Origin of the sequence: Mediterraneibacter sp. 210702-DFI.5.30 (assembly GCF_020560115.1) — a bacterium.
In the GTDB taxonomy this organism is placed as follows: Bacteria; Bacillota; Clostridia; order Lachnospirales; family Lachnospiraceae; genus Mediterraneibacter; species Mediterraneibacter faecis.
Map to the genome: position 1 here is coordinate 1 of NZ_JAJCME010000008.1, position 57,671 is coordinate 57,671.

A 57,671-nucleotide genomic window follows, 5' to 3' on the forward strand; every position below is an offset into this window, starting at 1 on the left:
AGGTCGAGGGCATAACCAAAGCAGTGATAGGTTTGGATGATGATGTTGGTTTTGACTGTATGTAGTTTTGAAGGTACATGATATATAGACAGGAATGAGAAGCAGTGCGAAAGCGCTGTTTTTTTCTTGCAAAAAAATCAAGTTTCTTGACAAAGAAAAGATTTTGCTATATGTATATATCAGATGAGGATAGTGTGTCTCACGGCAAAAATGCTGGTGGCATTCTTGAAAAAAGTATATAGAAAAGATGGGACAATAAATGACCAAGGGAAGAATCATAATAGCTGATATAGAAAAAATATCATGTAAGGAAGAGTGGATTCTCTCACAGATAGCACAAAGATATGTTGAAAAGTATCAGAAGCATAAGAGAGAAACGGATAAAAAACAGGAGCTGATAGCGGGATATCTTTTAAAGGAGTATTTAGGTGTAGAAAATGATGCTCAGCTTGTAATGAATAAAAATGGGAAGCCGATGCTTGTGGATGCGAGAAAACATTTTAACCTGTCACATAGCGGTAAATATGTAGTTCTAGCGATTGCTGATCAGGAAGTAGGCATTGATATTGAACGTGTGCGTCCGTATCATGAAGCTACAGCGAAGAAGATATTTTCGAATGAAATACAAAATGCAATGTCTGAACTTTGTGGGGAGGAAAAAGACCGGATATTTACTCAATTATGGACAGAACTAGAAGCGAAGCTGAAAGTAAAAGGCATTGGATTTAGCAAAGAATGGGAAAATGAAAAAGCAAAGGAATATTTTATTGAGACAAGATGTATAGATGAATATTATGTAAGCTTAGCGACAGAAGAAAAAATTTCTATAGAAACAGAATGGTTTGCAGGGAATGGAAAGGAAGTAAAATAGTATGATTAAGCCTATTATGAGAGACATATTTTTCTTAAATCAGAAATCAGAATTGGCAACAGAAGCGGATAAGCAGGTGGCAATAGATCTGCTGGATACACTGAAAGCAAATGAAGCAGGCTGTGTAGGAATGGCTGCGAATATGATCGGAGTAAAAAAGAGAATCATTGCAGTGAATATGGGGTTGTTTAATATTGCTATGTTTAATCCGAAAATCGTGAAACGCACAGGCGCTTATGAGACGGAAGAAGGTTGTCTGTCATTGGATGGAGTGCGAAGCTGCAGACGTTATCAGGAAATAGAAGTTGAATATCAGGATATGAATTTCAAAAAGAAAAGAGAAAAATACAGTGGATGGACGGCTCAGATCATTCAGCATGAAATAGATCATTGCGATGGGATTTTGATATAAATTTTGTTTGTGCATTGAGGAGGTGTGTCGCATGGATTTCAAGTATTGCAAATTAGAAATCTTTATTCCAGAAACACATATTTCGCAGCTACAGAAAGCATTGCAGTCAGTAGATGCCGGTCATATAGGAAATTATGATTCCTGTATGTCCTGCTCCAAGGTCACCAGTTACTGGAGACCATTAGATGGAACTTCTCCTTACATTGGAAATGTAGGAGAGATTAGTTGTGAGCCGGAAGTGAAAGTTGAAGTGACTGTATTTACAGAAAAAGTGGATGAAACAATTCAGGTAATTAAAGAGGTACATCCATATGAGGAACCGGTAATCAATGCATTGCCGATTTATCGGACAAGCTTTTAAGGGAAAAAGAAGTCTTACGATCAGACAGAAAGGAGACTTCTTTTATTATACAACAGATTCTGATTTCATGCATAGAATAGTTAAGAGAAAATATCGGCAATCATGGAATAATGCCTATGAGATTTTGCGAATTGAAGGAAAAGGAAGTTGTGAATATCTGCAATGGCAAGTGCCTTGGAGGTGTAGTAGATCTGCAGATAAATGTATGCTCCGGTGCGATAGAAGCATTGATTGTTCCGGGACCGGCAAAGTTCTGTGGATTCTTTGGAACGGATAGCGAATATGTGATACCATTTGCATGTATAAAGAAGATTGGACCGGATATTATTCTTGTGGAAATTAAAGAAGAAAAGTTTTTGCAAAAATATTAGACATTGTGTATAATGAAGGCAATAAGATACGTGGAAAGGCGGAGTGGATTATATGAAGTGTCCATATTGTGGCAATCCAGATACAAGAGTGATTGATTCCAGACCAGCAGAGGATAATAGTTCTATCAGAAGAAGACGTTCCTGTGATGAATGTGGTAAGCGTTTTACAACTTATGAAAAGGTAGAGACAATTCCACTGATTGTAATTAAGAAAGATAATAACCGTGAACAGTATGAAAGAGCGAAGATAGAGAATGGAGTTCTGAATGCATGCTACAAGCGTCCGGTTCCGGCTGAAGAGATTCAAAAGACAATTGATGCGATTGAACTGTCAATTTTTAATCGTGAAGAGAAAGAAATCCCAAGCAGTGAGATTGGTGAAATTGTTATGGAGAATCTGAAGACATTGGATCCGGTTGCATATGTCAGATTTGCATCTGTCTACAGAGAGTTCAAAGATGCGAATACATTTATGGATGAATTGAAGAAATTTCTAAGATAATAAAAATCGGTTATACTCTGTTCGTGAGTATAACCGATTTCAATCTTTCGGAGAATGTTAGTATGTTACACGGGAGGCGAGAATGAGAACTTATAAATTAACAATTGCTTATGACGGAACTGCATATCAGGGATGGCAGAGACAGGCAAACACAGAGAACACTTTGCAGGGAACTCTGGAGCGAACAATTTCGTCAGTGGCAGGATATCCAGTGGAGATTGATGGTTCAGGACGAACAGATGCAGGTGTTCATGCGAATGGACAGACTGCAACAGTAGTTCTTTCTGGTCGGGTGGAGGATGGATTTTTTACAGAAAAGATAAATTCAAGATTACCTGAAGATATTCGGATTTTAGATGCAGAGCTTGTGAGGAATGGATTTCATGCGAGAAAAAGTGCAGTTGGAAAAAGATACATTTATCAGCTGGATTTGGCGGAGAAACCAGATGTATTCACAAGACGATATACATATCATTTTCCGCAGAGATTGGATTTAGATGCGATGAGAAAGGCAGCACAATTGTTGATTGGCACGTATGAGTTTGCCGGATATACAGATAAAAAGGATGAAAAGTCCACAAAAAGAACAATTTATGCTATAATGATTTGCGGACAAGGAAGCAAAGTCAATATTCAATATGAAGGAACAGGATTTCTTTACCATATGGTAAGGATTTTGACAGGAACTTTGCTGGAAGTTGGAACCGGAGCACGAAGCATAGAGAGTGTGAAGGAACCTTTGAAATCAAAAGATAGAAGTCAGGCTGGATTTTTAGCACCTGCAAGAGGGTTATTCCTTGATGAGGTGTATTATTGATTCGGTTATGGAAAGTTGCTGATTATTCACGGAAGAGTTGGCGAATGGACGGTGAACAGCAACACTCTTGAAAGGGAGGATGCAGCGTATTGAAATTAATATCATGGAATGTAAATGGTATTCGTGCCTGTGTACAGAAAGGATTTCTTGATTTCTTTCATGAGGCAGATGCGGATATCTTCTGTATTCAAGAGACGAAGATGCAGGAAGGACAGCTAAATCTGGAATTAGAAGGCTATTATCAGTATTGGAATTATGCTGTGAAGAAGGGATATTCCGGAACAGCTGTGTTTACAAAGAAAGAACCATTGTCGGTGAGTTATGGAATCGGTATTGAGGAGCATGACCAGGAAGGACGTGTGATTACGTGTGAATTTGAAGAGTTTTATTTCGTCACAGTATACACACCGAATTCTCAGAATGGGCTGGCAAGGTTAGATTACAGAATGAAGTGGGAGGATGACTTCCGTACTTATCTGAAGAAGTTAGAAGAGACAAAACCGGTGATTGTGACTGGAGATATGAATGTAGCGCACAAAGAGATTGATCTTAAGAATCCGAAGACCAACCGTAAGAATGCAGGTTTTACGGATGAGGAAAGACAGAAGTTTACTGAACTTCTGGATGCCGGATTTATTGATACATTCCGGTACTTTTATCCGGAGCAGACAGGAATCTATTCCTGGTGGTCTTATCGTTTCAGTGCCAGGGCGAAGAATGCAGGCTGGCGTATAGACTACTTCTGTGTCTCGGAAAGTTTAAAGGACAGACTGGACGATGCGAAGATACTTACAGATATTATGGGATCAGATCATTGCCCGGTTGAATTGGATTTGAAATAATAGAAAGAGGAGAAGAGAACAATGACAAAGATTGACATTATTTCAGGATTTCTTGGAGCAGGAAAGACAACTTTAATTAAGAAGCTTCTTTCTGACGCATACAAGGGAGAGCAGGTTGTATTGATCGAGAATGAATTTGGAGAGATCGGTATTGATGGTGGATTTTTGAAGGAAGCAGGAATTGAGATTCGTGAGATGAATTCAGGATGTATCTGTTGTTCACTGGTTGGAGATTTTGGAAAATCTCTTCATGAGGTCGTAGATACTTATCATCCGGATCGTATTCTGATTGAGCCATCAGGAGTTGGAAAGCTTTCTGATGTAATCAAGGCTGTACAGGATGTTCAGGGTGAGATTGATGCAGAGCTCAATAGCTTTACAACAGTTGTAGATGTAACAAAGTGCAAGATTTACCGTAAGAACTTTGGCGAATTTTTCAGCAATCAGATTGAATATGCAGGTGCAGTTATTTTAAGCCGTACAGATAAAGCGAAACCGGAGAAGATTCAGGAAAGCGTTGCACTGTTAAGAGAACTGAATGAAAAAGCTCCAATCATTACAACACCAATCGAGCAGCTTCCGGGTGAGAAGATTCTTGAGACAATGGAATCAAGCAAATCTCTGGAAGAGGAATTGCTTGCAGAAGTAGCTGAAGAGGCACATGAGCATGAACACGAGCATCATCACCATGACCATGAAGAGTGTGAACACGAGCATCACCACCATGATCATGAAGAACATGAACATGAGCATCACCACCACGATCATGAAGAACATGAGCATGAGCACCATCATCATGATGGAGAGTGCAGCTGCGGCTGTGGACACCATCATCACCACGATCATGAGGGTCATCATCATGCAGATGAGGTATTCACAAGCTGGGGTAAAGAGACAATTCATACTTATACAAAGGATGAGGTCAGTGCAATTCTGAAGACTCTTGAAGAGGACGGCTCTTACGGAAATGTACTTCGTGCAAAAGGAATGGTTGCAGGTGCAGATGGTGAGTGGATTTACTTTGATATGGTTCCGGAGGAACATGAAGTAAGAACAGGAGCACCGGAATACACAGGAAGAATCTGTGTGATCGGAGCAGAGCTTAACGAAGACAAGCTTGCAGAATTATTTAAGCTGAAATAAAAAGGATAAGCAAAGCAGTACCCCATAGGGGGCTACGTAACATTATGTAATAACAGATGTCTTCTGCGAAAGGGAGACGGAATGGAGATAGATATGATGAAAGAGCCAGATGTTATGGTTTATCTGATGACAGGTTTTCTTGATAGTGGAAAGACACAGTTTCTGAATTTTACATTGTCACAGGACTACTTCCAGATCGACGGCAAGACACTTCTGATTCTTTGTGAAGAGGGAGAAGAAGAGTATGATCCGAGAGAATTGCTGAAGTATGGTGTCGTTATTGAGACTGTAGAAGATAAAGAAGATCTGACAGAAGAATGGCTGGAAGAGATGAATAAGAAGCACAAGCCGGAACGTGTGGTTATCGAGTATAACGGTATGTGGCAGGTGAGTGAATTTGAGAAGATGAAGCTTCCGGCAGGATGGGCTATTGAGCAGAAGATCACAACGGTAGATGCAAGTACTTTTCAGATGTATCTGACAAACTTAAAACCACTGTTTGTAGAGATGGTAAAGGGCGCAGAGCTTGTTCTGTTCAACCGTTGCGAGGATAAGAAACCGTTGGCAGGATACCGCAGAAGTGTTAAGGTTGTAAGCCCTCAGGCAGAAGTAATCTTTGAGGATGAGAACGGTGAGGTAGACAATATCTTTGAAGACGAAGTACCATATGATCTCAAAGCACCTGTGATTGAGATTCCAAGAGAAGATTATGGTATCTGGTATATTGATATGCAGGAGCATCCGGAGCGCTATAAAGGAAAAGCTGTAGAATTTGTTGCAAAGGTTATGAAACCAAAATCATTTCCATCTAAGGTATTCTATCCGGGGCGTATGGCAATGACTTGCTGCGCAGATGATACATCTTTCCTTGGATATGTTTGCAGAAGCGCTTATGCGCCGAAACTGAATGCGGGAGACTGGGTAAAAATTCGTGCAAAAGTGCGTTATGCGAATCTGTCCGTATACGGCGGAGAAGGACCGGTGCTTGAGGCAGAGAATATTGAGCCTGCAGAACCAATTGAAGAGTTAGTATATTTTAATTAAGACAAGCAATAAGACAAAGTAATAAAACAAGAAATGGGAGGAGAACTTCATGGCAAAGAAATATGATGTAATCGCATTAGGAGAGCTTCTGATTGATTTTACAATGAATGGACAAAGCGAGCAGGGAAACAATATGTTTGAGGCTTGCCCGGGAGGTGCACCGTGTAATGTGCTGGCACTTCTGAACAAGATGGGAAAGAAGACAGCATTTATAGGAAAAGTTGGAAAAGATCAGTTCGGAGCGTTATTAAGAGATACGATTACGGAAGCCGGAATCGATGCCTCCAATCTGATGGTTGACGAAAATGTGAATACAACACTCGCATTTGTACATACATTCCCAGATGGAGACAGAGAATTCTCATTTTACCGTAATCCGGGAGCGGATATGATGCTTACTGCAGATGAAGTGAATCCAGAAGTAGTAAAAGATACAAAAGTCTTTCATTTTGGAACACTTTCTATGACACATGAAGGTGTGCGTGAAGCGACAAAGAAAGCGGTAGAAACAGCAAAAGCAAATGGTTGCCTTGTATCCTTTGATCCAAATCTGAGACCGCCGCTGTGGAGCTCTCTTGATCTTGCAAAAGAGCAGATGGAGTATGGATTTGGAAAATGTGATATCCTGAAGATCTCTGATAATGAAATTCAGTTTGTATCCGGTAAGGAAGACTATGATGAGGGAATCGCATATCTGCAGGAGACATACAATATTCCGCTGATTCTTCTGACTATGGGAAAAGACGGAAGTAGAGCTTATTACAAAGGCATGCGCGTAGAGAGACCGGGATTTTCAGTGAAAGCAATTGAGACAACCGGTGCAGGAGATACTTTCTGTGGAAGTTCTTTGAATTATCTGGTTGATCATGATTTTGAGAATCTGACAGAGGAACAGTTAGGAGAGATGCTGACATTTGCGAATGCGGCAGCAGCACTTGTAACAACAAAGAAGGGTGCGATCAAAGCAATGCCTGTAAAAGAAGAAGTTCTTGAACTGATTCAGAAATAATTGACAAGAAAACAGTCAATCATTATAATGTAACACAGAAACAAGGGCGTTTCCAACTTAGGTGGAGAACGCCCTTTTATCGTATCAGTTTATGATAAAGGAGGTCGAAAAATAATGCATAACTATACAAGAGATGATATTTTTCACATAGTAGAGGAAGAAGATGTCGCTTTCATCAGATTGCAGTTTACAGATATTTTTGGAACGATGAAAAATATGGCGGTAACAGTAGGACAGCTTGAAAAAGCGTTGGATAACCGCTGTATGTTTGATGTTTCTTCCTTGGAAGGGGTTGCAGATGAGGAAGAATCAGATATGTATTTATATCCGGATTTGAGTACATTTGAAATCTTTCCATGGAGACCACAGCAGGGAAAAGTTGCAAGACTGATCTGTGATGTGTATAAAAAAGATGGAACACCGTATGAAGGAGATCCGCGTTATGTACTCAGAAAGGCTGTTGCGGAGGCGAAAGAGATGGGATATACGATGAATGTCGGCCCGGAATGCGAGTTCTTTCTTTTCCATACAGATGATGACGGTAGACCGACAACAGTAACTCACGAGCAGGGAGGATATTTTGATGTAGGGCCATTGGATCTTGGAGAAAATGCGAGAAGAGATATGATCTTAACATTAGAAGATATGGGGTTTGAGATTATTTCCTCACATCATGAGATTGCGCCGGCGCAACATGAAATCGACTTTCACTACGATGAGGCGATGATTACAGCAGATAATCTGATGACATTTAAGATGGTTGTCAAGACAATCGCAAAACGACACGGTCTGCACGCGACATTTATGCCAAAGCCGAAGAGTGAGACTTATGGGTCAGGAATGCACATTAATTTGTCTTTATATAAAAACGATGGAACAAATGCACTTTATAACGCAGAGGATGAGAACGGACTCAGTCAGGAAGGATATTATTTTATTGGTGGCTTGATGAAACATATGAAGGCAATCACCTGTATTACAAATCCAACGATCAATTCTTATAAACGTTTTGTGCCGGGGTATGAAGCACCCGTTTATATGGGATGGTCAGCTAAGACAAGAGGACCTTTGATCCGTGTGTCTATGGAGAAAGAAGACAATTCAAGACTGGAACTTCGCAGTCCGGATGCTACGGCGAATCCATATCTGGCACTTGCAGTACTTCTGAAAGCGGGACTGGATGGAATTAAGAATCAGATCATGCCTCCGAAGAATATTGATGAAAATATTCAGAAGATGACGCAGGAAAGAAGAGATGAACTTCAAGTGGAAGAACTGCCGAGAACGCTTGGGGCTGCTACAGCAGAGCTTGAGAAAGATGAACTGCTGATCAGCGTATTAGGGAAAGAGCTTGCCGAGAAGATCATAAAAGCAAATAAGAAAGAATATAAAGAATATTGTATGCAGGTGACAGACTGGGAGATCGATCATTATCTTTACAGGCTGTAGTTCAGGTATCCTGGCATTTGGCATTTAGAGAGAACGGATTGATAGAAGAGTAGTTAGCGGAAGAGGTGAGCAGATATGAGCAACATTATTGTCGTTTTTCCAAAGAGGGAAAATGCAGTAAATATCCGTAATAGTTTGGTTCGTGCGGGTATTGAAGTATCTGCGGTATGTTTGACAGGAGCTAAGGTTTTGCAGTATGCTGATAACTGGAACGATGGAATTGTCGTGTGTGGTTATCGGTTTCAAGATATGCAGTATACAGATTTACGAGAATCTCTTCCGGATACGTTTGACATGCTTTTGGTGGCTTCAGCGGATAAGTGGATGGATGGACTGCCGGATGGGGTTGTAGGACTTCCACTCCCAATCAAAGTTTATGATTTGGTAAATACCGTTGAAATGATTCAGCAGACACAGAGCAGGAAGAGAAGAAAGCGCAGAGAAACGATACGAAAGAGAGACGATTCTCAGAGAAAGATAATCGATCAGGCGAAAGCGCTTCTGATAGAACGAAATAACATGTCAGAAGAGGAAGCACATCGATATTTACAGAAGAGCAGTATGGAAAGTGGGACTAATATGCTCGAAACAGCACAGATGGTGCTGACAATTATGAATGAATAAGAGGCAGCTGTTAACAGTAACGAATAAGAAGTGCTGTAAACAATAACAAATGAGAGGACTGTCAGTGATGACAGTGGAACGGAGAAGAGAATGAAATTTACAAAAATGCAGGGAATTGGAAATGATTATGTGTATGTAAACTGTTTTGAAGAGAAGGTAGAAGATCCATCAGCGTTGGCAATCCAGGTGAGTGACAGACATTTTGGAATAGGATCCGATGGATTGATCCTGATCTGTCCGTCGGAAGTGGCAGACTGTGAGATGGCCATGTATAATGCGGATGGCTCCAGAGGAGAAATGTGTGGAAATGGAGTTCGCTGTGTTGGAAAATATATGTATGATTACGGTCTGACTGACAAAACAGAGATTACAGTTGAGACTTTAGCAGGAATCAAAACACTTCAGCTTTTCGTAGAAAATGGAAAAGTTGCGAAGGTTCGAGTTGATATGGGAAGCCCAATCTTGACACCGGCAGAAATTCCGGTTGTGGCTGAGGGAGATAAAGCTGTAGATGAACCGATTCTTGTGGATGGAAAAGAATATCGTATGACTTGCGTATCTATGGGAAATCCGCACGCAGTTGTTTATGTAGATGATGTTGATAATCTTCCGATTGAAGAAATCGGACCAAAATTCGAAAGCCATGAGAGATTTCCAAGACGTGTGAACACAGAGTTTGTAAAAGTACTGGATAGACATACTGTACAGATGCGTGTTTGGGAGAGAGGATCTGCGGAGACACTTGCCTGCGGAACAGGAGCATGTGCTGTAGCTGTTTCCTGTATTCTGAATGGATTGACAGAAGATGAAGTAACTGTAAAGCTTCTTGGCGGAGATTTGGAGATTCAGTGGGATCAGGAGAAGAACACAGTTTATATGACAGGACCGGCAACCGTTGTATTTGATGGGGAGCTAAAATAAAGATTTGATGAATAGATAATGATGGTGCGTTGACCGATTTTCATTTTTGTGAATTTGAGGTCAACGCATTTTGTTTATAATATTGACTTAATAACAAAGAGACTATAACAAAAAAGAGATTACAAATTGTAATCTCTTAAAACATCGGAGTGACAAGATTCGAACTTGCGACCTCTACGTCCCGAACGTAGCGCTCTACCAAACTGAGCCACACTCCGATAAAATAGGGAACTTGCCGAAGCAAATTCCCAGCTACGGAAAAGGGACTTGAACCCCTACTAACAGAGTCAGAGTCTGCTGTGCTGCCAATTACACCATTCCGCATTACTTGAGTTTTGTTTGTTGCTTGTTTCAAACAACATGGTTATTATATCAAAGCTACAGAAAAATGCAACCCCTTTTTTGATATTTTTGCGTTAGACTTTTTAAAGAAATTGTCTTAAATGTCAGAAAATTAAGATAATTCATTTCGCCAAACGAAAAAGGGTATCGACGGTAGCGAAAAAAGCATCAATGGCAGAAAAAAGGGCATCGACAGTTACTAAAATCTATAAGATCACTCTACAAGAAAAGCTCTGCAATAAATACAACTGCGCAGCAAAGAACTGCGACCGGCAGCAGGCCGGCACCACACCATGCGGCTACAACTCCAACAACGAGAGCGAGAACTCCGGAGATTGGAGACTGTGTGGCATGAAGGATCGCCGGGAATGTCATCACTGCTAGTGTGACATAAGGTACATAGTATAGAAAGGACTGAAGAAACTGGTTCTTCAAAGGTTTTCGAATCAAGGTCATCGGCAGTACGCGGATTAAATAAGAGATACCGCCCATGATAAGAATATAAATATAAATATTGTGTGTCATAATTTTTATTCCTTCTGAGTAATTGAACAGTTACGTTTTTATTATTGCTTAGTTGAAGCTGAAGTTTCATCTTCTGTCGGTATAGGGAAGAAGAATGCTGCTCCGGCTGAAAGTACGACGGTCAGTATAATTGTTCTGGTACCATCCGACAGAGTGGAGATCCAAGGCAGGCAAGTTGCTGCGAAGCTTGAGATAAATGCAAGAGTAACCAGTCCCGCAACGACTTTATTCTGCTTCGAAGGAGGAATGATGATAGCGATAAACATTCCAAAGAGGGCAACACTAAATGCACTGACCATACGCGGTGACATGATATTTCCGGCAATGACACCGAGCATAGTTCCAAAAGCCCAGCCCGGAAGCGGAGTTACCATCGCGCCATAGGTATAATAAGGATTTAAAGTACCTGGTCTGCTGATCGCAATTCCAAAAAGTTCGTCTGTGATATCATAACTCATCAGCAGACGGTGTCCTAACGAAAGGTCGGGACTTAAACGCTGACTCATGGCACAGCTCATCAGAAGATAACGTGCATTCGTGATCAATGTGACAATTGCGACCTCAATATAAGGAGAGTTTGCAGCAATTACAGTCAGTCCGGCATACTCTCCGGCAGATGCATTATTTAACAGACTCATAAGGAATCCCTGAAATGCATTCAGGCCGATATTTCTTGCGGCAATACCGATTGAAAAGGAGACCGCAAGATATCCAAGTCCGATCGGAATTCCATCGCGAAAACCACGACGAAATGCCTGGCTATTAGATTCTTTCATAATAATAAACCACCTTAGTTACAAATTTTGTCTCTGAGGGATATTGTATCATTTTTGCTGAGGAAATCAAAGTCGGAAATGAGGCCAAATCCTCCAATTTATAACATTTCTTGACGCATTTGTGTAAGTGTGATAGAATGACCCCGTTGTAACATATAATTTAATACAGATGCGTGAGGTGTCAGTCAGATGGATGATGGCGTCCTGATTATGAATGATCAGAGGAACGACGTGGGAAATCTGGACTGGTGAAAAGGGAAACAGGTGAGAATCCTGTACGAACTCGTCACCGTATTTCGTGAGCTTGTGTTTTGAGACCACTGGGAGACCGGGAAGGTGAAGCAGAAGCATTTGAACGATCAGCCGGGAGACCTGCCTTTCGCAGTACAGGAATGAAGAATTCATGCCACGAGGAATTGGCCGTACGAAAGAAAATGATTTAGACTGCAGTAATTATTTACAGATAGATTGTAAATGATCACCGGTTTTTCTTTGCGTACCCTCGTTTGATTCGAGGGTGTTTTCATTTCTGAGAATAAGAAATCAGGAGGATGACAATGAAAAAGAAAGTATTAATGGTTTTACTGGCAGCAACACTTAGTGTGTCCATGATTGCAGGATGTGGATCAAAGGGCGACAACAACACTGACACAACAAAGACAGAGTCTAAACAGGACAGTGATCAGGAAGCAGCAGATAAAGTTGCGAAGCTGATCGATGACATTTATGTCCAGGAAAGAACAGACAAGACAGATGAGCAGTGTACAGCAGCGAAAGAAGCATGGGATGCACTGACAGATGCACAGAAAGAACTTGTTGAGGGAGAGAATGCGGATCCGGATTATTTCGGAAGAGATACAGGAGATGCATCCAAGGATGATCCGCTCAATGCTGATGAGATTGGTGAAAATGAAATCCTTGTAGTAAGTTTTGGAACATCCTTCAATGACAGCCGTGCGACAGATATCGGTGGTATTGAGAAAGCAATCCAGGCAGCAAATCCGGACTGGTCTGTAAGAAGAGCATTTACAGCACAGATCATTATCAATCATGTACAGGCTCGTGATGGTGAGAAGATCGACAATGTGGATCAGGCATTGCAGAGAGCGGTTGACAATGGCGTAAAGAACCTCGTTGTACAGCCAACACATCTGATGCATGGTGCAGAGTATGATGAACTTACAGCAGCAGTAGAGGGATATAAAGATAAATTTGAATCTGTTAAGATCGCAGAGCCGCTCCTTGGAGAAGTTGGAGCTGATGCAACTGTTATCAATGCAGACAAGGCAGCAGTAGCGGAAGCAATCACAGCAGAGGCAGTGAAAGACGCCGGATTTGATAGTTTAGATGCAGTGAAAGAAGACGGAACAGCATTTGTATTCATGGGACATGGTACATCTCATACTGCAAAGGTAAGTTATTCTCAGATGCAGACACAGATGGAACAGCTTGGATATGACAATGTATTTATCGGAACTGTAGAGGGTGAGCCGGAAGATACATCCTGCGAGGCAGTGATTGAGAAACTGAAAGAAGCAGGATATAAGAAAGTAATCCTTCGTCCGCTGATGGTTGTTGCAGGAGACCATGCGAACAACGATATGGCCGGAGATGACGATGATTCCTGGAAGAGCCAGTTTGAGGCATCAGGAGCATTTGACAGCATTGATACTCAGATTGCAGGTTTAGGAGAGATCCAGGCAATCCAGCAGCTGTATGTAGCACATACACAGGCTGCAATTGATGCAGAGTAATTTGTAAGAAGATATTGAGAAGGTCATGCTTGTTCAGAGAAAAGGGAATGGCATGACCTTTTTTGAATTAATGAAAGGAAGGATTTAGATGAAAAAGAAGTTATTAATGGTATTAATTTCTGTTTCTATGATCGCATCTGTATTTACAGGATGTGGAAATAGCACAGAGGCTAAAGACAGTGGAAAAGCACAGACAGAACAGGCGGATACAAAAGAGGATTCTGCAGATAAGGCAGATGAGGAGCAGGCAGCACTGGAAGACGGAACATATACAGCAGAGTTCCAAACAGACAGCTCTATGTTCCATGTGAATGAAGCAATGGATGGAAAAGGAACACTGACAGTAGAGGATGGGAAAATGACAATTCATATCAGTCTGGTGTCTAAAAATATTGTCAATCTGTTCGAAGGAACTGCCGAGGATGCACAGAAGGACGGCGCAGAATTGCTTCAGCCTACAACAGATACTATTAATTACAGCGATGGAACATCTGATGAGGTCTATGGATTCGACGTTCCGGTTCCGGCACTGGACAAAGAATTTGATCTTGCATTGATCGGAAAAAAGGGAACATGGTATGATCACAAGGTCAGTGTGACAAATCCGGTGAAAGTAGAAGAATAAAATGCATTTGTAACCTTTACAAACCGGCAAAGAAGGGATAAGATACTTTTATAAAACGATTTATAAAAGGAGCCTTGGATATGGTTGGAGCGGAAAAGAGAAATATTACAAAATCAAAAATAGTAAATTATATTATAAATCACGAAGCAACGTCTAAAGTGGAATTGTCGAAGGATCTCAATCTTAGTATGCCGACTGTATTGTCGAATGTGAATGAGCTCTTGGCTAATGGAATTGCGGTTGAAACCGGAGAATATGAATCTACAGGTGGGCGAAAAGCAAAACGAATCAGTATTAATCCAGCGTACCGTTATGCGGTTGGGATAAGGATCACTGCTAAGCATGCAGGATTTGTACTTGTGAATTTGAGCTATGAGATAGAGAAATATGAAAGGATCCGCTTAGAATTTTCAACAGAGGCCGCTTACTACTTACAATTGAGCGAAGCATTGGAAAGATTTCTTTCAGATGTAGAAAACAGAGAACGAATCTTGGGAATCGGAATTTCAATTCCGGGAATTGTTAATTCGAAAGAACGAATGCTGATCAAATCTCATGCGCTCCAATTGGAGAATTATAGTTTAAGCTTTTTGGAACAGATCTTTTCACTTCCGGTTTATTTTGAAAATGATGCCAATGCGGCAATGATGGCAGAGGATTTAAATAACTATAGAAATGCATTGTATCTTTCATTGAATAACACACTCGGAGGAGCATTTTGCATTGACGGGAAATTGATTCCGGGAGCGAATCAGAAAGCCGGAGAATTTGGACATATGATCCTTGTTCCGGGCGGAAAGAAATGTTATTGCGGAAAACAAGGCTGTGCGGATGCTTACTGTGCGGCGAGCGTGCTGACAGATGATACCAAAGAGACACTGGAACAGTTTATGAAGAAGGTGGAAGAGCAGGACGGACAGGCTGTGAAGGTTTGGAAAGAGTATCTTAATAATCTGGCAATCCTTATTTCAAATCTGAGAATGGCATATGATATGGATATTATTCTTGGAGGAGAAGTAGGGGGATATCTTGCAGATCATATGATAACCTTAGGGAAAAAAGTAATGGAATATAATGGATTTGAGCATGATGCGAGATACCTGAAAGTTTGTTCATATAAGAGAGAAGCCTCGGCAGTTGGTGTGGCAAAACATTATTTGCAGGCTTTTATTAAAACATTATAACGATCAGAATGATGGAAAGTTAGAAAATCCAGAGAAGAAACATTTTTAACACATGTTTCTTCCCTGGACTTTTTTTGCGCAAAGTGCATAAAAATCATAGCGAAATCTTGTGCAATAGGCAGAACTGAACAATAATATATTGACAAAATACATTTCCTGAACAATAATGTAATTACTTTAATAAAACATTTAATAAAAGATATTCAATAAAGGAGGAAAACATTATGTTACAGCAGGTAATGACAAACCCGGGAGAAATTATTTTCAGAGAGGTACCGGTTCCGGAAGTGAAAGATGATCAGGTACTGGTTAAGATTATGAATATTGGAATCTGTGGATCTGATATTCACGTATATCATGGAAAGCATCCATTTACAAAATACCCGGTGACTCAGGGACATGAGGTATCCGGTGAGATTGCCAAGGTCGGAAAAGATGTTACAGAATTTCATGAAGGACAGAAAGTTACGATCGAGCCACAGGTTTACTGCGGACAGTGTTATCCGTGCCGCCATGGAAAATATAACCTTTGTGAGGAACTTAAGGTTATGGGATTCCAGACAACAGGAACAGCTTCAGAATATTTTGCAGTAGATGCCTCTAAAGTAACACGGATTCCGGAAGATATGTCTTATGAAGAAGGTGCCATGATCGAGCCTTTGGCAGTTGCAGTGCATGGAGTGAAGCAGGTAGGAGATGTAAAGGGATTGAATATTGCAGTTCTTGGTGCAGGACCGATCGGTAACCTGGTTGCACAGGCAGCAAAAGGAATGGGTGCCGCAAAGGTAATGATCACAGATGTCAGCGACCTTCGTCTGGATAAGGCAAAAGAATGTGGTATTGATGTATGCGTTAATACTATGGAGAAGGACTTTGGAGAGGCAATGGTTGAAGCTTTTGGTCCTGACAAGGCAGATGTGATCTATGATTGCGCAGGAAATAATATCACAATGGGACAGGCAATTAAATACGCAAGAAAAGGAAGTATCATCGTTCTTGTTGCCGTATTTGCGGGAATGGCAACAGTAGACCTTGCAGTTGCAAATGATCACGAACTGGATATCAAGAGCACAATGATGTATCGTCATGATGATTATGTAGATGGTATAGAACTTGTAAATGAAGGAAAGGTTCATTTAAGACCATTGATTTCTAAGACATTTGCATTCAAAGATTATCTGAAAGCATATCAGTATATTGATGATAACCGCGAGACAACGATGAAAGTAATCATCAATGTGCAGGAGAAATAGGTGATCGAATCAAGAGAGGACAGAGTTTTATCAGAAACTCTGACTAGGAGGTAATTAATGGAAAACGAGAGTAATAATGGAAAAGTGCCTCTGATCAGCAAGATTGCATATGGTTTCGGAGATGTAGGATGTAACTTTAGCTGGATGTTTGTCAGTAACTTTTTAATGATTTTCTATACAGATGTATTTGGAATCAGTATGGCGGCAGTATCAGCATTAATGCTTTTCTCAAGATTCTGGGATGCGATCAATGATCCGATCGTAGGTGGATTAACAGATAAAACAAACACAAGATGGGGAAGATACCGTCCATGGCTGTTGGTGGCAGCACCAATCACATCAGCGCTTTTGATCCTTTCTTTCTGGGCGCACCCAGATTGGTCAAATACATCGAAAATAGTTTACATGGTAATTACATACTGTCTTCTCGTCTTAGGATACACCTGTGTAAACATTCCATATGGAACACTTTGCGGTGCTATGACACAGGATATTGATGAGCGTGCCAAGATCAATACATCTCGTTCCGTAGCAGCAATGATCGCAATCGGAATCATCAATATCGTAACAGTGCCACTGATCAGCAGGCTTGGAAGCAACAGTGTAAAGAACGGTTATCTGTTTGTTGCAATTATTTACGGAGGCATCTTTGCTGCATGTCATTTCTTCTGTTTTGCAAAGACAAAAGAGCAGGTGACAATTCCGGAGAAAGAAAAAATCTCCATTAAAGTACAGCTGAAGGCCGTTATGCAGAATAGACCATATCTGCTTGCATTAGTTGGACAGGTGCTGTTTGGATTCACATTATATGGAAGAAATGCAGATATTTTATATTATTTCACTTATGTAGAAGGAGATGCTTCCTATTATACAACATATTCCATGTGTATTATTATTCCTTCAATTATTGGTGCAGCTTGCTTCCAGCCGGTATTCCGCAAGTTGAATAATAAAGGAAGAACAGCATCTGTTTTTGCATTACTTACAGGAATCGCTATGCTTGCAATGTTCTTCTTTAATGTAAAAGAATCTCCAATTGTATTCTATGCATTGGCAGGTATTACACAGTTTTTCTTTTCAGGATTTAACACTGCAATCTATGCGATCATTCCGGATTGTGTGGAATACGGCGAGTGGAAAACAGGACTTAGAAATGATGGATTCCAGTATGCATTTGTTTCTCTTGGAAATAAAATCGGAATGGCTATAGGAACTGCACTCCTTGCAGCTCTGCTTGGTAAATACGGATATGTGGCAAATCAGGTACAGAATCCGGAAGTAATTGCAGTTATGAAACATTCATTTTCAACAATTCCAGGAATTTTGTGGATTGTCACAGCAGTTGTTCTGTTCTTCTATCGTTTGAATAAAAAACGTTACAATGAAATCGTGGAAGATCTGAAAAATGGAAAAAGAGGTTAAGAAAATATAATAACAAAAACGTGGCCCGGTGCACTGCACCGGGCCATTATCTATATAAACTATTCGTAATTTTTGGTCGAAGTCCGGCAATCATAAAAGATCTGTCGCTAATACAATCACCGTCTTCTTTTCTATGTATGATACTTTTGTAATTCATTTGTATCAACTTGATGATGTTATTATATGGAAGAATTGTGAACACCTCGTGTCACGAAAGCTAAAGAAAAGTAAAATTTATTAAGAGAATATAATCTAAAACGGAAGAATTGTTTAATCCAGATTATAGACAAAATGTCGATAATTTTGTTAAGGGAAGACTGGAAATTTTTCACGATACATGATATGATGATGTAAATGTCAAAAAGTATAAATTGCGTTTGTGCTCGCACAAATAAGCAATTTATACTTTTTGACACGCCGAACACCGAAAACGGAATAAAATGGTGTGAACACACCATTTTATGGGAGTTTGAGGTGTTCGAGGATTGCGGGAATTGCATAGCAATGGAGCAATCCGGTTACATCAGTGAGTGGCAAAATTTACTTTTGACACTCGCATCATATGATAGAAAACAGTAAAAAAGGAAGGATGAAAATAATGGATATTAAAGAAAAGATTCATGCAACAACAGAAGAATTGTTAAGCAATATGGAAAGACTTGTAGCGATAGATTCACAGCTTGGAACACCGGCAGAAGGAATGCCATTTGGAGAGGGACCGGCAAAGGTTCTTCACGAAGCACTGCAGATTGCAGATGAGCTCGGATTCAAGACAGTGAACCTGGATAACTACTGTGGATATGCAGAGATGGGAGAAGGCGAAGAGATCGTTGGTATCGCAGGACATCTGGATATCGTACCGGCGGGCGGTGACTGGACATATGATCCATTCAAGCTGACAAGAGAAGGAGATTACGTTTACGGACGTGGAACAACAGATGATAAAGGACCTGTTATGGAAGCGCTTTATGCAATGAAGCTTCTTCGTGATTCAGGTGTGAAGCTCAACAAGAGAGTTCGTCTGATCATGGGATGTAATGAGGAAAATGGTTCCAGATGTATGGAGCATTATAATGAAGTGGCAGAAGAGTTATCTTGTGGATTTACACCGGATGCAAATTACCCATGTATTCACGGAGAGAAAGGTATGCTTGGCATGCTGGCAACTTCTAAGAATACAAAGATTATTTCTATCAATGGTGGATTTGTATTCAATGCCGTATGTGATGCATGTACAGCAGAGATTCCGGCAGAAGAAGGACTGAAAGACAGACTGGAAGCTGCTTTCGCAGGGACAAAACTTCAGGAATACAAAGTAACAGAGGAAGATGGAAAGATCACTATTTATGCAAAGGGAGTATCTGCACATGCAAGTACACCGGCATTTGGAGTTAATGCTGCAGGTGTTATCTTTGACTGTCTTGCAAAAGCCGGATTTGAAGATGATTTCGTAGAATTCTATAACTCACACATTGGTACAGCATGTGACGGATCAGGAATCGGACTGAAATGCGCAGATGAGTTTGGAGAGCTTACATTCTGTAACGGAATCGTTAAGAAAGAAGACGGTGTGATCTCCGCTACAATCGATATCAGATTCCCGGTAACATATTCTGTAGAAGATATGCTCAAGATGTGCGAAGGAAAGCTCGAAGACGAGAACGGACGCATTGAGATCCACACAACTACAAAACCATTGTTCTTCCCGAAAGAGTCTCCACTTGTAGAGGCACTGTACAAAGCTTATACAGATGTAACAGGAGATACAGAGAACAAACCGTTAGTAATCGGTGGTGGAACATATGCGAAGTCCTTAAAAAATATCATCGCATTCGGACCGGAGAAACCGGGCGTAGATTACCGCATCCATGGTGCAGACGAGTACACACTCGTATCTGAAGTTGAAGAAGCAGTACAGATTTACATGGAAGCAATTAAGAACTTGCTTGCAATTTAATAGATGTTACTAAGTATTGCTTTGATCTTGCTTGTAGGAATGTCTATGGGCTGGATCTGTAAGAAAATCAAACTGCCAAGCTTGCTTGGAATGATGATCACGGGGATGATACTCGGCCCATATGTACTGAATCTGTTGGATGACAGTATTCTTGGAATCTCAGCCGAGCTTCGAAAGATCGCGCTGATTATCATCCTTACAAGAGCCGGTCTTGGTCTGGATCTTTCAGGACTTAAAAAGATCGGAAGACCGGCTGTGATGATGTGTTTTGTTCCGGCAACGTTTGAGATTGTTGGAATTGTACTGTTGGCTCCGAAGCTGATGGGATTATCTATACTTGAAGCTGCAATCATGGGAGCTGTGCTTGCAGCAGTTTCACCGGCTGTTGTAGTACCGAGAATGGTGAAGCTGATGGAGGAAGGCTATGGCGTGAAACAGGGGATTCCGCAGCTGATTCTTGCGGGCGCATCTGTGGATGACGTCTATGTCATCGTGCTGTTTTCAACATTTACAGGAATGATGCAGGGACAAAGTACATCTATACTCAGTTTTATCAATATTCCGGTTTCTATTTTCCTTGGAATTGGGATTGGATTATTAATAGGGACATGTCTTGCGTATTACTTTAAGAAAGTGCATATAAGAGATACCTCGAAAGTGTTGATCATTTTGAGTATTTCTCTGTTGCTTGTTGTTATGGAAGACAGTTTGAATACGGCGATTACATTTTCAGCATTGATCGCGATCATGTTCATTGGGATCGGTTTGCAGAAGAAGAGAGAAGTTGTTGCGAAGAGGATTTCTGTGAAATATGGAAAGCTGTGGGTGGCAGCAGAAGTATTTCTGTTTGTGCTTGTAGGAGCAACAGTGAATGTCGGATATCTTGGAAAAATCGGTGTGAAAGCGTTAGTTGTTATCGTAGGTGCACTGGTGTTTCGTATGCTTGGTGTATCCGTCTGTCTTCTTGGAACAAGTCTCAAGAAGACAGAACGATTATTTGCCATGATGGCTTATACACCGAAAGCAACAGTTCAAGCCGCAATCGGTGGAATCCCTCTTGCGATGGGATTTGCATGCGGAGATACCGTTCTTACCGTGGCTGTTTTAGCGATTGTGTTGACAGCTCCGCTGGGCGCATTTGCGATCGATTTCTCGTATAAGAAATTATTGAAAAAATCAAAATAAAAAATGTTATTAAAACAGTTCATGTAGAAAAAACGACCATTTATGAAAGCAGACCTTAACGGTCTGCTTTTTGTGTTATGATAAGTTCAGTAAAAAAGACACTTGTGATATGGAAAATGCAAGAAAACTGATCACAGGTACTGCGAAGGGTAACAAAGTAACATAGTACACAATAAAAGGTAGGTTTCAAAATGAGTCTGAAATATGAAAAGTTGATCAGAAAAATGACACTGGCAGAGAAAGCAATTATGATGTCAGGAAAGAACACATGGGAGACAGTTGATTTAGAAAAATATGGGATTCCGTCTATGGTAATGTCCGATGGACCGCATGGGCTGAGAAGACAGGCAGGAGCAGGAGACCATTTGGGATTGAATGCCAGTCTTCCGGCAACTTGTTTTCCGACAGCAGCAGGAGTGGCAAACAGCTGGGACGAAGCACTTGGAGAAGAAATTGGAGAAGCACTTGCAGAGGAAGCAGTGACGATGGGTGTCAATGTGATCCTTGGACCGGGACTTAATATTAAGAGAAGTCCTCTGTGCGGAAGAAACTTCGAGTATTTTTCAGAGGATCCATATCATGCAGGAAAAATGGCGGCGGCATATGTTCGTGGAATCCAGAGCAAGGGTATTGCAGCTTGTCCAAAGCATTTTGCAGCAAACAGTCAGGAGCTGCGCCGCATGGCAAATGATTCCGTTGTGGATGAAAGAACGTTCCGTGAGATTTATACAACCGGATTCGAGATTGCAATTAAGGAAGGTAAATCAAAGTCCATCATGTCTTCCTATAATGAAGTAAATGGAGTCTATGCAAATGAAAACAGTCATATGCTGCAGGAAATCCTGGTAGATGAGTGGGGCTTTGATGGTTTTGTTGTATCTGACTGGGGCGGAAGTAATGATCATGCACTTGGTGTGAAGAACGGAAGCCATTTGGAAATGCCGGGAACAGGAAAATCAGGTATGTATGATATTATTCATGCAGTTGAGAATGGTGATCTTGATGAAGCGGTATTGGATCAGAGACTGGATGAGCTTTTAAATGTAATCTTCTCAACACATCAGGCAACAGAAGACGCAAAGGGAAAAACATTTGATGTGGAAGCGCATCATAACCTGACAAAACAGCCGGAAGCAATCCTTGATGTGATTGGATCAACAGATCTGGATGTTGTTGCATATGAGCAGGGATATATCCGTAACAGAAAACCGAATCAAAAGTTGACAAAGGCAGCAGTAGAACTTGCAAAGAAGGCGGATTGTTCGTAATCGTAAGTAATCTGATCACTGTACTTAAATATGTAATGTTGCTGTTTTTGCCACTGGCATTCGCAGGACTTCCGAATATTGATTTCGGTTTCCCGGGAATCGACATTACATTATTCGGTGAGACATTTAAGTGGAATATTATCGGATATGATGCGGCACATGGAGGTCTTCCGTATTTCTGTGCATACATGATCGCAATGCTCGTTGGTGAGTGTATCAACTTCCCAATCCAGAGAAGCTTTGTGTTCCGCAGCAAAGGAAAGATCTGGTATCAGGCGTTCTGGTATCTGATCGCATTCTGTATTGTTACATGTATTGTAAACTCAATCAATTGTATCTGGGTTGCAGTTGCCGGAATGTTTGTACCGGGATGGCTTTACAATATCGGAACAACCGTGCTGAACGGAGGAGTGTCGATGGTGGTATTCTTCTTCGTGAATAAGATTATTTTCCCGGAGGGAGAAGCAAAGTAGAATAGAGAAAAGAAGAACAGAAGAACAGAGCAGTGCGCGTTAGCGTGCTGTCCTGTTCTTTTAACATGAAAATCATTTTCAAATTCATCTTGACAATAAAATTTTTTGCGTTAAAATAAAAAAATGATTTTTGATAGATTCGAGATGGAAGTAAAGTAATGTTGGAATTTATAAAACAGAGCAAGAAAAGAAAGTTATATTGTATCCTTGGCATATTGTATCTGCTGTGTATTATCTTTGTTGCAAATGATGCATGGTTGTATAGCACACCCATTGCAAAACTGACAAAGGTCGAAACCAGTGTCTCAGGAGAAGAGACAGGAACCAGAGGGACGAAGGAGAAAAAATATAAGCAGAACATCCAGGGAGTAATCCTAAATGGGGAAAACAAGGGAAAGACAATAAGTTTTACGAATGAGTACACGTATACCGGAATGACGAAACAGCCATATCATAAGGGAGATAAGGTACTGCTCAATGGAACAAGCAAGAGAATGGGTTCTGGAATTCGTGGACTGAAACGAGATACAGAGCTTATGATACTTGTAGGATTCTTAATGTTTGTATTAATTACCATTGCAGGAAGACAGGGTGCGCTTACGATATTGACCGTTATTTTTAATGTTGCTGTTTTTGCAATTGGTTTTTGGAAAGCGGGAGATACATCAAATGTGCTGGAAATGTGCAGCGGGCTGGTGATTCTTTTTGCGGTTATTACATTGGTTGGATTAAACGGGATTCATAAAAAGACATGGGCAGCACTTTTTACAACATTGATTGTTCTTGTAATGATCATGGGAATCTTTGATGTTGTAATCCATCATGCAGAAGATCTTGATTATTCGACCATGGAGTATCTTGGAAGTATTGAAAATCCGGATGAAATTTTCCATGCAGAAATCCTGATCTCAGGACTGGGAGCAATCATGGATGTGGCGGTCGCCATCGCTGCATCCTTAAGCGAAATCGTTGAAAAGAAGTCGGAAGTGACATTTTTGGAATTATTTAAATCAGGAAGAGAAATTGGATATGACATTATGGGAACGATGATAAATGTGCTGTTGTTTGTCTTTGGCTGTGGACTGATCCCAATGTGTCTGATTCGAATGAATAATGATGTGAGTTTAATTACTATTATAAAATTGCACATTCCATGTGAATTGTGCAGATTTCTGGTGGAAAGTATAGGAATTGTTCTGGCAATACCGATTTCTATTTTGGTTACTTCTGTGATGATAAAGGTCCCAGGAATGTTTCATAGACAGAAGAAAGCAAGAAAGGTGCAGGGAGAAGGAAAATGCTGATAACACTTGGATTGATTTTACTGATTTTAATTATGGTCGTCGGTGGAGACAGAGGTGTCGTTTCGCTTATTGCTTTGTGTGGAAATCTGTTGATCTTAAGTCTTGCAATCTGGCTTATGGCATCAGGAGTTCCTGTTCTTCTCGTTACGGTTTGTGTCGGCGTTGTCATTTCCTGTATTACGTTGTTCTATCAAAATGGTAGAAATGGAAAGACATGGAGTGCATTTCTGGCAACTATGATCACAATGCTGTTGCTGTTTTTCTTCATATATATCGTTGTATGGAGAAGTGAGGCGGGAGGTCTTAACGAGATACAACAGGTTGGAGAAGATGTATTTTATTATAATATGAACCTGAATATCAGTATGAGAAATGTTGCTGTCTCTGTTATACTTCTCAGTACTCTTGGAGCTGTTCTTGATATGGCACTGACAGTTACCACATCTGTTTATGAAGTGAAAAGCCATAAAGAAGATATGACTTTTAAAGAACTGATTCACAGCGGAATGCAGATAGGAAAAGAAGTGACCGGAACAACGGTGAATACACTTCTGTTTGCATATTTAGGAGAATCACTTCTGCTTTTTTCCTATCTGCGGATGCAGGGATATTCGTTTGAACTACTGTTGAATTCTAAAATCATGTTTGAAAATTGCGCCTCAATGATCTTCGGAGCAATCGCCTGCGTGGTTGTAATGCCGGTGGCAGCGGTTGCAGGGGGCTATTTTTTCCGATTTAAATAAACATAAAATCCAACGTTTAACATAATTCCAACTGCTGTAGAAACCGGTGCAGCAAGACCGATCTTTGTCAGGCTGGCATTCGGCTGGATACTCATGATGTATGCCATTGGCAGACGGACCAGAAGTGTCTGGATGAGTCCCTGTGTCATAACCCAGAGCGTCTTATCATTTCCATTAAAATAACCGATCATGCTGAAGAGGACGGCTGTTAAAATCGTTTCCGGTGCGAATCCTTTCAAGTAAGCAAAGCCATTCTGAATAACGTCGGCATCCGTAGAGAAGAATCCGGACAGGACATCTCCCTTAAGAAATACAAGAGCGAAGACGAAACATCCGACAACCAGGCCGACTTCGATTCCGGTGAACATAGATTTCTTTGCACGCTTTGATTTTCCGGCACCGACATTCTGAGAGACGAAAGAAGCCATAGATTGCATGAGTGCGCTAGGTACCAGCATTGCAAAGTTTACGATTTTACAGGCAACGCCGTAACCAGAAGAAGCCTCCAGTCCGAGCCGGTTTACAAAAGCGCAGAGTGCGAGGAATGACATCTGTGTCAGGAATTCCTGGAGCGCAAGAGGGAGTCCAATAATGAGGAATTTCTTGCACTGTGGATTCAGGCAGAAGTCTTTTTTCATAATCTTAAACGGCAAATTCTTTTTGATAAGAAGAACTACTGCGAAGACAACACTGACTGCCTGGGCGAAAACAGTTGCAATTGCGGCACCGACTGCGTTCATGTGGAAACCTGCAACAAGTATCAAGTCACCGAAAACATTTATGATGCATGCGACAAGTACAAAAAGCAGAGGAGACTTGCTGTCTCCGAGTCCACGGAAAATCGCAGAAAGCAGGTTGTAGGCGACGATGAAGAAGATTCCGCCACCGCAGATACGGATGTAAACAGTAGTCAATTCGACAGCTTCAGCAGGTGCCTGCATCAGGATTGCGATCGGGTGTGCAAAACAAACCATAACGATGAACAATCCAACTGAAATCGCTGTAAATACAATTGCAGCACCGCCAATGACGGAGCCAATCTGTTCCGGTTTCTTTTCGCCGAGATAACGCGCGATCAGAACCGTGATACCCATAGCAAACTGGACGACTACGAAAGTGACCAGATTCAGAACCTGACTTCCGGTAGAAACTGCAGAAAGTCCGGAGGTAGAACCAAATCTTCCAACGACCAGAAGGTCAACCGCTCCATACGCTGCCTGAAGGATTAGTGCGCCAAGCACAGGCATCATAAATGCTACCAGTTTCTTTAGAATGCTTCCTTGCGTAAAATCAGCAGTTTTATCTGTCATTTTGAATGCTCCTTTCACACATGATGTCGTAAAATTTCTGGATTGTTTGAACCATGCAGTCAGCGTCCGCATCGGAGATATCATCAAGATAAGGCGTCAGCTCATTAAAATAATTCTCATTATATTTTTCAGAGATTTCCGTCCCATGTTCTGTCAAAGACAAGTATGTGACACGTCCATCATCTGGGGAGGCTGTCTTTTGTACCAATCCTTTCTTCTCCATTTCTTTTATTGTCCTTGTGACACCCGGTCGCGGGATATTCAGAACGTCACTTAAATCAGAAACTCTTACATGGACTTTCTGTTTCTGAAGCTCCTGGATCATATCCATATAGCGGATGTGAGATGACATGATACCTTCCGGAAGCGGAGGGAGCATCTCACGAATTCGCTTTGCCTGATAACATGCATCGAGCATGCGTTTGATTTTTTCATTTGTCATAATAAAACTCCTATATAGTTACCAAGGTTAATTACCATAGATAATTATATGGAGGTTTGAGGAATTGTCAAGAGAAAATGTTGATTGTGATGATAATTTGAGGAAAATGTGGAGAGAAGTCTTGATATGTTCGCAAATTAATAAAAGACAAGAAAACGTATAAGATAACAAGCAAGTTATAGTAAAATAAATAAAAAACTAGTATAATATAGTAAGAAAACGTACAAGATAATAAGTAAGTTATACGAGGGGAAATGATATGAATACTTATGCACCACCATTCAAACTTACAAATACAATGCTGGATTTAGTCGCATCAATTTCTGAAAAAGTAGGAAGAATCACTACTGGAAAAAATCTGGAGTCAAAGCCACATTTGAGAAAAAATAACAGAGTTAAATCAATCTATTCTTCTTTGAAAATCGAGGCAAATTCATTGACAATCGGACAGGTAAGAGATGTCATAGATGGAAAGCTTGTGCTTGGAGAACAAAAGGAAATACAAGAAGTAAAGAACGCATACGAAGCATATGAGAAAATAAATGAGATCGATCCTTATGATATTGAAGAATTAAAGCACATACATGGGATTATGACGAAGTATCTGATAGATGAATCAGGATGTTTCAGACATGGCGAAGAGGGTGTTTTCAATGGAGAGGAATGCATCTTCATGGCACCGCCGGCAAGATTCGTCCCACATCTTATGGAAGAACTGTTTGATTGGATGGAACGAGAAAAAGAAGAAGTTCATCCATTGATCCTGTCCTGCGTATTTCATTATGAATTCGTATTTATTCATCCATTCGCAGATGGGAATGGACGCATGGCAAGGTTGTGGCATACTTGTCTTTTAGCAAATTGGAAGCCATTCTTTCAATACATTCCAATAGAAAGTCAGATTGAAAGATTCCAGGAAGAATATTACAATGTGATCGCACAATGCCATGTAAATGGTGATTCAAATCTATTTATCGAATTTATGTTGCGCCAGATTGATCAGATTTTAAAAGAAGTTCTGTTACAGTCGGAAGGACAAAGGGAAAATATATCAGAATATGTAAAACGATTATTAGATGTTATGGAATACGAAGTTCCGTACACCGCAGTTACTTTGATGGAGTTGTTGGGTCTAAAGTCAAAGGAATCATTTCGCAAGAATTATCTGAATCCGGCAATAGAACTTCAATTGATACAGATGACAGTTCCTGACAAGCCACGCAGCAGAAATCAGAGATATGTGAAAAGATAGATGTTGCTGGGCAAATATGAATGTGGATGCAGTAGCAGCACAGATTAAGAAACGGAACTACCCGGCGGCAATCAAAGAGTTTTGCGGTGAGATTTTGCTGGTCGGAATTAATTATGATATACTAGACGTGATGAGTTGGTAGTGAGAGTGGAGCAAGCTGATCTGCTTTCCATCAGCGATACGATTATATTAAAACAAAGGAGGACTTACTCGATGAGAGAAGTAAAAGCAGTAAAGATTAATGCAGCAGATTTTGCACCGTACGGAACATTTTGCAGTATGACAGAACCAGAGGGATATCCACTGGAGGGAGAGATTCATAAATTCTATCCGGACCGTATCTCAGGAACCTGTGTTGGAACAATGGCATTTTCACCGATTGAAGTTCGCAAGGACGAAAGAATTGTCAAGATGGCGGAATATCATACAACTACATGGGAAGGGATTGTTGCTCTTGATGACGACATGCTTATCCATGTTGCACCTGCTTCCGGCGGAACACCGGTTCCGGAACTTGCGAAGGCTTTCCTTGTACCAAAGGGATGCATGGTAAAGATCAATGCAGCGATCTGGCATCTGTGTCCACTTCCGGCGAATAATGAGGTACTTCATGCAATGATCGTACTTCCGGAATGTACTTATGCAAATGATTGTACGGTTGTTGAATTTGAAGAGAAAGATTGGTTTAAGATAATATTATAAAGATGAAACAGATTGATTTCGACCACGGAACAGTTACAGGAAATATTTTGGGAGCAGCGTTACCGATGCTTGTGGCTCAGATACTGAGTCTTTTGTACAACATTGTGGATCGGATTTATATTGCCAGGATCCCATCAGTAGGAACAACAGCGCTTGGAGCAGTGGGCTTGTGCTTTCCGATTATTGTGATCATCACTGCATTCAGCAATTTATTTGGAAGTGGCGGTGCCCCGTTATTTTCAATTAACCGAGGCAAAGGAAACATAAAAAAAGCAGAAGTGATCATGAATACATCATTTTCAATGCTGTGCATTTGTGGAGTGGCATTGATGGTGATCGGAATGCTGTTCGCAAGTTCGATTCTGGTGTTGTTCGGGGCGTCGGAAGAAGGGCTGTCTTACGCATATCCATACATGATGATTTATTTGATCGGAACAGTCCCATCTATGATTGCAACAGGGATGAACCCATTTATTAATGCGCAGGGATATGCAACTTCAGGAATGTTATCGGTTACAATTGGAGCCGTTGCTAATCTGATTCTGGATCCATTGTTTATATTTGGATTGAATTTAGGCATAAAAGGAGCGGCGATCGCAACAATCATTTCCCAGACTTTATCGGCAGCATATGTATTTTATTTCTTGAGAAAGAAAGCGGAATTGAAAGTGCGGGTGCTGTCAAAAGGAGAATGGAAAGCATGTAGAGATGATGCGAAGAATATTGTGAGCCTTGGAAGTGCAGGGTTTATCATGCAGCTGACCAATAGTCTGGTAACAATATGTTGTAACAGCGTCTTATCAGGAATTGGCGGTGATGTATATATCTCTGTTATGACGATCGTATCAAGTGTTCGTCAGATGGTGGAAACTCCGATCTATGCTATCAATGAAGGAACTTCTCCGATCTTGAGCTATAATTATGGAGCCCGGCGCCCAATGAAAGTGAAGAAAGCCATCCGCGTACTGACTTGCATGATATTGATCTATACAGCAATTACGTGGAGCGTGATTATTTTCGAACCGGAATTTCTAATCGGAATTTTCAGCACAGATAGAGAACTGCTTGCTGATTGCGTAGATGCACTGAAACTTTATTTCGCAGCATTTATATTTATGGATCTGCAGTATGTTGGGCAGACGGTTTTCAAATCATTGAACAAGAAGAAGCAGGCAATTTTCTTTTCATTACTTAGAAAAGTATTTATCGTTGTGCCACTGACGTATTTGTTCCCATATGCATTTCACATGGGGACGAGAGGGGTGTTCTTAGCAGAGCCTATATCTAATGTGATTGGTGGAAGTTTGTGCTTTATTACAATGCTGGTAATGCTGAAAAGATCTATTTGACATAAGAAAAAAGAAATAGGTTAAAACAGTCTTGACAAACCTACCTAAGTGCTGTATATTATCAAAATGAACAGTGTTCATTATAAATTTAGAATACAGAAATGAGATATCGGAGGTGAGATCGTGAATCATCTTGCTACTTCAAAAGAAGACATATTAGCTGCCAGCAGAGATCTGATAAAGGAGAATGGATGGGCTGCCGTAAGTATACGGGCTGTTGCGTCCCGATGTTCTGTATCAGCAGGTACTATTTATAATTATTATGAATCCAAGGCAGATTTGCTCAGTGATACAATAGAGAGTATTTGGCATGAAATCTTTTTTCACCCGGAAGATGAACAGGTCTTTCACGATGTCGAATCTTGTATTTCATGGATCTATGAACGATTAGAATACGGTAATCGTCAGTTCCCTGGGTTCTTCTCATTACATTCATTTGGTTTTATGAGAGATGAAAAAACAAGTGGGAAGAAAAGAATGATGAAGACATGGGGACATATTCTGAATGGATTATGTGAGGTCTTAGGAAATGATCCGAAGGTCCGTGCAGATGTATTTGACCAGGAATTTACAGAGAAAAAGTTTGCAGACATACTGTTTTCCCTGATTCTGGTGTCGATGATCCGGCAGGATTATGATCCATCATCTGTATTGATGCTTGTAAAGAAAACGTTGTATTAAAATTCTCCCACAGTAGCTGTGGGAAAATTTTTGATTGAAAATGAACAATGTTCATGTACGCATAGTTATGTGTGATTGTAATTGTGCAGGTCTGTTTTATCAGAACAACATAATTCAATATAAATTCAAAAGAAAGAGGGATATTTATTATGCAGGCAATTGTAGAAACTTTATTTGACGCCGTGTATTTAATCTCGGTAATTACAATCGGAATCTTGATGATCCGTAAGAGCAAAGGAAACCGTCAGTTCACCATGTTTGGAATCATGGCAGTTCTTTTAGGAAGTGGAGATGCATTCCACCTGGTTCCACGTGCATTTGCACTTTGTACAACAGGTCTTGAGAATTTCACTGTACAGTTAGGATTAGGTAAATGGATCACATCCGTTACAATGACAATTTTTTATGTTATTCTTTACTATATTTGGCGTGAACGTTATCAGATCAAAGGACACAATGCAACTACAGCAGCGATCTATCTACTCGCAGGATTAAGAATTGTTCTGTGTATGATGCCACAGAATGAATGGCTCAGTGCAGAAGCACCGCTTTCCTGGGGCATTTACCGTAATATTCCGTTTGCACTGATGGGATTACTTATCATCGTTTTGTTTTACAAAAGTGCAAAAGAAAGCAATGATCAGTCTTTCTGCTGGATGTGGCTGACGATCGTCTTAAGCTTTGCATTCTATATCCCGGTTGTACTGTGGGCTGATGTTGTTCCGATGATCGGAATGCTGATGATTCCGAAAACATGTGCATATGTATGGACAGTGCTGATCGGTTACAGGGCAATGAAAAAGGAAATAGCTTAAGGATAATGCGAAGGAAAGCAGCAGACAAAGAAAGAACTTGTTATCCGTTTACTGTAGAAAAAAATATACATAAAAAAACATGACATGATATAATTAAAAACAACAGAAAACATTGAAGATGAAGAGGCAACAGTAAATGGAAAAGGGAAGTACCAGTTCTAAACAGACAAAAAGATACAGTTGGATCATTGGCTTGTTTATTTTTATAACAGCACTTCTTTTGGGCTGTATTATTGTAAAGAACATAGAGAAAGAAAAAAAGACAGCAGCTGCTTATACTGCACAAAGTACAGTAAAGCGGATCAATGCACAATTAGATCAGTATGTTGAACTTTCAGAATTTCTTGAAAACGTGATTCTTGCAGGATATGATCTGAATCAGACTACATTCTCAGAATTGGCAGAAATGCTTCCGAATGAAGCAGGTGTTGTAAAAGCATTCGAACTCGCACCGAATGGGGTTATTACTGATATTTTCCCAAAGCAGGGAAATGATCAGGCTTTTGGAATGAATATGCTGACAGAGCATGAACGCAGTGGAGACGCAAAGCGTGCCAAAGAAACAGGAAAATATACTCTTGGAGGTCCATATCAATTAAAACAGGGAGGAACAGGAGCTTTGCTGTTCCATCCGGTTTATCAGAATAATATTACAGGAAATGACACCTTTTGGGGGTTTGTGATCATAGTTATCGACTGGGATAAATTTATAGATGAAATTGGCATGGAACGGCTAAGTGAAGCATCCTATTGTTATGAGATATGGACGAATGATGAGAATGCCGATGATCGGATTGTTCTGACTCAAAATCAGGAACATATGCCTGAGAATAGCCTTACGGTAGAGTGTGAGATTCCTAATTACACATGGTATGTGGATATCGTACCAAAGGAGGGATGGATTTCAATTTATCAATGGATTGCTGTTATTGTATCAGCCCTCATAATTGCCATGATGGGTGCTACTATTTTTGATCAGATCTGCAGCAAAAAACGTCGAGAGAAGCAGTATGCAGCTGAATTGAAAAAATCGGCAGAACAGGCAAAAGAAGCAAGTGAGGCAAAAACACGATTTCTGTTTAATATGAGTCATGACATCCGAACCCCGATGAATGCAATTATTGGATTTTCAGATCTTCTAGGAAAGAATCTTAAGAACGAGGAAAAAGCAAGGGAGTATTTAGGAAAGATCAAGTCCTCGGGCAATTTTCTGATGACGATTATTGATCAGGTGCTGGAAAAGGCTCGCATTGAAAGTGGAACAGCTGTGTTAAAAATGCAGGCAGAGAATTTGAGCGAAATGTTTTATTCTGTAAATACAGTATTTGAAGCTGATATCCAATCGAAGGAAATTCAATATTCGATAGATACAAATATACAGCATAAATATGCAGTCTGTGATAAGACAAAACTTCAGGAAATATATTTAAATATAGTGAGTAATGCAATCAAATATACTCCAAACGGTCAGGCGATTCATGTAAATATTACGGAAACAGCATCAGATGATAAAAAAGCATGGTATGTATTCATCTGTGAAGATACCGGAATAGGGATGAAGCAGGAATACCTTCCACATATTTTTGATGAATTTTCAAGAGAACATACAGCGACAGAGAATAAAGTGGTCGGTACTGGTCTTGGACTTTCTATTGTGAAATCTTTTGTTGAACTGATGGGCGGAAAGATTTATGTAGAAAGCGAACAGGGGAAAGGAACAAAATTCACAGTGGAAATTCCACTGGAGATTGCATCAGAAGAGGATGTATACAAAAAGAAAGAGTCGGAACAGTCTGTTATATCTGATAAGAGTATTGGAAAGCGAATTCTTCTTGCGGAAGATAATGAATTAAATGCTGAAATTGCGATAGAACTGTTGAAAGAAGAGGGGATTTTGACTGACTGGGCAAAAGATGGTCAGGAATGCTGTGATATGCTGGGACAAGCAGAGGATGGATATTATGCGTTGATTCTCATGGATATTCAGATGCCGAGGTTAAATGGATATGAAGCGACTGCAAAGATACGGCAGATGGAAAACCGGAAAAAAGCCGCCATACCGATTATTGCCATGACTGCGAATGCTTTTGCGGAAGATATACAGATGGCAAAAAATGCAGGAATGAACGGTCATATTGCAAAACCATTGGATGGGGAAAAAATGATCACTGTGTTAAAACAATGTCTGGCAGATAACAGTGACGTCAAAATACAGGAAGATTTATAAAAAGGCATTCTTGAAAGAAATAACAGATGGTGTGGGATTTTGATATGATCCCACACCATCTGTTATTTATTCAGAGAACTTATCACTGTAACGGATATGCATATCAGCCCAGTCCATAAACAACACATAAAATACTCTTCCATATTGCTGGTTTTCTACAATTCTTCCATGGTCAAGTACAGAAAGGTAAGTTCCATCAGCTTTTTGAAGATGAAAATAAATATAGTCATTTTCATTGCCGCTGTCGATTTGCTGCCAGATACTTGCCTCAATCTGCTGTTGCTCATCTTCCCGGATAAGGTTTCGAAAGCTCTTCTTTGTAAGCTTAAACAGCTCATCTATATCTTTATATCCGGCCATCTGGAGAAACTCATGGTTTGCATAAAAGAGTTCGTCATTTCCCTTATCCGCTCTGTAGATAATAAACGCACCAGGAAGATGTTCAGAGATATCCTTGAGTGCAAATCCAAGTTGTTTGCGGACACCGGATTGAAGTCCTTCCTTGTAAGCCATACATCCATTCTTTCCATGTAGTTTTACTTCATAAAGTGCGGCATCTGCACAGCGCATGAGCTGCGCACGGTTTGATGCAGCGGTAGGGTATTCAGCATATCCAAGAGAAATATAAAATGGGTAGTCATTTCCCTTGTATGAGAATATCTTTGGAAGCATAGTGAATTGTTGTAACTGTTCTTTCGCATCATCATATGTGCGATTAGGGAGAAGAATACAGAATTCGTCACCGCCGTTTCGCCCCAATAATGCATCCGATGGAAAAGATTTTTTCATACTGTCAGCAAGATTCTTTAAAGCTCTGTCACCGTAAACATGTCCATAGATATCATTAATAAACTTAAAATCATCTATATCGAAGAGTGCAACTACATAATGAGCGTTCGGATTTTTAGCAATCATTTCTTCTACTAATTCATCAAATCCGTAACGATTATAAATATTGGTAAGTGAATCCATATGTGCCAGTTTCTGGAATTTGTTTTTATTTTCTTTTGATGTTAGCCAGACCCAGATAAGAACTGACAGAACAAATACGATAGAAGTAAAAAATCCGATAACTATAGCTATAAGTTTCGCATTTCTCCACCCACTTACAGGCATTACCTCAAATTTCCAGTTCTCTTCACCTATTGTAAAATCATAAGAAACCGGATTTGTTAAAGTTCCATCTGACTGATAAACAACTTCATATGTATCACTCCAGGGAGAGGATGTTTTCGAAAGCTTATATTTATAACTAAAATCCGAAAGTGCGTTGATTGAGTCTGAAAAAATATCAGGAACACGCAAAATAACAATCGTAAATCCCCAGAAATATTCCTGACCATTTTTATCATTTAAGTAGACCGGATTGCGAACTGCAATTCCATAGCCTCCTTGCTTTAATTCAAAGGGACCTTGTGTGATCAAAGTATGGTTATCCCTCGCATAACAGGAAATTTCTCCACGATCTTTATCATGGAGCAGATCAATCTTGCCCGCTTCATTTCCTTCAGCAGGATAAATATCTGTCACAACACCATTTGGGGCGAGCTGTATACTTTCTATAGAGTCGGACATAATATTTTTGGAAATGGTATCAAAATAATTGATCTCTCCATTTTCACTGATCAAGATTTGTTGTAACGTATCAGTGATCTCAATCCCATTAGTAATCTCATTCTTTATACGTTCACCGTAAGTTGTTGCATTTAATTGTGCGGTCGTGCGTTTCTGTTCTTTTTCAATGGCATCTGTTTTGTATACAATCAAACCAACAAGGCACATGCCCAGTAAAAAAACGATAAGAGGCACAAGCGTTTTCTTCTTCAAGTAATTCACCTCTGTTTAAGCATCGTATATTTTCGCAATGCCATATTATAGCACAGAAAGCGAAAGATTGAGTGAAAACTGTGAAAAAAACAGGAAAATTGGATGGGGAAGTGATCAGGCAGAAAAGTTGCTTCTTGCTACACAATTCCTTAAGTGATATACTGAACTAGAGAAAAAATAATCCGTGTGGAATTACAGGTTCGGTTTTACACGGATTTTTAGAAAATGAGTAGTTAGTTAAAACTAACCAATAAAGGAGATGCGTAAATGGAAATTTTTCTTGGGATACTGATTCCGTTCATTGGAACAACGCTTGGTGCAGCATGTGTGCTTTTTATGAAAAAAACACTTAGAAAACAGGTGCAGCGTGCACTTGCAGGATTTGCCGCAGGGGTAATGGTTGCAGCATCCATCTGGAGTCTTTTGATTCCAGCTATTGAACAATCCGAAAATACGGGAGCTTTATCCTTTTTCCCGGCAGTAGTCGGGTTTTGGATTGGCGTGTTGTTTTTGCTTACGTTGGATCATTTGATTCCACACCTTCATGTAGGAAGTGAACAGTCAGAAGGACCTAAAAGTAAGCTTGGGCGTACAACGATGATGGTACTGGCGGTTACACTGCATAATATTCCTGAGGGGATGGCAGTTGGTGTAATGTATGCAGGTCTTCTTGCAGGAAATACAAAGATTACAGCAGCGAGTGCGCTTGCTTTATCACTTGGAATTGCAATTCAGAATTTCCCAGAAGGAGCAATTATATCTCTGCCGCTTAGAGCCGAAGGAGAAAGTAAGGGGAAGGCATTTCTAGGAGGTGTGCTTTCAGGTGTGGTTGAACCAGTTGGAGCAGTACTTACAATCATTGCTGCGCAGCTGATAATCCCGGCATTACCATATTTACTGAGCTTTGCAGCAGGAGCAATGCTTTATGTTGTGGTTGAAGAACTGATTCCGGAAATGTCGCAAGGGGAGCACTCTAATATCGGTACAGTTTTCTTTGCGGTTGGGTTCAGTTTGATGATGGTTCTGGATGTGGCGTTGGGGTGATAGAGAATCTTAAAAGATTTATTTGACATAAGAAAAAAAGAAATGCTAGTCTAATAAATAGAAAGGTGCTACCGGGCGGTTATTTTTGCGTCTTGGAATCATGCTTTCAACGCACGTAACCAAGACTATAAAAAGTCGCACACAGTGAGATCACTATTTAAAATGTATGTGTTATTATAAAATTGGAGGTGAATGTGAAATGAAGACAAAAGATGAACTTCCTGTTTGTCCGGTAGCAACGGCCGTGTCCCTTATAGGTGGAAAATGGAAACTTTTGATCATACGTAATTTAAAAGAACGTCCCTGGCGTTTTAATGAACTGCAGAGAGATATTGAAGGCATTTCACAGAAGGTACTGACAGATAGTCTCAGGCAAATGATTGATGACGGGCTTGTTTATCGGCACGATTATCAGGAGATTCCGCCAAAAGTAGAATATGGATTAACGGAACTTGGAAAAGAAATGCTGCCAATTATAGATGCACTGGCCGATTTTGGGAATTATTATAAATCAATCATAGATTGATTCTTTATTAGGAATTTAAACAACATAGAAATCAGAATTTTTTTATGAAGTTTCCAATATTAATTTATACAGGAGATATTATGAAAATTACTTACATTAACCACAGTGGATTTTTACTTGAAACCAAAGATTGCTACTATATTTTTGATTATTATAAGGGTGAATTACCGCACCTTGATAAGGAAAAAGAAGTAATCGTTTTTTGTAGTCACTTCCATAAGGATCATTTTAACCCTCAAATTTTTGAGATTCTTGATGATATGGGGATGACTTATCAGGCAGTCCTGGCGAATGATATACGAAAAAGAAATCATTTGACAGATATGAAGATTACATATGTTTATCATGATCAGACTTATAATCTGGATAATGATACCAAAGTTGATACATTGCTGTCTAACGATAGTGGTGTAGCATTTATTGTCAAAACAAAGGAAGGTACCATTTATCATGCCGGCGACTTAAATGACTGGTATTGGGATGGTGAACCGAAAGCTGACAACCAGAGACTTACTTCAGCATATCGTGCAGAAATCAGGAAAATTAAGGGTATGCATTTTGATGCTGCATTTGTTCCTTTAGATCCGAGGCAGGGAGATCACTATGCCGACGGAATTCTGTATTTCCTTAAAAATGTAGATTGCAATGTCATTTTTCCAATGCATTACTGGAATGATGCCAATGTAATTAAGCGGTTTATTACTGAATATCCGCAATATAAGTCACGTATTAAAGACACAGAATGTACAAAAGGAGAAGAATTATGAAGTTTAAGATGATTCACGAGAACTACAATGTATCAGACCTGGAGCGATCTATTAAATTTTACAACGAGGCCCTTGATCTGCACGAAGTGAGAAGAAAGACTACGGATGATTTTATCAAAGATCCAGATGGATACTGGCTTGAGATTCTGCCATAAAGCTAGTTGAGAAAACGAAAAATGTGCTAATTTCAGATAACAAAAAAATAAGAGAAATCCTTGAATCAAGGATTTCTCTCACATTCTATCAATGCGGAAGAGGAGACTTGAACTCCCACAGGATAAAACTCCCACTAGAACCTGAATCTAGCGCGTCTGCCATTCCGCCACTTCCGCTCGACACAAACTATCTTATCATAGAGCCTGCGTTTTGTAAAGTCTAAAAATTAAATTCTATATATTGTTCGAATAATTTAGATTTATCAGAAAACTTTAATAAAGTTTTTATTGACTCCGAGATGGATTTGTATTATAGTTTCTCGTTGATATTTTGAAGAAAAATAACAGTGGGAGGAAGAGATATATGACATTTTATCAGGAGTTACAGCTCAGTTCAGTTGCATCTAAGCAGCTGATCAAAGCGACAGAAGACAAGAAGGAAAGGTATCGCCACATTCTAATTTATAATTTTAAAGTCTATCTTGTAATGGCATTTTGTGTGGCGGTAGTTTCTTTATACAGTCATTTCACAGGGAATAACAACAGTGTAGTAGGCGTTACAGTGCTTCTTGCGGTGCTTGTTCTTCGACAGGCAGATTTTGGAATTCGTACAACGCACGGATTGGCCTCGATTGTCGGAATCTTTGGAATATTGATTGCAGGACCGAAGCTTTCGAATATGGTGTCACCGGTTCCGGCATTCTTTATTAATATAGTATGTATTTTGCTTCTTATGATTCTGGGATGTCACAATGTGATCATGTACAATCATTCTACATTTGTTCTTGGATATCTTCTTCTCCAGGGATATGATGTGACCGGACAGGAGTACTTGTATCGCGTGGTTGGCCTTTTGGTTGGAATGGTATTGTGTATGGCAATCTTCTATAAGAATCAGAAGAACAGACCGTATAGAAGATCATTTCTTGATTTGTTCCGCGAGTTCAATATCAGCTCTGCAAGAAACAGATGGTACATTCGTCTTTCATTTGTTGTTTCCAGTGCAATGTTATTCATGTCATTGCTTGGACTTCCGAGAGCAATGTGGGCGGGGATCGCAAGCATGTCTGTTTGTCTTCCATTCCCGGATGACTGTAAAGAACGAGCAGGAAAGAGAGCTGCATTTAATATAGTAGGATGTCTGTTATTTGTTATCCTGTATTTGGTGCTTCCGGAGTCAATGTATCCATACATCGGAATGATCGGAGGAATTGGAGTCGGATATTCTGCAGGGTATGCATGGCAGACAGCATTTAATACATTTGGAGCATTATCGATCGCGTCCGGCTTGTTTGGGATGCCGTATGCGGTAGCGCTTCGTATTGGGGCAAATGTATTTGGCGCGGCATACACGATGGCATGCAATAAGATTCTGCCGAGACTGGCAGCAGTGTTTGAGCAGAGAAGAGAACAGGTTAGCGAATAATCTAAGTTGTTTGAAATAGTAATTTATTTGAATAAAAATGGAGTGAGAACTGAGGCAATATAATTCACCTCAGTATCTCACTCCATTTTTCGTACAAACGGTCCAGTGACCAGGCGGCATTGGCTGGGCTGGTGGAAGGAAGCACAAGGATGTCTCTTTCGGTCAGCGGCTGCTGATATTTCTTATAAAGAGCTCCGGCTTTATTTCCGTTTGCATAGATTTGTCGAATCTGACAATGATCTAGGATTTGTTTCAAATCAGTTGGTGTCACATTTTTGATACTGCTGTCACTGGAGCCTTTGATGTCACAGCTTTGAATAACATCCCAGATGGCGATATGGTGGCGGAGTAACATGGCCGTTTTCTCTTCAACTGTCTGCGGAGTTTCCTCCTCACAAAGTTTCGCCAACAATTTCCAGAATCGATTTTGTTTATGTCCGTAGTAGAAATTATTTTCCCGTGATTTTACAGAAGGAAGAGTTCCAAGAATCAGAATCTCGGAGTCTTCATTATATATTGGTTCAAAGGAATGGGTAATGTGTTCATATTCCATGGTTGTGCTCACTTTCTGATGGTTTGGAGTAAGTTTTATAACAAGTATAGTGTCTTGAGGAGATTGTGTCAATGATACTGTTTGCGTTGCTGGTCGCACATCGTGTGAACAGTAACTGCTACAAGGAGCAACTTCGCATCTACACAAAGGTTGCTTTTACCTGCGTAATGGATTATACTAGTCTGACAGGGAATTTTGAAACGGAGGATTTTACAATGAAAATTGCAGTAACTTATGACAACGGAAATATTTTCCAGCATTTTGGAAAGACAGAGACTTTCAAAGTGTACGAAGTGGAAGATAATAAGGTAGTTTCCAGTGAAGTGATCGGTTCTAATGGGGAAGGACACGGAGCACTGGCAGGACTGCTTGCAGGACAGAATGTAGATGTTCTGATCTGTGGTGGAATCGGTGGCGGAGCTCAGACAGCACTTGCAGAGGCTGGCGTTGAATTATGTTCAGGTGCTCAGGGAGACGCAGATCAGGCAGTAGAGGCATACCTGAAAGGCGAGCTTGTATCCAGAGGAGCTACATGTGATCATCATCACCATGAGGAAGGACATTCCTGTGGAGATCATGAAGAGGGACATTCTTGTGGAAGCAGCTGCGGTGGCGGATGCGGATCACACACTACAATGGAAGGAAAGAATGTTGGAAAGAAATGCCGTACACATTACAAAGGAACATTCAATGACGGAACTCAGTTTGATTCTTCTTATGATCGTGGAGAGCCGCTTGAGTTTGTATGCGGTGCAGGACAGATGATCAAAGGATTTGATGCAGCAGTAGCTGATATGGAAGTTGGTCAGGTAGTGGACATCCATCTGATGCCGGAAGAAGCTTATGGAATGCCGAATCCGGAAGCTATCTTCACAGTAGAGATTGCAGAACTCCCGGGATCTGAAGACCTTGAAGTGGGACAGCAGGTTTACCTGTCCAATCAGTATGGACAGCCATTTCCGGTAAAGGTAACAGCTAAGGAAGAGACAACAATCACTTTCGATGCAAACCATGAGATGGCAGGAAAAGAACTGAACTTCAAGATTGAGCTTGTATCAGTAGAATAAAAAGTGAATAGAAGTAATTAGAAATTCTACTAAGAAATATCTAATAAGAAACATAGAAAGAGGGCAGTGCTTCAACGATTGAGAAATCGTAAAGTACTGCCCTCTCTCTGTAATTGCAGGTAAAGATTTAAATTGCTACGGATTTACACTATCACTCACAATCTTTCCATCCATAATGCGGACAACACGGTCAACCTGATTGGCAATTTCATCATCATGTGTAATGATAATAACTGTTCTTCCAGACTCATGAAGGTCTTTGAGGATATTCATAATCTCGATAGTTGATTTACTGTCCAGGTTACCGGTCGGCTCATCGGCAAGGATGATCGGCGGCTGTGCGGCAATTGCTCTGGCTACAGCGACACGCTGCTGCTGTCCACCGGAAAGCTGGTTCGGTCTGTGATCCATACGATTTTCCAGTCCAACTTTCGATAGAGCTTCCCCGGCAATCTCTTTTCTTTGCTGCTTTCCAAGTCCGCGATAGATCAGTGGAAGTTCTACATTTCCAAGTGCATCCAAGTTTGGAATCAGATTAAATCCCTGAAAGATGAAGCCGATCTTGTGATTGCGGATATCAGACAGTTCATTGTCTGAGAGATTGGCAACATCTTTTCCGTCCAGAAAATATTCCCCGGAATCAGGTGTGTCAAGACAGCCGAGCATATTCATAAATGTAGATTTACCAGAACCGGAATGTCCGACAATGGCAATAAATTCCCCCTGGTTGATTTCAAGAGAAACATCATCCAGTGCGCGGACTTCATTTTCTCCAGGATTGTAGATCTTGTACATATTTTTAACACGAATGAGTGGCTCCATAATAACCTCCTTAAAAAATAAAATAAATAACTCAATAAGAATTCTAATTTCCAAAATAAGCATTGAGTCCAAGAACCAGACCATCAGCCAGACTATTTAGTGTGGAATCACTGTGGTCAGAGCTTGCATTTCCAAGTTCCATATCAACAGACGGAATCGTACTATAAGAAGTCTGCGTCAGATCGATATTCATAGAACCATTTTGGTAAATGGTCAATCCTTCTGTACGAAGTCCTTCTACAAGAGATGCTCCAAGTGCATCATGTTCCTGCCAGTGGGAAGCGACAGGTTCCATACTTTTCAGACCATCCGGCACGGAAATGTAGAAACAGCCTTTGTCATACCCCAATCCATCTCCATCCCAGTGGAGTGAGATGTGACAGTCAGCTACATTGTTACAGAGTACGGTGCGGGCAACATTATCAAGCTGGACATCGTCGCTGTTTCTCACCATAAGGACATCATATCCTTGAGCAAGTAGCTTATCTTTCAGAATCTGAGCCATCTGAAGTGTAACAGTGCTTTCAGCAGTTCCATCGTTAAATGTCATTCCCCCGGAAACTGCAGTCGCATAAGTTGCACCCTGAGCAGTGCTTCCGCCGGTTGTCTTTGGAGAACCATCCGGGTGACACTGTGTCTTTACAGAAGCACCACCGGAAGTTCCATGTCCGGCATTCACGCCAACGACGATATCCTTGCGATCAGAATCTGCAAGATAAATAGTAGCTGTTCCAGAATTGATTGCAGAAAAGTCTGCGTATTGCCAGGAAGGGTCAAAGCTGATCTCCTGTCCATTGCTGTAAAGAGCCGCTGCGCCGGTCAGCAGTTCCTGCTGAGTTACGGATTCAGATTCAGAAGCAGATGGGGTGGCGGCATCAGCAGAAGAAGTTTCATCTACAGTTTCATTTTCAGAATCTGATGAGATAGAAAAATCATCCGCTGTCTTGGGTGGTGCCTTAGTACCCTGCGCCTGCGCCGTGTCCGTACTGGATTTGTGCTGTATGCTACCGCATCCGGTCAGGCAGTAACATAGGAGAACGGCACAAGAGAATCGAAAAAATAGGTTTTTCAATTTCAATCTCCTTTATGATAAATATTACTGTTCTCATTGTATCATAATCATTTTCCAAATAGGGAAAATTCAGATAAAATTAAGGTTTCAAAAAGGAAAATATAATGTAAAAAATTCAAGGCGATTGCATAATCATTTTGATTGCGATAGACTACAAGAGAAAGAATACCATAGTTAGGGAATTTTGCCTGCCAATAGCATATAGTGTGGTGGGAGTTCTAGTGCTACGCAATTCGCATAATCATAATATACGAGGACAATATATATATGGAAGAACAACAAGAAAAAACGCAAGATAAAAAATTGTGGAAGGTTTTCTGGTCAACCTTTTACTTAAGCGCGTTCACATTTGGTGGAGGTTATGTGATCGTCAGCCTGATGAAGAAAAAGTTCGTAGATGAATATCATTGGATTGAGGAAGAAGAAATGTTGGATCTTGTCGCGATCGCGCAGTCGGCACCGGGAGCAATCGCAGTGAACGGAGCAATCGTAATCGGATATAAACTGGCTGGAATTGCGGGGATTCTGACAGCAATTGCCGGGACAGTAATCCCACCATTTCTTATTATATCGATACTTTCTGCCGGTTATCAGGCATTTCGAAGTAACCAGATCATCAGCTTAATGCTCGAAGGAATGCAGGCCGGAGTGGGCGCCGTGATCGCATCTGTGACATATGACATGGGTGCCGGAATCGTGAAGAAGAAAGATGCTTTGTCATACGTACTTATGGTCGGGGCATTTATAGCTTCCTGCATATTTGAGGTAAATGTAGTCTATGTGATTCTGATCTGTGGAATTGTCGGAGTACTCCGCGCATTAATTGAGAAAAAAATCACGAAGAAAGGAAGTGAAGAGAAATGATTTATTTGAAATTATTTTTAAGCTTTCTTCAGATTGGACTGTTCAGCTTTGGCGGCGGTTATGCGGCGATGCCTCTGATCCGGGAACAGGTAGTGTCGCAGCACGACTGGCTTACGATGACAGAATTCACAGATTTGATCACGATTTCCCAGATGACACCTGGGCCAATTGCGATCAATGCGGCAACATTTGTCGGCAGCAAGATTGCGGGAGTTCCGGGATCTGTTGCGGCGACCTGTGGGTGCATTCTGCCGTCTTGTATTATCGTAACTTTGATCGCATGGTTTTATTTAAGATATAAGAAAATGAAAATGTTCCAGAGCGTGCTGGAATCCTTAAGACCGGCAGTTGTCGCACTGATCGCATCCGCAGGTATCGCAATTTTGCACACTGCATTCTGGACAGATGGAATTGTGCAGTTTGCGGCGACAAAATGGTCTATGGTGGTGATCTTCGGAATCTGTCTGTTACTGCTTCGTAAGACAAAACTGAATCCGGTGGTTGTGATGATGTTTGCCGGAGTGATGAACGTGGCAGTAAGATATGCAGCCGGATAAAATAGCGAATCCATGCAGGTTTCGGTAAAGAAATGTGAATAGGTGAAAAATATGAAGACTTATGTGGAAAACATTTCAAAGTTCATGGTATATTGTGAATAACTTTCATGGTATACTGTACATACGTTGTAAAGATAAGAACAGGAGAGCGAAATGAGCGAACAGAACAATCAGAACATACAAGAATCACAGACACCGCACAAGCGTCGTGTGAGATATAAAGGAAAATACCCGAAGAAATTCGAGGAGAAATATAAAGAGTTACAGCCGGAGAAATACAAGGATACGATCGCGCATGTAATCCAGAAGGGAAATACTCCTGCCGGAATGCACATTTCTATCATGGTAAATGAGATCCTGGATTTCCTGAAAATCCAGCCGGGTGAGACTGGATTTGACGCGACACTCGGATACGGTGGACATACGAAAGCAATGCTGGAATGTCTGAAAGGTGAGGGGCACATCTATGCAACAGATGTTGACCCGGAAGAGTCTGCAAAGACAAGAAAACGTCTGGCAGATCAGGGATTCGGAGAAGACATTTTAAGTATCCGTCTGCAGAATTTCTGCACGATCGATGAGATTGCAAAAGAAGTTGGAGGATTTGATTTTATCCTTGCGGACCTTGGAGTTTCCTCTATGCAGATCGACAATCCGAAGAGAGGATTTTCCTTCAAAGTTGACGGACCGCTGGATCTGCGACTGAACCAGGAGAAGGGAATCAGCGCAGCAGAGCGACTCGACAACATTTCCGAGGAAGAGCTTGCCGGAATGCTTTACGAGAATTCAGATGAGCCATACTGCGAAGAGCTGGCGAAAGCAATCATGGATGAGATTCGCAGAGGCAATCGCATCGATACAACAACAAAGCTTAGAAATGTGATTGAGAAGACTTTGGATTTTCTTCCAAATAATAAAGAAAAGAAGGACATTATCAAAAAGACTTGCCAAAGAACATTCCAGGCACTTCGTATTGATGTCAATAATGAGTTCGAAGTGCTTTATGAATTCATGGAGAAACTTCCGGGAGCATTAAAACCGGGCGGAAGAGTAGCAATTCTTACATTCCATTCTGGAGAGGACAAGCTTGTAAAAAAAGCACTCAAAGCAGGATATAAAGAAGGAATCTATTCCGAATATGCAAGGGATGTTGTACGTCCGTCAGCGCAGGAATGTGCACAGAACGGAAGAGCAAGATCTACGAAGATGCGCTGGGCCGTGAAGGCGGAATAGTTGACTTCAATATAATGAAATGTTATAGTTAGTCAGAAATAATAGCGTTCGGTGCTGTTTGATCAGGGAATATATTTCCATATCCTGATCGAAACAGGTAAAAGGGAAACAGGTGCAAGACCTGTACGAACTCGTCACTGTGAGCAGAGATGCGGTCTTCTTAGAAATTAGATTTCAGAAGACCGCTCCTATACAGACAAGTGTGGAGAGTCCGCACATCCACTGGGAGACCGGGAAGGTGTTCTGTATAGAAGATCTGTAAGTCAGGAAACCTGCCGGTCGCTGGTGCGGGGAATATACGAATTCCAGATCACGAGTAATTGATTGTACCGAAAGAATCATTTATTACTGTTCACACTATGTGCGACCAGCAAAACATCTCGTTAGGATAATTCTATCCATTTTCCGTGTTATATTTACAACCTAAGAGGAGACAGAAAAAATGAGAAATAAGAGCAGATGGCTTGCACTTATGCTGACAGGTTCTATGATGATTTCACCATTGTCTTATACAAGAACATATGCGGCAGAAAATGAGCAGCAGTATGAGACAAATTTACAGGAAACTGTTGAGGTGGAAGAAGCTGATACAGATAAGAAACAAGATGAGAGTCAGATAGAAGACGCAGGAAATGTTAAAGAAGATCAGACAGAGGAATCTGATAAAGTTGATAATTCTTCGGATAAATCAGATGATCAGAATTCAATCGAAGCAGAAACAAAACCAAATTTAGAGAATAACTCAGAAAATAATTCAGAAAACAACTTAGAAAATAACTCAGAAGAGAAAGATACAGAAACCACTGGGAAAAATCCAGGCACAACTGTCTCAGATCAGGTTGCGGACGAAAAAACTGATAACAAGGATACACAGATAAAAGATGAGACAGGCAAGTCAGAACCTTCTACGGATTCTAACGATTCTACGAATACTCCGGAACCGGAACTTCCGCCACTGCAGGAGGCTCCTTCTGTAACAGGAGAATCTGTGAAAGTAGTAAAAGAAGACGCTGAAGAGTTCAAGATGTTCAAGGTCAGTGAATCAACAGTTGTTGAAAAGGATGGCGAACTTGATATTACGATCAAGACAAACAACACAGGATTTGATGCGCTATATCTTGGTTCAAAAGATGACTTGTTGAAAGCATCTATTATAGAAGGAACAAAGGATGAAGAAGGTGCATGGACATTTCATTTCAATGTTCCGAAAGAAAAAGCAGGCCAGACAATTCCAGTATCTTTGAGAAAGTCAAAAGATCAGACCTGGTATGACAAACAGTACTTATGGATGTACATTCCGAATCCGGGAGAAACCTCAACACCGGATCCAGCACCAACTCCAACTCCGACACCGGATCCGGTTCCAAATCCGAATCCAGCACCGGAAGCAACAGTAGCAAACGGAATCTACAGTATGGACGTAACTTCCAGTTCTTCCATGTTTAAAGTAGTGGATTGTATTCTGACAGCAAAAGACGGAAAAATGAGTGCCGTGCTTACATTAAGCGGAACCGGTTACGGCTATCTGTATATGGGAACAAAGGAAGAGGCTGCAAGCGCAGATCAGTCATCCTGGATTCCATATCAGGTGAATAAAGAAGGAAAATATACTTATACCGTTCCGGTAGAAGCGTTGGATAAGGAAATCGCAGTAGCAGCCTATTCCATTAAAAAAGGAATCTGGTATGACAGAACGCTGACTTTCCAGTCAGAGACAATGAAGAAGATTGCCAATCTTAATTCTACAGATTCTGAGAATAAAGGTGATTCCGGAAACAACGGAAACACAGGAAATTCCGGAACTACTGGTGGTTCCAACAATACAGGTAATACAGGAACAAACAATTCTGCTTTTCCAGGCGGTTCTGTATCTGGAACTAATTCAGGAAAAACAGATGGAAATGACGGAAAAGCAGATAATGTATCAAAATACGAATCCGATACAAGTGGTTCTACTTCTCATGTAGACAGTGGAACAACACTGAAAGACGGTGTATATACTCCGGATCGTTTTACCTGGTCAGGTGGAACAGGTAAGGTTCAAATCACTTGTAATAAAGTAACGATTAAGAACGGACAGGCTTATGCAACACTCGTGTTCAGCAGTGATCATTATCAGTATGTGAAAGCGAATGGAAATAAGTATTACACAACAAAGGGCGGCGGATCAGCGACAGCTGTTATCCCAGTTGCATTGAATCAGAACAATAAGATTATTGGAATGACAGATAAAATGTCTGTTGCACATGAGATAGAATATACGATTTTCATTTATCTTGCAGCGGCGAATGGAGGAACATCTGCAAACGGAACAGATGTTTCAACAAGCAGTAACCAGAAGCTGGATGAACAAGCACCTGAAATTATAGGTTTGGAATATCAGTCAGAAACAAAGCTTGACTATGCAGAATATTTCAAGATTTATCATTATGATCAGGGGATTGTACTTCTTGAAATCGATATGACGAAGGACACAGCAAGAGACCCGGAAAAAGCAGAGGAAACAAAGTCTGAAAATGAGAAGTCTGCAGAAGATAAAGAGAAGTCTTCCAAGAAGAAAGTAGCTTCTGTTACGATCAATAGATCAGAAGATTCTAAGAACTCAGATGCAGAAAGCAAAGTAGATGCTTCTGTCGAGGAATCCGCAGCTTCGGATAACAACGGCACAAGCGAACAGGAACTGGCAGCAGAGCTTTACAAGGGAAATGTTGTGAAATATCTGATTGTTCCGGAGGATGTGGAAGTTCCGGTTGGTCTTGAGCAGGATATGATCATTGTGAAAAAACCGACAGATCATACTTATGCAGAGTCTGATGAGATTCTGAATACGATGAAAGATCTCGATCTTCTTGATAATATTGTGGCAGTTGGAATAAAGAGCAAAGACTGTACAGTATCCGAGATTGCTGATAAGATGAAAGCAAAAGACGGAGAGAAGAATGCTGAAGTTGCATATGCAGGAACAGCGGACAAGTTGAAACTGAAGAATTTTGTGAAGAGTGAAGTGAATCTTGCATTGTTTACAGGAGATATTCTTCCAAGAGAAGATTCTGAGGAAAATGCAGCGAAAGATACTGACAAAATAGCAGATAAAGACAGTAAAGATACAAAAGAGACTCTGACAGTAGAAGAGAAGACGGAACAGTTCGAAGAGCTGACAGAAAAGCTTGCAATGCTTGGTATTCCGGTTTTTGTTGATCGTTCTTCCGAGGAAAAGACAGAACTTGGAAAGCAGGAGTGGATCAAGGTTTACGGTGTTCTCTACGGATGTGAAGAGCTGACGAACGAGAAGTTTGATGCGGCAGTAGCAGCGGCAGAGAAATAGGAGAGAAAAATAGAATGAAGATAAGAAGATGCAGAATCACAGCGTTAATGCTTTCAGCTGCACTTCTGCTCGGAGGCTGCGGTTCTACCGCAGCCTCCGGTGGAAACAGCGGTAATAATTCAGCAGGTGCAGATGTAACAAAGGATAAGACCAAAGATGCAGCCGACAAGACAAAAAAAGCACCGGAGATCGAAGGGCTTACTTATGAATCTACAATGGATCTGACTTACGCGACAGAATTCGATGTATACTATTATAAGGATGGATATAAGTTGATCGATGTCCATGAAGATAAGCAATATCTGATCGTTCCGGAAGGTGAAGAAGAACCGGAAAATCTGGCGGATGATATTGTTGTGATCCAGCAGCCGACAGAGAATATTTATATGGCGGCGACAGCATCCATGTCTCTGTTTGATGCAATCGGCGGAATTGACAAGGTGAAATTCTCCGGGCTTGAGGCTTCCGGCTGGTATGTAGAGAGTGCAAAGGAAGCAATGGAATCCGGAGCGATGACATTTGCGGGAAAATACAGCGAACCGGATTATGAGACTCTCGTTGACGGAGACTGTGATCTGGCAATCGAATCAACGATGATCCTTCATACACCGAAGGTACAGGAAATGATCGAAGATCTTGGGATTCCGGTATTTGTAGACTACTCCAGTTATGAGTCACATCCGCTTGGAAGAACCGAGTGGATCAAGCTTTATGGGGCGCTTCTGAATAAAGAGGAAGAAGCGGATACATTTTTTGACCAGCAGGCTCACGTGATCGAGGAACTGAAAGGATTCGAGAACACGGAAAAGACGGTTGCTTATTTCTATGTGAGTACAGATGGTTCAATCGTTGTGAGAAAATCTAACGATTATATTCCGTCAATGATCGAAATCGCAGGTGGAAGATATGCGTTCAAAGATCTGAAGAATCCGGACAGCAACGCACCATCTGTTAAACTGACGATGGAGGAATTCTATGCAACTGCTGTAGATGCAGATTATCTGATCTACAACGGGACGATCGACGGACAGATAAATAGTATCAGTGAGTTGGAAGCAAAGAATGAATTGTTCTCTGAATTCAAGGCGGTGAAAGACGGAAATGTCTGGTATACCGGAAAGAACTTATATCAGGCAACAGATACAGTCGGAGAGCTGATCAAAGATATGCATCTGATGTTGACAGACGGTGATGCATCTCAGATGACATTTCTTGAAAAGATGGAGTAGAAGAATGGAGCAGACAAGTTTTCATCAGGAAAATTTCAGACGGCGTACAAGATACACAGCGGTATTTCTGATTCTTGCAGCAGTATTTTGTGTTGTGACAGTGCTAAATATCAATACCGGAAATATTCATATTCCGGTGCCTAAGATTCTGCGCATTCTCTTTCTGAAAGAAGGAGCGGCGACAGAGTACAATATTATATGGAAGATCCGTCTTCCGAGAATTCTGATGGCAGCATTGCTTGGTGGTGCATTGTCTCTTTCAGGCTTTTTGCTGCAGACATTTTTTTCTAATCCTATTGCCGGACCTTTCGTTCTCGGAATTTCTTCCGGAGCGAAAATGGTCGTGGCACTTACAATGATCGTGTATTTGAAATATATCGGAAGATTTTCTTCGTATACACTGATTCTTGCAGCATTTATCGGGTCGCTGATCTCGACGGGATTTATCCTTCTGATGTCGAAAAAAGTGCAGCATATGGCGTCTCTTCTTGTCGGGGGGATCATGATTGGATATATCTGTTCGGCTATCACGGATTTTGTTGTGACATTTGCGGATGATTCTGATATTGTGAATCTGCACGGATGGTCACAGGGAAGTTTTTCCGGAATGAGCTGGAGCAATATTCGTGTGGCAGCAGTGGTTGTCGGACTTGCGGTGCTGTTTACATTTTTCCTGTCCAAACCAATCAGTGCATATCAATTGGGAGAAGCATATGCGCAGAGTATGGGAGTCAACATCAAGACATTTCGCGTGATTTTGATTTTGCTTTCCAGTATTCTGTCAGCGTGTGTGACAGCATTTGCGGGACCGATTTCCTTCGTGGGAATCGCAGTTCCGTTTCTTGCAAGGAAGGCATTTGGAACGTCAAAACCGATCGTGGTTATACCGGGAACGTTCTTTATGGGAGCTGTGTTCTGTATGATCTGTGACTTGATCGCACGAATGGCACTGGCACCGGTGGAATTGAATATCAGTACGGTGACTTCTATTCTGGGTGCACCGATCGTTATCTATATGATGATACCGAAGGGAGGAAGAAAATAAGATGGCAGATTATTATTTTCAAATGAAAGACCTGTCGGTAGGTTATAATGGAAACTCCCTGATCCGTGATATTAATATCGGGATCAACAAGGGGGAGATCGTGACTTTGATCGGGCCGAATGGTTCAGGAAAGTCAACGATTTTGAAAAGTATTACAAGACAGCTGAAAGTCGTTGGAGGAAATGTATTTTTTGACGATACTTCTCTTCTGAAACTGCCGTACAAAGAGCTTGCGTCTAAGATGGCGGTCGTGTTGACGGATCGGATCAAGACAGAGTTGATGACTTGTCATGATATTGTGGCGACCGGACGCTATCCTTACACAGGACGACTTGGGATTCTGACGCAGGAAGATGAATGTCTGGTGGAAGAGGCGATGCAGGCGGTGCATGCGCAGAAGCTCGGCAACCGTGATTTTAATGCGATTAGTGACGGACAGAAGCAGCGCGTTCTGCTGGCGAGAGCAATCTGTCAGGACCCGGATGTGATTGTTTTAGATGAGCCGACTTCGTTCCTGGATGTAAAATATAAGTTGGAGCTGTTGTCTATCCTTGAGCGGATGGCAAGGCAGAAGAAGATTACGGTGATTATGTCTCTTCATGAAATCGATCTGGCACAGAAGATTTCAGATAAGATCATCTGTGTTAAAGGTGAGACGATTTCACATTACGGAAGTCCGGAAGAAGTATTTACAGAAGAAATCATTCGCGAATTGTATGGAATCAATAATGGATATTTTGACCCGCTTTTTGGAAGTATTGAACTTCCTGCGCCGGAGGGTGAGCCGGAAGTGTTCGTGATCTCTTCCGGCGGAACTGGAATCCCGGTTTATCGAAGACTTCAGAAGGAGCACATCCCGTTTGCGGCAGGTATTTTATATGAAAATGATATGGATTACCGGCTGGCAAGATTACTGGCAGCAGAAGTGATCACGGAAGAACCGTTTGAGGAGATTCGGGAAGAAACGCTTCAGAAAGCATTTGAGACAATGGGGAAATGTAAGCGTGTGATCAATGCCGGAGTGAAGATCGGAACATGGAATATAGGGATTGAGAGATTGCTTGAAAGAGCAGAAATAGAAGGAAAATTATAAAAACGTATAAAAATGAGCCGAGATGGCATTTTAAATGTGTTTTAAAAAGCGCTGTCAACGCTCTTTTTTGTTGCTATTCATGATTGTGAATGGTAGAATAGAACAGTATAGGCTATAAAAAAGATGGGAAAATAGCAGTACAGACTGTTATGTGATGGGAGGCAATTTATGAGTAACAATGGACAATCAGCAAAGAGAGCAAGCTTCTCGGGTAAAATCGGATATGTGCTTGCTGTTGCAGGCTCAGCAGTCGGCCTGGGAAATATCTGGAGATTCCCGTATCTGGCTGCGAAATATGGAGGGGGAATCTTCCTTCTCGTTTATCTGATTCTGACCGTATCTTTTGGATATGTTCTGATCATGTCAGAGACAGCACTTGGAAGAATGACAAGAAAAAGTCCGGTTGGAGCTTTTCAGACATTTGGTAAGACAAAATCATTTAAGATCGGCGGATGGCTCAATGCAATAATCCCAATGCTGATCGTGCCGTATTATAGTTCGATCGGTGGCTGGGTTATCAAGTACCTTGCAGAGTATTTGAAAGGAAATGTGCAGACTGTTGCACAGGACGGATATTTTACAGAATTTATTTCAGATTCTTTTCAGGTAGAAGCATGGTTCATCGTGTTTTCTATTCTTGTATTCTGCGTTATCCTGGCAGGAGTTGAGAATGGTGTAGAGCGAGTATCTAAGATTATGATGCCAATCCTTGTTATCCTTGCGGTTATCGTAGCAATTTATTCTGTAACAAGACCGGGAGCAATTGAAGGTGTGAAGTATTTCCTGATTCCGAATCCAAAGCACTTCTCAGCAATGACGGTTGTTGCGGCAATGGGACAGATGTTCTACTCCCTGTCAATCGCGATGGGAATTTTGTATACATATGGTTCTTATATTGGTAAAGACGTTGATCTTGAGAAGAGTACAACACAGGTTGAGATTTTCGATACAGCAATCGCAATGCTCGCAGGACTTATGATCATTCCGGCTGTATTTGCATTCTCTGGTGGAAACCCGGACAATCTGCAGGCAGGACCATCTCTGATGTTCATCACACTTCCGAAGGTATTCGCAAGTATGGGCGTTGGAAGGCTGGCTGGTATCCTGTTCTTCATATTGGTACTTCTTGCAGCAGTGACAAGTGCAATCTCACTTCTGGAGACAAGCGTATCTACATTCCAGGATGAACTTCACTGGAGCAGACCGAAATGCTGTATCCTTATGGTTGCTGTTATGCTTATAATCGGAACCTTATCTTCTATGGGATATGGAGTACTGAGCTTTATTCAGATTTTCGGAATGGCATGTCTGGACTTCTTTGACTTCCTGACAAATTCAGTGATGATGCCACTTGCAGCACTTGCAACATGCTTCTTGATCGTTCGTACCGTTGGATTTGACAAGATTGCAAGGGAGATTGAGCAGTCATCTGCATTTAAGAGAAAGAAATTATACATGTTCTTTATGAAATATCTGGCACCGATCTGCCTGATTATTATATTATTAAGTTCTATTGCAAATGTATTGGGAATTATTTCTATGTAATGGAAAATGCTTGTTAAAATAGACAAGTAATCTTGCTGTAAATCTACCTGCATGGTATAATATGACTAGACTTGTAAAGTTTAGAAACAGTTCAGCCATACAACGAAGTGGTCATAAACTGACGGTCTTACGTTGTATGGCTGAATTGCAATAATTTTACATTTTAAGAAAATAATAGGAGTGATTAAGATGTATCAGGAAGAGTATAAGCGCTGGATGGCAGCAGACCTGGAAGACGCAGATCTGATGCCGGAGTTAACTAAAATCGAGGGAAATGATGATGAGATCAAGGAGCGTTTCGCAGTTGCGCTGAAGTTTGGAACAGCCGGACTTCGTGGTGTTCTTGGAGCAGGAACAAACAGAATGAATATCTATGTTGTTCGTCAGGCTACACAGGGACTCGCTAACTGGGTAAAGACACAGGGCGGTACACAGACAGTAGCGATCAGCTACGACAGCCGACTCAAGAGTGATGTGTTTGCGAAGACAGCAGCAGGAGTTCTTGCAGCGAACGGAATTAAAGTAAGAATCTACGATGCTCTGATGCCAGTACCGGCACTTTCCTTTGCAACACGCTATTATAACTGTAACGCAGGTGTTATGGTAACAGCATCCCACAACCCGGCGAAGTATAACGGATATAAGGCATACGGACCGGATGGATGCCAGATGACAGATGATGCAGCAGCAATCGTATACGAAGAGATCCAGAAGACAGATGTACTTACAGGTGCAAAGTATATATCTTTTGCTCAGGGAGTTGAAGAAGGTCTGATCCGTTTCGTAGGAGATGACTGTAAGGATGCACTGTATGAGGCAATCGAGTCCCGTCAGGTTCGTCCGGGTCTGTGCAAGAGTGCAGGACTGAAGCTTGTATACAGCCCACTGAATGGATCTGGATTAGTACCGGTAACACGTGTACTTAAAGACATCGGAATCACAGATGTAACAATCGTACCGGAGCAGGAGTACCCGAATGGATATTTCACAACATGCAGCTACCCGAACCCAGAGATCTTTGCAGCACTTGAGCTGGGACTGAATCTTGCGAAAGAGACAGGCGCAGACCTCATGCTTGCAACAGACCCAGATGCAGACCGTGTAGGAATCGCTATGAAGTGCCCGGATGGATCCTATGAGCTTGTTTCAGGAAATGAAGTCGGAGTTCTTCTTCTTGACTACATCGCAGCAGGACGTATCGAGAAAGGCACAATGCCTGAGAAACCAGTAGCAGTGAAATCTCTCGTATCTACACCACTTGCAGATGCAGTTGCAGAGCATTACGGAGTAGAACTTCGCAACGTACTGACAGGATTCAAATGGATTGGAGATCAGATTGCGAACCTCGAGGCAGCAGGAGAAGTTGACCGTTTTATCTTCGGATTTGAAGAGAGCTACGGATACCTTGCAGGACCTTATGTACGTGATAAAGATGCAATCATCGGATCTATGCTGATCTGTGAGATGGCCGCTTACTACAGAAGCATCGGAAGCTCACTGAAACAGAGACTGGAAGAGATCTACGCACAGTACGGACGTTATCTCAACAAGATCGATAGCTTTGAATTCCCGGGACTGAGCGGAATGGATAAGATGTCAGGAATCATGGAAAATCTTCGTAAGAATCCTCTGGAAGAGATCGCAGGATACAAAGTAGCCAGCGTGATCGATTACGAGAAGACAGAAGAAACAGGACTTCCGAAGGCTAACGTACTTGTTTACAAACTGGAGAACAACGAGACAGTAATCGTTCGTCCATCCGGAACAGAGCCGAAGATCAAGATCTACTACACAACACTTGGTAAAGATCTTGCAGAGGCAGAAGCTGAGAAAGAGAAGCTTGCAGAAGCATTGAAACCTATTATGGAGTAATAGAAGATGGGAAAGGGGATCAGATATCTGGTCTCCTTTTTCACTGTCGTAAAAAAATAAGTAGTAAATATGTAGCATATATGTTAAAATCAATACATTACAGTAAAGTAATAAAGTGATTAGAGAACGAAACAGATGGAGGAATATTACGATGTATATAACATGTCTTGATGTAGAGGGAGTACTTGTACCGGAGATTTGGATTGCATTCGCAGAGGCGAGTGGAATTCCGGAACTCAAGAAGACAACAAGAGACGAACCTGACTATGATAAATTGATGAATTGGAGACTTGGAATTCTGAGAGAGCATGGTCTCGGACTGAAAGAGATCCAGGAGACAATCGCAAAGATCGATCCGCTTCCGGGAGCGAGAGAGTTCTTAGATGAGCTCCGCACATTCAGTCAGGTAATCCTGATCAGTGATACATTTACACAGTTTGCCACACCGCTGATGGAGAAGCTGGGCTGGCCGACACTGTTCTGCAACAGTCTGGAAGTAGCTGAGGACGGCGAGATTACAGGATTCAAGATGCGCGTAGAGCAGGCTAAACTGAGTACTGTGAAAGCACTGCAGTCTATCGGATTCGACACGATCGCAAGCGGAGATTCCTACAATGACCTTGGCATGATCCAGGCAAGTAAGGCAGGATTCTTGTTCCGCAGCACAGAGCAGATCAAAGCAGATCATCCGGAACTTCCGGCATATGAGACTTATGATGAGCTTCTGACAGCAATTAAAGACGCGATGAAATAGAGGATGAAAATACGAAAAAGCATCTGCACAGCCTGAATTGGCCGGTTGCAGATGTTTTTTTATATGTTAGGAAAGTTCTTTCCTAACATATAAAAAAACGCTCCACTTAGGATGCGCACTGCGGCGTACAAGGTAGGCGTCGCAAGCGACCGCCGCAGGCGCAAGAATGTGCCGAGCACATTCTTTGTTCTATATAGATTAATGTAGAAAATCATGATAAGATAGAAAGACAAAGAAGTATTAGCAGAATCAGCAGTATAGAAAAATGGAATCTGTAAGATTGGATGAATAAACAGGAAAGGACTACAACCAACATGTTATACGATGAAATCATGAAGATAGTGACACTGGCAGGGGAACTGATGCTTCAGGCACAGGACGAGGAACTGACAGTTTTTGATAAAGAAGGAACTGCAAACTTTGTGACAAAGCATGACAAGGAGATTCAGTTTTATCTGATCCAGAATTTGCGTCAACTCATACCGGAAGCGACATTTCTTGCAGAGGAAGACGGGATGCAGCAGGAACTTGGAGATGGCTATTGTTTCATTATAGATCCGATTGACGGAACGACGAACTTTATCTTTGATTACAAGCACAGTTGTATCTCAGTCGGTCTGACAAAGTTTGGAAGAATGCTGTTTGGCTGTGTTTACAACCCTTACACAAGAGAAATGTATTCCGCTGTGAAAGGCGAAGGGGCAAAGCTGAACGGAAAAGAGATTCACTGTTCGGATAAAGGACTTGCAGATAATCTGGTTGCATTCGGAACTGCACGGTATCAGACAGAAGATACAGACAGAATCTTTGACCATGCGAAGAAGCTGTATCTGAACAGCCTTGGAATTCGTGCAGGTGGTTCTGCAGCGCTTGATATCTGCCGTGTGGCATCCGGCGCAAATGGAGTCTATCTTGAACTAATGCTGTATCCGTGGGATTA

Annotated in this window: 53 protein-coding genes, 3 tRNA genes, 3 pseudogenes and 2 riboswitches (1 of these 61 running past the window's edge); of the genes and pseudogenes, 48 read left to right on the forward strand and 11 right to left on the reverse strand. The window is 41.1% G+C overall.

From position 1 onward, the window contains the following. Nucleotides 1–259: 259 nt before the first annotated feature. From LI126_RS09700 to dapF, 13 genes are all read left to right on the forward strand, one after another. The gene (locus LI126_RS09700; RefSeq protein ID WP_015529912.1) at nucleotides 260–871 is read left to right on the forward strand and encodes a 4'-phosphopantetheinyl transferase family protein; all 612 of its coding nucleotides are present in this window, start codon (nucleotides 260–262) and stop codon (nucleotides 869–871) included. Nucleotide 872: 1 nt separating this feature from the next. Next, the gene (locus tag LI126_RS09705) at nucleotides 873–1,283 is read left to right on the forward strand and encodes a peptide deformylase (RefSeq protein ID WP_055146432.1); all 411 of its coding nucleotides are present in this window, start codon (nucleotides 873–875) and stop codon (nucleotides 1,281–1,283) included. A gap of 31 nt (nucleotides 1,284–1,314) precedes the next feature. Beyond that, nucleotides 1,315–1,644 carry a divalent cation tolerance protein CutA gene (gene cutA, locus LI126_RS09710; RefSeq protein ID WP_055146435.1) on the forward strand — a complete coding sequence of 110 codons (330 nt, stop codon included), beginning with the start codon at nucleotides 1,315–1,317 and terminating at the stop codon, nucleotides 1,642–1,644. 116 nt (nucleotides 1,645–1,760) lie between these two features. Further along, entirely contained in the window at nucleotides 1,761–2,015 is a 255-nt protein-coding gene (locus LI126_RS09715; protein ID WP_055146438.1) for a PRC-barrel domain-containing protein, read from the forward strand. 52 nt (nucleotides 2,016–2,067) lie between these two features. Then, complete coding sequence (gene nrdR / locus LI126_RS09720; protein ID WP_015529917.1) at nucleotides 2,068–2,517, forward strand: transcriptional regulator NrdR; 450 nt, start codon at nucleotides 2,068–2,070, stop codon at nucleotides 2,515–2,517. An 82-nt stretch (nucleotides 2,518–2,599) separates the two neighbouring features. After that, nucleotides 2,600–3,334: a tRNA pseudouridine(38-40) synthase TruA gene (gene truA, locus LI126_RS09725; RefSeq protein WP_055146441.1), complete on the forward strand. Its 735-nt coding sequence runs from the start codon at nucleotides 2,600–2,602 to the stop codon at nucleotides 3,332–3,334. 89 nt (nucleotides 3,335–3,423) lie between these two features. Continuing rightward, nucleotides 3,424–4,176 carry an exodeoxyribonuclease III gene (locus LI126_RS09730; RefSeq protein WP_054751846.1) on the forward strand — a complete coding sequence of 251 codons (753 nt, stop codon included), beginning with the start codon at nucleotides 3,424–3,426 and terminating at the stop codon, nucleotides 4,174–4,176. A gap of 21 nt (nucleotides 4,177–4,197) precedes the next feature. Next, nucleotides 4,198–5,319: a CobW family GTP-binding protein gene (locus LI126_RS09735; protein WP_055146444.1), complete on the forward strand. Its 1,122-nt coding sequence runs from the start codon at nucleotides 4,198–4,200 to the stop codon at nucleotides 5,317–5,319. 96 nt (nucleotides 5,320–5,415) lie between these two features. Then, nucleotides 5,416–6,363: a TIGR03943 family putative permease subunit gene (locus LI126_RS09740; protein WP_196020678.1), complete on the forward strand. Its 948-nt coding sequence runs from the start codon at nucleotides 5,416–5,418 to the stop codon at nucleotides 6,361–6,363. A 49-nt stretch (nucleotides 6,364–6,412) separates the two neighbouring features. Next, nucleotides 6,413–7,372: a carbohydrate kinase family protein gene (locus LI126_RS09745; protein ID WP_015529921.1), complete on the forward strand. Its 960-nt coding sequence runs from the start codon at nucleotides 6,413–6,415 to the stop codon at nucleotides 7,370–7,372. A gap of 114 nt (nucleotides 7,373–7,486) precedes the next feature. After that, nucleotides 7,487–8,821, forward strand: coding sequence for a type I glutamate--ammonia ligase (gene glnA / locus LI126_RS09750; protein WP_015529922.1), 1,335 nt, complete (start codon nucleotides 7,487–7,489; stop codon nucleotides 8,819–8,821). Between the two features lie 75 nt (nucleotides 8,822–8,896). Next, nucleotides 8,897–9,445 (forward strand): ANTAR domain-containing response regulator, encoded by a 549-nt coding sequence (locus LI126_RS09755; protein WP_015529923.1) that lies wholly within the window; start codon nucleotides 8,897–8,899, stop codon nucleotides 9,443–9,445. A 90-nt stretch (nucleotides 9,446–9,535) separates the two neighbouring features. Next, nucleotides 9,536–10,366 (forward strand): diaminopimelate epimerase, encoded by an 831-nt coding sequence (dapF, locus tag LI126_RS09760; protein ID WP_227165280.1) that lies wholly within the window; start codon nucleotides 9,536–9,538, stop codon nucleotides 10,364–10,366. Between the two features lie 144 nt (nucleotides 10,367–10,510). Here dapF and LI126_RS09765 read toward each other — a convergent pair. The 4 genes from LI126_RS09765 to LI126_RS09780 all read right to left on the reverse strand — a co-directional run bounded on the left by LI126_RS09765 (nucleotide 10,511) and on the right by LI126_RS09780 (nucleotide 12,009). Continuing rightward, a tRNA-Pro gene (locus LI126_RS09765) sits at nucleotides 10,511–10,584 on the reverse strand. A gap of 34 nt (nucleotides 10,585–10,618) precedes the next feature. Further along, nucleotides 10,619–10,690: transfer RNA gene (locus tag LI126_RS09770), tRNA-Gln, on the reverse strand. Between the two features lie 237 nt (nucleotides 10,691–10,927). Beyond that, nucleotides 10,928–11,233, reverse strand: coding sequence for an AzlD domain-containing protein (locus tag LI126_RS09775; RefSeq protein ID WP_015529925.1), 306 nt, complete (start codon nucleotides 11,231–11,233; stop codon nucleotides 10,928–10,930). Between the two features lie 41 nt (nucleotides 11,234–11,274). Next, the gene (locus tag LI126_RS09780; RefSeq protein WP_020436582.1) at nucleotides 11,275–12,009 is read right to left on the reverse strand and encodes an AzlC family ABC transporter permease; all 735 of its coding nucleotides are present in this window, start codon (nucleotides 12,007–12,009) and stop codon (nucleotides 11,275–11,277) included. A 205-nt stretch (nucleotides 12,010–12,214) separates the two neighbouring features. Then, a riboswitch (cobalamin riboswitch) is annotated at nucleotides 12,215–12,403 on the forward strand. Between the two features lie 163 nt (nucleotides 12,404–12,566). On the opposite strand from LI126_RS09780, the gene LI126_RS09785 reads away from it, so the two are divergent. From LI126_RS09785 to LI126_RS09835, 11 genes and pseudogenes are all read left to right on the forward strand, one after another. Next, nucleotides 12,567–13,763, forward strand: a complete 1,197-nt coding sequence (locus tag LI126_RS09785) for a sirohydrochlorin cobaltochelatase (RefSeq protein ID WP_055173153.1) — start codon at nucleotides 12,567–12,569, stop codon at nucleotides 13,761–13,763. Between the two features lie 88 nt (nucleotides 13,764–13,851). Beyond that, nucleotides 13,852–14,388, forward strand: coding sequence for a hypothetical protein (locus LI126_RS09790; protein WP_015529928.1), 537 nt, complete (start codon nucleotides 13,852–13,854; stop codon nucleotides 14,386–14,388). Nucleotides 14,389–14,468: 80 nt separating this feature from the next. Continuing rightward, nucleotides 14,469–15,572 carry an ROK family transcriptional regulator gene (locus LI126_RS09795; protein WP_055173155.1) on the forward strand — a complete coding sequence of 368 codons (1,104 nt, stop codon included), beginning with the start codon at nucleotides 14,469–14,471 and terminating at the stop codon, nucleotides 15,570–15,572. Nucleotides 15,573–15,796: 224 nt separating this feature from the next. Then, entirely contained in the window at nucleotides 15,797–16,825 is a 1,029-nt protein-coding gene (locus LI126_RS09800) for a zinc-dependent alcohol dehydrogenase (RefSeq protein WP_227165281.1), read from the forward strand. Between the two features lie 57 nt (nucleotides 16,826–16,882). After that, a complete protein-coding gene (locus LI126_RS09805; RefSeq protein WP_226900805.1) occupies nucleotides 16,883–18,247 on the forward strand; it encodes an MFS transporter in 1,365 nt (454 codons plus the stop codon). A gap of 598 nt (nucleotides 18,248–18,845) precedes the next feature. Next, the gene (locus LI126_RS09810; RefSeq protein ID WP_155204677.1) at nucleotides 18,846–20,204 is read left to right on the forward strand and encodes a M20 family metallopeptidase; all 1,359 of its coding nucleotides are present in this window, start codon (nucleotides 18,846–18,848) and stop codon (nucleotides 20,202–20,204) included. A 3-nt stretch (nucleotides 20,205–20,207) separates the two neighbouring features. After that, complete coding sequence (locus tag LI126_RS09815; protein ID WP_055173159.1) at nucleotides 20,208–21,389, forward strand: cation:proton antiporter; 1,182 nt, start codon at nucleotides 20,208–20,210, stop codon at nucleotides 21,387–21,389. 191 nt (nucleotides 21,390–21,580) lie between these two features. Next, nucleotides 21,581–22,648 (forward strand): annotated as a pseudogene (locus tag LI126_RS09820) (glycoside hydrolase family 3 N-terminal domain-containing protein); the annotation flags it as partial. Next, nucleotides 22,648–23,130 carry a GtrA family protein gene (locus tag LI126_RS09825; protein ID WP_020436590.1) on the forward strand — a complete coding sequence of 161 codons (483 nt, stop codon included), beginning with the start codon at nucleotides 22,648–22,650 and terminating at the stop codon, nucleotides 23,128–23,130. The pseudogene LI126_RS09820 and the gene LI126_RS09825, both read left to right, overlap by 1 nt. 158 nt (nucleotides 23,131–23,288) lie before the next feature. Beyond that, nucleotides 23,289–24,434, forward strand: coding sequence for a YibE/F family protein (locus tag LI126_RS09830; RefSeq protein WP_227165282.1), 1,146 nt, complete (start codon nucleotides 23,289–23,291; stop codon nucleotides 24,432–24,434). Beyond that, on the forward strand, nucleotides 24,428–25,177 hold the full coding sequence (locus tag LI126_RS09835) for a YibE/F family protein (protein WP_020436588.1): 750 nt from the start codon (nucleotides 24,428–24,430) through the stop codon (nucleotides 25,175–25,177). Before LI126_RS09830 ends, LI126_RS09835 begins: the two co-directional genes overlap by 7 nt. Here the strand turns inward: LI126_RS09835 and LI126_RS09840 are convergent. Both LI126_RS09840 and LI126_RS09845 read right to left on the reverse strand, forming a co-directional pair. Further along, the gene (locus LI126_RS09840) at nucleotides 25,156–26,487 is read right to left on the reverse strand and encodes an MATE family efflux transporter (RefSeq protein WP_055146478.1); all 1,332 of its coding nucleotides are present in this window, start codon (nucleotides 26,485–26,487) and stop codon (nucleotides 25,156–25,158) included. The two genes, LI126_RS09835 and LI126_RS09840, sit on opposite strands and share 22 nt — an antisense overlap. Then, nucleotides 26,477–26,929 (reverse strand): MarR family winged helix-turn-helix transcriptional regulator, encoded by a 453-nt coding sequence (locus LI126_RS09845; RefSeq protein WP_020436586.1) that lies wholly within the window; start codon nucleotides 26,927–26,929, stop codon nucleotides 26,477–26,479. Before LI126_RS09845 ends, LI126_RS09840 begins: the two co-directional genes overlap by 11 nt. 259 nt (nucleotides 26,930–27,188) lie before the next feature. Here LI126_RS09845 and LI126_RS09850 point away from each other — a divergent pair, with 259 nt between their 5' ends. The 7 genes from LI126_RS09850 (at nucleotide 27,189) to LI126_RS09875 (ending at nucleotide 33,955) form a co-directional block, all read left to right on the forward strand. Further along, complete coding sequence (locus LI126_RS09850) at nucleotides 27,189–28,181, forward strand: Fic family protein (protein WP_055158320.1); 993 nt, start codon at nucleotides 27,189–27,191, stop codon at nucleotides 28,179–28,181. Between the two features lie 16 nt (nucleotides 28,182–28,197). After that, a complete protein-coding gene (locus tag LI126_RS15705; protein ID WP_255616142.1) occupies nucleotides 28,198–28,323 on the forward strand; it encodes a hypothetical protein in 126 nt (41 codons plus the stop codon). Nucleotides 28,324–28,394: 71 nt separating this feature from the next. After that, nucleotides 28,395–28,883 carry an ureidoglycolate lyase gene (locus LI126_RS09855; protein WP_015529939.1) on the forward strand — a complete coding sequence of 163 codons (489 nt, stop codon included), beginning with the start codon at nucleotides 28,395–28,397 and terminating at the stop codon, nucleotides 28,881–28,883. A gap of 2 nt (nucleotides 28,884–28,885) precedes the next feature. Continuing rightward, complete coding sequence (locus tag LI126_RS09860) at nucleotides 28,886–30,232, forward strand: MATE family efflux transporter (RefSeq protein WP_055146487.1); 1,347 nt, start codon at nucleotides 28,886–28,888, stop codon at nucleotides 30,230–30,232. Nucleotides 30,233–30,355: 123 nt separating this feature from the next. After that, on the forward strand, nucleotides 30,356–30,913 hold the full coding sequence (locus LI126_RS09865) for a TetR/AcrR family transcriptional regulator (protein ID WP_055146490.1): 558 nt from the start codon (nucleotides 30,356–30,358) through the stop codon (nucleotides 30,911–30,913). A gap of 149 nt (nucleotides 30,914–31,062) precedes the next feature. Further along, nucleotides 31,063–31,728: a hypothetical protein gene (locus tag LI126_RS09870; RefSeq protein ID WP_055158316.1), complete on the forward strand. Its 666-nt coding sequence runs from the start codon at nucleotides 31,063–31,065 to the stop codon at nucleotides 31,726–31,728. Between the two features lie 136 nt (nucleotides 31,729–31,864). Next, nucleotides 31,865–33,955, forward strand: coding sequence for an ATP-binding protein (locus LI126_RS09875; protein WP_196020661.1), 2,091 nt, complete (start codon nucleotides 31,865–31,867; stop codon nucleotides 33,953–33,955). Nucleotides 33,956–34,021: 66 nt separating this feature from the next. Here LI126_RS09875 and LI126_RS09880 read toward each other — a convergent pair whose 3' ends face one another. After that, nucleotides 34,022–35,791 carry a diguanylate cyclase domain-containing protein gene (locus LI126_RS09880; protein ID WP_227165283.1) on the reverse strand — a complete coding sequence of 590 codons (1,770 nt, stop codon included), beginning with the start codon at nucleotides 35,789–35,791 and terminating at the stop codon, nucleotides 34,022–34,024. A 258-nt stretch (nucleotides 35,792–36,049) separates the two neighbouring features. Between LI126_RS09880 and LI126_RS09885 the strand changes: the two genes are divergently transcribed. From LI126_RS09885 to LI126_RS09900, 4 genes and pseudogenes are all read left to right on the forward strand, one after another. Continuing rightward, nucleotides 36,050–36,826: a ZIP family metal transporter gene (locus LI126_RS09885; RefSeq protein ID WP_117498985.1), complete on the forward strand. Its 777-nt coding sequence runs from the start codon at nucleotides 36,050–36,052 to the stop codon at nucleotides 36,824–36,826. Between the two features lie 199 nt (nucleotides 36,827–37,025). Next, nucleotides 37,026–37,352: a winged helix-turn-helix transcriptional regulator gene (locus LI126_RS09890; RefSeq protein WP_055146499.1), complete on the forward strand. Its 327-nt coding sequence runs from the start codon at nucleotides 37,026–37,028 to the stop codon at nucleotides 37,350–37,352. An 80-nt stretch (nucleotides 37,353–37,432) separates the two neighbouring features. Beyond that, nucleotides 37,433–38,119 (forward strand): MBL fold metallo-hydrolase, encoded by a 687-nt coding sequence (locus LI126_RS09895; protein WP_055146502.1) that lies wholly within the window; start codon nucleotides 37,433–37,435, stop codon nucleotides 38,117–38,119. Further along, nucleotides 38,116–38,235, forward strand: a pseudogene (locus tag LI126_RS09900) (VOC family protein); the annotation flags it as partial. The gene LI126_RS09895 and the pseudogene LI126_RS09900, both read left to right, overlap by 4 nt. 131 nt (nucleotides 38,236–38,366) lie before the next feature. Here the strand turns inward: LI126_RS09900 and LI126_RS09905 are convergent. Continuing rightward, a tRNA-Leu gene (locus LI126_RS09905) sits at nucleotides 38,367–38,451 on the reverse strand. 187 nt (nucleotides 38,452–38,638) lie between these two features. Here LI126_RS09905 and LI126_RS09910 point away from each other — a divergent pair. Beyond that, on the forward strand, nucleotides 38,639–39,700 hold the full coding sequence (locus LI126_RS09910; protein WP_227165284.1) for an FUSC family protein: 1,062 nt from the start codon (nucleotides 38,639–38,641) through the stop codon (nucleotides 39,698–39,700). Nucleotides 39,701–39,764: 64 nt separating this feature from the next. Here the strand turns inward: LI126_RS09910 and LI126_RS09915 are convergent, their stop codons facing one another. Next, complete coding sequence (locus LI126_RS09915) at nucleotides 39,765–40,253, reverse strand: DNA-deoxyinosine glycosylase (protein ID WP_015529950.1); 489 nt, start codon at nucleotides 40,251–40,253, stop codon at nucleotides 39,765–39,767. Between the two features lie 215 nt (nucleotides 40,254–40,468). On the opposite strand from LI126_RS09915, the gene LI126_RS09920 reads away from it, so the two are divergent. After that, nucleotides 40,469–41,320: an FKBP-type peptidyl-prolyl cis-trans isomerase gene (locus LI126_RS09920; protein ID WP_020437095.1), complete on the forward strand. Its 852-nt coding sequence runs from the start codon at nucleotides 40,469–40,471 to the stop codon at nucleotides 41,318–41,320. Between the two features lie 135 nt (nucleotides 41,321–41,455). Here LI126_RS09920 and LI126_RS09925 read toward each other — a convergent pair whose 3' ends face one another. Both LI126_RS09925 and LI126_RS09930 read right to left on the reverse strand, forming a co-directional pair. Then, nucleotides 41,456–42,142, reverse strand: coding sequence for an ABC transporter ATP-binding protein (locus LI126_RS09925; RefSeq protein ID WP_055158305.1), 687 nt, complete (start codon nucleotides 42,140–42,142; stop codon nucleotides 41,456–41,458). A 43-nt stretch (nucleotides 42,143–42,185) separates the two neighbouring features. After that, nucleotides 42,186–43,010: pseudogene (locus LI126_RS09930) on the reverse strand (N-acetylmuramoyl-L-alanine amidase family protein); the annotation flags it as partial. A gap of 471 nt (nucleotides 43,011–43,481) precedes the next feature. Between LI126_RS09930 and LI126_RS09935 the strand changes: the two are divergent. From LI126_RS09935 to LI126_RS09985, 11 genes are all read left to right on the forward strand, one after another. Next, nucleotides 43,482–44,078 carry a chromate transporter gene (locus tag LI126_RS09935; RefSeq protein ID WP_227165286.1) on the forward strand — a complete coding sequence of 199 codons (597 nt, stop codon included), beginning with the start codon at nucleotides 43,482–43,484 and terminating at the stop codon, nucleotides 44,076–44,078. Further along, nucleotides 44,075–44,635 carry a chromate transporter gene (locus tag LI126_RS09940; RefSeq protein WP_227165287.1) on the forward strand — a complete coding sequence of 187 codons (561 nt, stop codon included), beginning with the start codon at nucleotides 44,075–44,077 and terminating at the stop codon, nucleotides 44,633–44,635. Before LI126_RS09935 ends, LI126_RS09940 begins: the two co-directional genes overlap by 4 nt. A gap of 153 nt (nucleotides 44,636–44,788) precedes the next feature. Continuing rightward, a complete protein-coding gene (gene rsmH, locus LI126_RS09945; RefSeq protein ID WP_227165288.1) occupies nucleotides 44,789–45,868 on the forward strand; it encodes a 16S rRNA (cytosine(1402)-N(4))-methyltransferase RsmH in 1,080 nt (359 codons plus the stop codon). Between the two features lie 32 nt (nucleotides 45,869–45,900). After that, nucleotides 45,901–46,162, forward strand: a riboswitch (cobalamin riboswitch). Between the two features lie 148 nt (nucleotides 46,163–46,310). Then, the gene (locus LI126_RS09950) at nucleotides 46,311–49,193 is read left to right on the forward strand and encodes a hypothetical protein (protein ID WP_227165289.1); all 2,883 of its coding nucleotides are present in this window, start codon (nucleotides 46,311–46,313) and stop codon (nucleotides 49,191–49,193) included. 14 nt (nucleotides 49,194–49,207) lie between these two features. Further along, the gene (locus tag LI126_RS09955; protein WP_227165290.1) at nucleotides 49,208–50,422 is read left to right on the forward strand and encodes an ABC transporter substrate-binding protein; all 1,215 of its coding nucleotides are present in this window, start codon (nucleotides 49,208–49,210) and stop codon (nucleotides 50,420–50,422) included. A gap of 4 nt (nucleotides 50,423–50,426) precedes the next feature. Beyond that, nucleotides 50,427–51,467, forward strand: coding sequence for a FecCD family ABC transporter permease (locus LI126_RS09960; RefSeq protein ID WP_020436748.1), 1,041 nt, complete (start codon nucleotides 50,427–50,429; stop codon nucleotides 51,465–51,467). A gap of 1 nt (nucleotide 51,468) precedes the next feature. Continuing rightward, nucleotides 51,469–52,560 (forward strand): ABC transporter ATP-binding protein, encoded by a 1,092-nt coding sequence (locus tag LI126_RS09965; RefSeq protein WP_227165291.1) that lies wholly within the window; start codon nucleotides 51,469–51,471, stop codon nucleotides 52,558–52,560. Nucleotides 52,561–52,728: 168 nt separating this feature from the next. After that, complete coding sequence (locus LI126_RS09970; protein WP_020436749.1) at nucleotides 52,729–54,105, forward strand: sodium-dependent transporter; 1,377 nt, start codon at nucleotides 52,729–52,731, stop codon at nucleotides 54,103–54,105. A gap of 189 nt (nucleotides 54,106–54,294) precedes the next feature. Then, a complete protein-coding gene (locus LI126_RS09975) occupies nucleotides 54,295–55,977 on the forward strand; it encodes a phospho-sugar mutase (RefSeq protein ID WP_055173187.1) in 1,683 nt (560 codons plus the stop codon). Between the two features lie 151 nt (nucleotides 55,978–56,128). Continuing rightward, a complete protein-coding gene (gene thrH, locus LI126_RS09980) occupies nucleotides 56,129–56,731 on the forward strand; it encodes a bifunctional phosphoserine phosphatase/homoserine phosphotransferase ThrH (protein ID WP_227165292.1) in 603 nt (200 codons plus the stop codon). A 314-nt stretch (nucleotides 56,732–57,045) separates the two neighbouring features. Continuing rightward, a protein-coding gene (locus tag LI126_RS09985; RefSeq protein ID WP_020436750.1) for an inositol monophosphatase family protein crosses the window boundary here: on the forward strand, nucleotides 57,046–57,671 show its 5' portion. 145 nt of this gene lie beyond the right edge of the window; the window shows 626 of its 771 coding nt (coding positions 1–626); its start codon is at nucleotides 57,046–57,048; its stop codon lies beyond the right edge, outside the window.

Excerpts from the sequence above, each read along its gene's own strand:
- nrdR (WP_015529917.1), top strand. The coding sequence starts at position 2,068 with ATGAAGTGTCCATATTGTGGCAATCCAGATACAAGAGTGATTGATTCC.
- LI126_RS09805 (WP_226900805.1), top strand. The coding sequence starts at position 16,883 with ATGGAAAACGAGAGTAATAATGGAAAAGTGCCTCTGATCAGCAAGATT.
- LI126_RS09755 (WP_015529923.1), top strand. The coding sequence starts at position 8,897 with ATGAGCAACATTATTGTCGTTTTTCCAAAGAGGGAAAATGCAGTAAAT.
- LI126_RS09975 (WP_055173187.1), top strand. The coding sequence starts at position 54,295 with ATGTATCAGGAAGAGTATAAGCGCTGGATGGCAGCAGACCTGGAAGAC.
- LI126_RS09780 (WP_020436582.1), bottom strand. The coding sequence starts at position 12,009 with ATGAAAGAATCTAATAGCCAGGCATTTCGTCGTGGTTTTCGCGATGGA.
- rsmH (WP_227165288.1), top strand. The coding sequence starts at position 44,789 with ATGAGCGAACAGAACAATCAGAACATACAAGAATCACAGACACCGCAC.
- LI126_RS09810 (WP_155204677.1), top strand. The coding sequence starts at position 18,846 with ATGGATATTAAAGAAAAGATTCATGCAACAACAGAAGAATTGTTAAGC.
- LI126_RS09795 (WP_055173155.1), top strand. The coding sequence starts at position 14,469 with ATGGTTGGAGCGGAAAAGAGAAATATTACAAAATCAAAAATAGTAAAT.
- LI126_RS09915 (WP_015529950.1), bottom strand. The coding sequence starts at position 40,253 with ATGGAATATGAACACATTACCCATTCCTTTGAACCAATATATAATGAA.
- LI126_RS09950 (WP_227165289.1), top strand. The coding sequence starts at position 46,311 with ATGAGAAATAAGAGCAGATGGCTTGCACTTATGCTGACAGGTTCTATG.
- LI126_RS09830 (WP_227165282.1), top strand. The coding sequence starts at position 23,289 with ATGTTGGAATTTATAAAACAGAGCAAGAAAAGAAAGTTATATTGTATC.
- LI126_RS09940 (WP_227165287.1), top strand. The coding sequence starts at position 44,075 with ATGATTTATTTGAAATTATTTTTAAGCTTTCTTCAGATTGGACTGTTC.
- LI126_RS09850 (WP_055158320.1), top strand. The coding sequence starts at position 27,189 with ATGAATACTTATGCACCACCATTCAAACTTACAAATACAATGCTGGAT.
- LI126_RS09860 (WP_055146487.1), top strand. The coding sequence starts at position 28,886 with ATGAAACAGATTGATTTCGACCACGGAACAGTTACAGGAAATATTTTG.
- LI126_RS09840 (WP_055146478.1), bottom strand. The coding sequence starts at position 26,487 with ATGACAGATAAAACTGCTGATTTTACGCAAGGAAGCATTCTAAAGAAA.
- LI126_RS09870 (WP_055158316.1), top strand. The coding sequence starts at position 31,063 with ATGCAGGCAATTGTAGAAACTTTATTTGACGCCGTGTATTTAATCTCG.
- LI126_RS09935 (WP_227165286.1), top strand. The coding sequence starts at position 43,482 with ATGGAAGAACAACAAGAAAAAACGCAAGATAAAAAATTGTGGAAGGTT.
- LI126_RS09920 (WP_020437095.1), top strand. The coding sequence starts at position 40,469 with ATGAAAATTGCAGTAACTTATGACAACGGAAATATTTTCCAGCATTTT.
- LI126_RS09745 (WP_015529921.1), top strand. The coding sequence starts at position 6,413 with ATGGCAAAGAAATATGATGTAATCGCATTAGGAGAGCTTCTGATTGAT.
- LI126_RS09845 (WP_020436586.1), bottom strand. The coding sequence starts at position 26,929 with ATGACAAATGAAAAAATCAAACGCATGCTCGATGCATGTTATCAGGCA.
- LI126_RS09800 (WP_227165281.1), top strand. The coding sequence starts at position 15,797 with ATGTTACAGCAGGTAATGACAAACCCGGGAGAAATTATTTTCAGAGAG.
- LI126_RS09835 (WP_020436588.1), top strand. The coding sequence starts at position 24,428 with ATGCTGATAACACTTGGATTGATTTTACTGATTTTAATTATGGTCGTC.
- LI126_RS09885 (WP_117498985.1), top strand. The coding sequence starts at position 36,050 with ATGGAAATTTTTCTTGGGATACTGATTCCGTTCATTGGAACAACGCTT.
- cutA (WP_055146435.1), top strand. The coding sequence starts at position 1,315 with ATGGATTTCAAGTATTGCAAATTAGAAATCTTTATTCCAGAAACACAT.
- LI126_RS09700 (WP_015529912.1), top strand. The coding sequence starts at position 260 with ATGACCAAGGGAAGAATCATAATAGCTGATATAGAAAAAATATCATGT.
- LI126_RS09955 (WP_227165290.1), top strand. The coding sequence starts at position 49,208 with ATGAAGATAAGAAGATGCAGAATCACAGCGTTAATGCTTTCAGCTGCA.
- LI126_RS09715 (WP_055146438.1), top strand. The coding sequence starts at position 1,761 with ATGAGATTTTGCGAATTGAAGGAAAAGGAAGTTGTGAATATCTGCAAT.
- glnA (WP_015529922.1), top strand. The coding sequence starts at position 7,487 with ATGCATAACTATACAAGAGATGATATTTTTCACATAGTAGAGGAAGAA.
- LI126_RS09890 (WP_055146499.1), top strand. The coding sequence starts at position 37,026 with ATGAAGACAAAAGATGAACTTCCTGTTTGTCCGGTAGCAACGGCCGTG.
- LI126_RS09775 (WP_015529925.1), bottom strand. The coding sequence starts at position 11,233 with ATGACACACAATATTTATATTTATATTCTTATCATGGGCGGTATCTCT.
- LI126_RS09785 (WP_055173153.1), top strand. The coding sequence starts at position 12,567 with ATGAAAAAGAAAGTATTAATGGTTTTACTGGCAGCAACACTTAGTGTG.
- LI126_RS09790 (WP_015529928.1), top strand. The coding sequence starts at position 13,852 with ATGAAAAAGAAGTTATTAATGGTATTAATTTCTGTTTCTATGATCGCA.
- LI126_RS09965 (WP_227165291.1), top strand. The coding sequence starts at position 51,469 with ATGGCAGATTATTATTTTCAAATGAAAGACCTGTCGGTAGGTTATAAT.
- LI126_RS09925 (WP_055158305.1), bottom strand. The coding sequence starts at position 42,142 with ATGGAGCCACTCATTCGTGTTAAAAATATGTACAAGATCTACAATCCT.
- LI126_RS09855 (WP_015529939.1), top strand. The coding sequence starts at position 28,395 with ATGAGAGAAGTAAAAGCAGTAAAGATTAATGCAGCAGATTTTGCACCG.
- LI126_RS09705 (WP_055146432.1), top strand. The coding sequence starts at position 873 with ATGATTAAGCCTATTATGAGAGACATATTTTTCTTAAATCAGAAATCA.
- LI126_RS09740 (WP_196020678.1), top strand. The coding sequence starts at position 5,416 with ATGAAAGAGCCAGATGTTATGGTTTATCTGATGACAGGTTTTCTTGAT.
- truA (WP_055146441.1), top strand. The coding sequence starts at position 2,600 with ATGAGAACTTATAAATTAACAATTGCTTATGACGGAACTGCATATCAG.
- LI126_RS15705 (WP_255616142.1), top strand. The coding sequence starts at position 28,198 with ATGAATGTGGATGCAGTAGCAGCACAGATTAAGAAACGGAACTACCCG.
- LI126_RS09895 (WP_055146502.1), top strand. The coding sequence starts at position 37,433 with ATGAAAATTACTTACATTAACCACAGTGGATTTTTACTTGAAACCAAA.
- thrH (WP_227165292.1), top strand. The coding sequence starts at position 56,129 with ATGTATATAACATGTCTTGATGTAGAGGGAGTACTTGTACCGGAGATT.
- LI126_RS09875 (WP_196020661.1), top strand. The coding sequence starts at position 31,865 with ATGGAAAAGGGAAGTACCAGTTCTAAACAGACAAAAAGATACAGTTGG.
- dapF (WP_227165280.1), top strand. The coding sequence starts at position 9,536 with ATGAAATTTACAAAAATGCAGGGAATTGGAAATGATTATGTGTATGTA.
- LI126_RS09960 (WP_020436748.1), top strand. The coding sequence starts at position 50,427 with ATGGAGCAGACAAGTTTTCATCAGGAAAATTTCAGACGGCGTACAAGA.
- LI126_RS09910 (WP_227165284.1), top strand. The coding sequence starts at position 38,639 with ATGACATTTTATCAGGAGTTACAGCTCAGTTCAGTTGCATCTAAGCAG.
- LI126_RS09735 (WP_055146444.1), top strand. The coding sequence starts at position 4,198 with ATGACAAAGATTGACATTATTTCAGGATTTCTTGGAGCAGGAAAGACA.
- LI126_RS09815 (WP_055173159.1), top strand. The coding sequence starts at position 20,208 with ATGTTACTAAGTATTGCTTTGATCTTGCTTGTAGGAATGTCTATGGGC.
- LI126_RS09970 (WP_020436749.1), top strand. The coding sequence starts at position 52,729 with ATGAGTAACAATGGACAATCAGCAAAGAGAGCAAGCTTCTCGGGTAAA.